The organism is Lyngbya aestuarii BL J (assembly GCF_000478195.2).
In the GTDB taxonomy this organism is placed as follows: domain Bacteria; phylum Cyanobacteriota; class Cyanobacteriia; order Cyanobacteriales; family Microcoleaceae; genus Capilliphycus; species Capilliphycus aestuarii.
Window position 1 is genome coordinate 1 of sequence record NZ_AUZM01000008.1, and the last position, 57,671, is coordinate 57,671.

The following is a 57,671-nucleotide window of genomic DNA, read 5'->3' on the forward strand; positions in this document are numbered from 1 at the left end:
CCATCCCAAACCGCCAGTCCAAGTTGGGAATTTTTAACCAGAAATTGATTTCGAGCTTGCATAACTCCCCGTTTATATTGGGGGTAAAGAACTTTAACTTCCTCAGCTTTTGTAAGGAGAATTAGATAATGAAGTTGGTTCGCTCTCGGCCAGAGTGCGGATTGGTCTTGACAAGGAATAATAGCTTTCCAAGTTAGCTGGCGAGCTACCCAAACCTCGGCTGCAAGTTGGTCGGTTCCCAATGCCATGCCAGTGAGAAAAGTAGTACAGCCTCTCTCGATAGCAAAGTTAGTTAATTGTTCAAGACCCTGGTGAACAAGAGGGGAATTTATCCTTCGATGTCCCGTAATAAATGCTGTTTTCATTTAAACTGATAAACTATAAAGCAAGACAAGGAAGCGGTAGAAAATAAAAAAACCTCCCCGGTTGGGAAGGCTTGAGAACTCAACGGTTATTCGTCGAAGTAAATTCGTTTTATATCCGTTTTCCAATCAGACCAACGCCACCAAATAGTCAGGTTAATTGGCTTGATATGAATCAAGTTCCATCCCAGAAAGCGATGCTGATTTAGGGCTATGTACCGGGTAAAAAACAAGTAGAAGTGTTTCATAATTTTGAAGAAAAAACCAATAAGATTAGCTGGTAAGTTTATGAAAATCCGAATAAAAAAAACTTCCCGGTTGGGAAGCTTCTAATGAATCAGGCTATCTAAATCAAACTCCGATAACCTTTCTGTTCGTTCAACTGCCAAAATACCAAACTAAACCGTTCTGCTGATTTAATTTGTTTAACTCCATGAAGGACTTTACAGTTAAACTGAAGGATATCGCCATCTTTCAAAAGATAATCGGTTGGGTTCGGTTCGCCATAACTAAACACAGCTTCGCCTAAGTTTACAGATATTGCTTTAGGTTTTGCATAGGTATGGTCTCGATGTAAGTTGATTCTTCCATCACTAATCTTACCGTTATCAAAGTTGCCTCCAAAAGTCAACAAACCGATATTACAATCTGGATAAACTCGTTGACTAAAGTTCCAGATTCTCTCGTCAAAATAACTTTTGGTCAGCTTGCCGTTTCTGAAGTATACCTCATGGAAAAGCCACAACCGATAACGGCCCTTCGCATAGTTACTGACATCAGCAACCAGTTTATGTTTCATGCTCCGACACCAATCTCTCAGGGCGTTACTATTTTGAACTTGATTGATTCGCTTGAAGTCAGTCGGAAATCCTAACTTATGGGTCATGGCAGATTACCTCAAAATATCATTCCTTTTCTGCGGTAGCTCCCCAAAAAATAAGCTTCCAGTTCCCCGGAAGCTTACTTTAAATTCCCACAAGTATCTTTTGTAAATATCAAGCCAACAAACCCGACCAATCTAATACCTTGTCCGACCAAAGACCTGAAGCTTCCGATAATTTCTGGCGCTCGTCAATATCAGTCCAAAGCTGACTGAGCCGGGATTCCCATTGAGAAAGTTGAATTTGCAATTGTACTAACTCAGCGGCTATTTCTACTTCGGCTTCGGCTGCCGTCCATTCAATAAAAAACTTACTTTCAATCAGCAAATTTTCTACCAAACCGTAATTAACCTCAAACAAACTCTGAGATTTAATCCGAGCCAAGTTAGAAGCCAAATTTCCCAACCGAATCGGTAAATCGTCCTGTAAATACCGCTGTTTTAAAGATTCCCAATTTCTCATTTTATTTGTTCGCTAATAAACCTTGAATAATCTTAGCAACTGAAGCTCGAATTATGGGATCTTGAATAGTCATTGAACGGTTGTTTTGGCGAGGGCGGATATTGATTAGGGACTCGTATTCAATCCTCTGACTAGCCGGATACCAGTCTGCGCCCCAAATGTTAACCTGCTGACATCCTGAACTTAATAATAGCGCTTCACAATCAGCATGAAGTTCACCACCACCAGCCAAAATGCCCTGCTCAATATCTACTGCAAGTTTAATGTATCCCAAAGTTTCTACCATTCGTTCAATTTGTTCTTTTGTTGCAGGTTGTGTGATTAAGTAAATCATGGTCTTGTTTCATCAATAAATAAATTCAGGTTGAAAAAACCCCCGATTTTACGAGGGTGATGACGAGTTGAATTTGCTTAGAATTCCAGATATTCCTCGCTTAAATTAATCAGCAGTTCCCCTTCCAACATTTCTTCTGATTCTTCGACTTCTTCGGGTGAGAGAGAATTATCAGGAATAAATCGGGGAATACCACCAACTTCAATCCATTGACCTTCATTCATATCAAATAACCAAGAAACATCAATAAAATGAAGCGGTAGAAAAAAATAAACCCAAGCTAGTGCCTGGGCTTAATTAATTGGGTTATTGAATGACTCTAACTTTGCCTTTCATCTGTTCAATATTTCGTTTTCCCGAGACTTACCATCCCAAATTGCTAAACCATAATCAGCCTGAGAGTGCATGGCGATATCCCGCTTTGTATATCCACCGGGAACGTTAACAGTCTTCCAATTTCCAATATTATTTCTGAGAATGCGAGAATACCAAACTGTAACTTTATGATAGTCTTTCTCTCTTACGAACTTTGCTCTCGACGGAAACCGCCGGGCCGCAAGTTCGCGCTTATAGAGATAGGCTTGAACCAAACTATCAATTCCATAAGCATCACCAATGAAGATTTCAGCATTTAATTCGATAACTTTGTCAATCCGAGATTTCATTCTCTTACGAACTTTGCTCTCGCCGGAAACCGCCGGGCCGCAAGTTCGCGCTTCAGCATTAAGAGATTGAATAGACCGAGAACCAGAAATTACAACTTTCATTGTCTTAATTTTAGAAACATCATCTTCTGAGAGCGGTAGTTTATGAGGATGGGTAAAAAAATAAGCCTCAAATAAAGACTTATTTATGTTTAATCAACTATTTATCAATCGGCATTTTATACTTTCTCAACACTTGATTCCGCCCAATCATATCAAATTCATAAGGCTTGAGTTCGGTAAGGAGTTTCTTCACAAAGCTAGTCGCTCTCAAGATTACCTCAGCGTGTTGTTGATAGCCTTCTTCATATACAATCACGGTTGGGACATCGAGTTGATTATCCTGTAGTGCGAAATTATATAATTCTAGGGCTAAACGTTTATGGGCGGGAAGTTTTGGAGAGATAGAATTATACCAATCCCAGGGGCGAAGTTTCACCCCTTCCCAGATAAGTTGCCGGAGTTCTTGAGCAGATTTGTTCCACTTAAAGAAATTATACTCCTTCACTTTCTCTGGGCGATTATTCCCAATCATGAGATATCGAAATCCAATAAGTTCAATGCCATTCCAATCAATGTCATCCAAGTCTGCGGTCAACTCCATATTCCAATAGTCAATCATATCTTCGGAATAAAGATGAATGGTTGTGCTGAGGAGAGTATTTTCCATTTACTTAATAATCTAAAAACATCACTTCCCTTGTGCGATAGCTTTCTCTTAACTATCTATAAAAAAAGAAACCCCTATTGCTAGGAGTTTCCGTGTTTAATTAGTACATAGGCTCGTCGGTTTCAGCAGTTTCTTGGTATTGCTGACTATTACCTGATGCACTGGAATTCTGAGGTTTATTTTGATAATATTTCTCGCGAATCTCACGAAGTTCTTTCTCAGTATACTCAAGTTCTTTAACGAACTCTTTCAACTCCGGCAGAGTCATTTCGTGGACTTCATGTTCTAACCATTCTTTCTCAAAGACTTTATAGAGTTCAAGCGCTTTGAGTTTCTCATTCTTATTTTCAGACTTATAGACAGTCCAAGAAAGAATCCGCAAAGAATCCAACAAAAGAGATTTCTGTTTGTCAGACTTAGAAGGAATAGAAATCATGAGAAAATACCAAAAACATCATTTACTTTTGGCGATAGCCCTCGATCAGCAAAGTCTGTAAAAAACAAGACTAATATAGATTTTAGACCTAATAAATCCGGTTTTTTTGCCATTCATAGCTGTTATCATATTTTGTCAATTTCCCAAATTGAATACCGAGCAAAACGAATTGTTAAACCCGGAAAATAAACTAACACCCCATCTGAGAATATTCCAAATACAATCCCCGTCATTCCCCGATAGTCAATCTTTCCCGTTAAGTCTAGTCCAATGATTTTTACCTTTTGGCGTTTCTTGAATTTCGGGAATAATGGTAACTCTAATTGAATAAAGTTGGGTTGCTTTTTCATTTATTTTAGTTTACAGAAAGAAAGCCCCCATTTGGAGGCTAAATTTATGGATACCTAGTTAGTTATTGCTAATGCTAAATTCAACTTGTATAGCAAGTTTTCTGGCTATTTCCAGGTTCTCCGCATCTACCAATAAATTAAATGCTTGAGTATTCCCATTCATAAATCTCTCTGTTTTAAATGGAATTTCTGCATCTTTCATTACTGTGGTGATATACTTAAATTGAGTTATGTAGAAACTGGATACTACTTCCATTATTTTTCCTCAAAAAAAACCAAAATCATTAAACGGTAGGTAATCTTCAAATAAAAAAGCCTCCTATTGGAGACTAAATTGTTTACCCGATTTAAAACTAAAAACAATTAACAGCGAGGGAGTTCATCGCGATATCCCATATCGGAATAGTCGAAATTCCACTGTTCAACCCCGTCCAAAAGGTCGTGATTGGCTCTCCAAAAATCCATAGTTTCGTCATTGGTGTAATGCTTTTTCAAAGTAAACATTACATCATCAATTGAAAGCCCCAAATCCCTCATAAGCTGACCAAGTTCAGCCCATTTTTGCTCTGAATTATTCATCTTCTTTTCCTATTTATTGTAATAATCTTCAACAAGAGCTTTAAGAAAATCAGTTCCGAGGGTATTCAATGCAGAAGTAGCTTCGCTAAATTGCTTAAACTTTTCAAAAGCATAAAGGCGTTGTCCAGAATCTTCTTCTCCCGGTTCAATCCCAACAACTTCACAAAACCGAAAGAAATTAAGATTCCAATGTTGGGTACTAATTGCTGTGCAAAAATATTTTACAAGCTGTTCAGAAGATTTGGTGCTAATTTGAGTTTTGTTCATTTTTCTACCTCAAGTTAATAAGAAAAGCCTTTGATTGCCAATAGGTTTGTTCTCAAAGGTAAACATTGCATCAAAACAAGATAGCGGTAGACAATAAAAAAGAGCCTTCAATGCCAACCCTAATTGGTCAACATTAAAAGCTTAAAGCAAAGCAATAGGTAATGATTCAACCCCAAAAGACGGTAGGGAAATTACTTGAAAATTAAATTTGGATAGCATCCCGATTTCATCACCTGACTTTGGGTGAGATACCCCCGCCGAAACGCCCATTCAATTCCCCTTGAAATCTTTAACCAATCCGGGGCAACCATCAAATAGGGAATCCCGCTATTCTCCGCCCTTTCTCCAAAGTCGTATTCCCAAACTCCGGGTTTAACCTTCGCGCAGCAAAACCAATATTCCAGACCGCCGACAGTCCAGATAATTTCCAGTTTCCCCGTTCGCGCATCCGCCCCGGCTTTCCCAATCTTGCAAATCTCGGAACCATCGCCCATTAACAAAATATCAATCGTAAAATAGCCAATAACATTATCTGCTATTTAACAAATAACGCTATTAGCTTGCTACCGGGATATTATTTCAGAGACTTTACCAATCTCTTAACTGATTCAGGAGTTAGTTCACGAACTTTAAACTCTAGGGGAAAGTCGAGACTACGTTTAGCTTGGCGGAGTTCTTCACAGTGACCATCGAGGGTTTGAATAATATTCTTGAGTTTGGGATATTCAGTTTTAGACTTGCAGCCGATATAGGTGATAAAGCTTTCAAATCCAGATTGGTGTTCTGGAATTTCAGACCAGTTAAACTTGTTGCTGAACGTTCCACAAATAATGACACGCTTACTGAGTTGAACAACTTGAAAATTTCCATGGGGTGAAGATTTTAAAATTTTACCTGAAATTCCTGCAAATTTGATAGAATTAGTAATCATGTGCAAAACAAACCAAAACATCACAAAAATCAAGCGGTAGTCTAAAATAGATTATCGCTTCTTTTTATATAGCTAATGACTTCACAAATCACTTCAATTAACTCCAATAATTTTAGAAAATCCCTTGAATTTACCCTAAAATGGGAGGGAGGTTTATCTAACCATTTGGCTGACCAGGGAGGATTAACTAATTTTGGAATTACTCAAACTTCTTATTCTACTTGGAAGGGCAGAAAATTTGATTGTGTTTCTAAAATATCGAAGCAGGAAGCCGAACAATTTTACTTTGAAGAATGCTGGTTGAAAGCAGAATGCGATCGCATAATTTTACCGCTAGCAATCGTACATTTTGATACGGCGGTTAACTTTGGGTTGTGGGGTTCCATTCAATTTTTAGCTGAGTCTCTTAATATTTCTACAACTCAAGACAACTTAAAAAATCTGGTGTTTGGCAAATTGAGCGATATTAAAACCGTCAGTGATTTCCAGAAAATTGCCCTCAAGTATTGTCAAGGAAGAATTCAGTATCGACATCAACGAGTTCAGGAAAAACCAGATCAGGAAGTTTTTCTAGAAGGCTGGCTAAATCGGGATAATGACTTACTTGAATTGGTTTCTAATCTTAATACAACCTTGAGTTTAAGAATCATTAAACCAACAGTCATTAAGTTGAAGCCTATTCAATCAACAGAGTTATCAGATTTTGAGAAAGTTCAAGTTTCCTCACCCAGAGTATTTTCAATCAACTGTTACGAACGAATTAGAAAGCACGTTAGAGTTTACGTTAATGATGAGGATGAACCTTTTAAAGGAAAACCAATCTGGTATATTTTTGAGGAACATTGCCAAGTTTATGAATCTCCTGATGATTTAATTTCTGGTTCAGACTTGATTATTCCAAAATCCAAGAAAAAAGTTCAATTAAATATTTCGTATAAAAGTCAAACGGATAACTTCTATAACCCAACCGGAGCCTGCAACGTTACCAGCGTCGCCATGTGCCTCGAATATTTCAAAGCCGGGCGTAATCCCCAATATTCTAGGTTTACTCAATTTGAGGATGAGTTGTATCAGTATTGTTTAGATGGGGGCTATTCTCGTCAAAATTCTTACCATTTGGCGCAAGTAATTCGGGATTATGGTTGCCAAGATAAGTTCACTGAATATGCTCTTATTGAACAGGTAAAAGATTGGATTGCAGAGGATAATCCCTGTATAATTCACGGATATTTTACAAGCTTTGGTCATATTATTGTTGCGGTTGGATATGACGAAGATGGTTTGATTGTTCACGACCCCTATGGGGAATGGTTCTCTACCGGATATCGAACTGATTTAACGGGAGCTTATTTACATTATTCCTACGGGTTAATTAAAAAAACCTGCATCCCAGACGGGAAATTTTGGGTTCACTTTGTTTCCAAATAAAAAATTAGATGTTAGAGTTTCCGTGTTCACAGAAATTTTCTAACATCTAACAACCATCTAAATTTGTGCTAAGATTTGTCCAACTTGCTCGTATTTTTCAAACAAATCTCGGTCATAATAATCTGTGCGACAGCAATAAACCATCACTCCAAATCGGCCTAAGTTCTTGTCGGGTAAGAAAATAGTACAATCATGCCGATAATATTGAAACAAATTCCCTAAATGCGGTTTAATGTTGGTACAGTCATCATTATATTTCTTAGACCGTGCTTTCAAACGTTCCGAAATACTAAGTCGGGGTTTATTATCAGGCTTAACCTTCAAACCAAATTTGGATGGAATTCGGATTGTCATTTTTTAACCTCAATTGTACAATAACTCAAACTACTAATAGCGATAGCAAATAATTATAACTTTGTTTTCATTTAAACTAATGATTTTTTTGGGTGTGGTATCCCTTGATAAAATTAAACCCCACAATAGAATACTCTACTGCAAGGTTTATTGATTCGGGCTAAAATGGAATGTCAGCAATTACTTTAGTATAAGCTTCAATTAAGCAAGCTATAAAGTTACTGTTGCGACCAACACCTTCCCAACGGCTATTTTGAACTCCAACAATATGGCTGCAAGTTTCGCTGTCCTCGCAACTCCACCCCTAAAGGTGATGGCAGATAACAACTGTGGATGTTGTTCCAATTTGGCTTTAATAACTGCGGTCATTATTTGCTTATCTGGTTCAATATACCCGGTTTTGTAGGCTTGATAAACAGCTTCAGCATCAACAAAACTTTGGTTGTTAAATACAACGGGATAGCGCGAACTTGCGGCCCGGCGGTTTCCGTCGAGAGCAAAGTTCGTAAGAGAGTGATGCTTAATTTTGCCTTTCTTAAAGCTTAACTCAGTTGGGTTAGCGCGAACTTGCGGCGGGCGCGGTTTCCGGCGAGAGCAAAGTTCGTAAGAGAGTGAGAGCGGCACCCAAACCATTCATCTCAGAAGAACCTGACCAAATATTTAGTGGAGATGCAAGTTTCATGCGCTGAAAGTATCCGGCACGTCAAAATATCATCTCCGTCTAACGGCAGTTTTCACTTAAGTTGCTTTTCTATTCAATCTATGTTTTTTAATGATAAACTAGAGAAAAGTAGATGTAAAAAACCGGGAATTTTGTTTAATTTATGTTAAAAAATTAGCTGAACATTGAGTACCACAAAAAGAAATTTGCCATCTCCTGTTCTTTTACTGGGTGTCAGGTAGTTAATAAAAATGGGAAATATTTTGAAAAAGTTATTAATTTTCGCGCCTTCAACCCTTGAGAATTTTGCAACCAATCCTAGTCCATTTTTCCGAGGAATTCACAGAACCTATCAAGTGATTACGCGCGCTAAATGAGGAGATAATACCAACACCAAAAATGGAGGTTAAGCAAAGCGAACGATGCCTTTAAGTTTAAGTTATTCAATTTTAAAAAACCGAATTCAAGATGGGTTGTGGTTGGGAAAAGATGTTCTCAAAGTTCCTCCCGAACTCTCTAGTTTAGTAGGTGGTGCAACATCACCAATAATTTCGGGATTGGCTTCAATAGAAGAATTCCGCGCCTTTGCTGAATTAGCTTTATCAATGCCCAATATTTCTGTTAAAGCAAGTCTTTTGACTCTGGAAACTTGCTATGGGATTAATCGGGCTGTCAATTCCAAAACTCGAACCAACCCGACTGGATGGGGAAATCAAATTTTAAGTCGAGATTTACCATCAGATAACGAAGTTATTGCTTATTCTAGAGCTGTTGAAACTTGGAACGAAACTCTTGATGTTCCCTTTCTTAACCAAAATTTTCAATCCCTTCAGCAACAATTTTTACAACAATTTGGGAATATTAAGGAGACGGCTCGTACTCAAATTTTACAATTTCAAGATGAGTTTGGATTGCCATTTATTGAAGAAAATATTAATACAATAAGAATTTTAGCGGACAATGCTTCAGGTAGAGAAGAAGGGAGATTACGAAATCAATTATCGAGGTTAAGGAAGCTTCTTAATTCTCTAAATCCACTGGATAACACTCCAATTGGAGAAACACCAAGCTTTGATTTTGACAATTATCTAGCTTCTGTTAGTCCCAGAAGTGCAGTTAATATTTTTGATGTGGTGGGAGTAGTTCAACAATTAGCTACTTGGTTCTTGTCTTTGTTTCAAGTTGGTTCAATAATAGAAGCACTAAGTTATACCGTTACATCAGTTGTTTGCAAAGCCCTTAATTTATCAGGAGCTAGAGGTTGTCGCTATTTGGCTGCTGGTGCTTTAAAGAATTTATCTCTACCTGCTGCTGTTAGTTCATCGGGAAGTTTATTTGCGGGAGCATGGGCAACTTTATTCCCTTATTTTGCCATTATTGCAGTAATTTCAATCCTTATTATTGCTGCTTTACATCATTCTAAATCCACCAAACTTGGCAATTTAATTTATATCTTTGGAATCAAAGCTCCCGAGCTGGCTCCCGATTTTGGATTTTCAATGGTGTTGGAAGGAAACGAAGGAGAAACCCGGGCTTATTTGGGAGAGTTAGTTGATAAATTTCTCAATGAAGCGGGACGTAGCTATCAACGAGTTTTACTTTTTGTTAAACGAGAAGGAGATTCTCCCAACTTCTGCACCGATTACACTGACTTGTACACCCCTGTTCCTATCACAGACGAAACCCAAATAGAAATGCTTTGGAATTCTCTCAAACCCTTCTTGGATGAGTTTGATGAAGATTAAATGTGATTCCTAGCAGCGCGAACTTGCGGCGGGCGCGGTTTCCGGCGAGAGCAAAGTTCGTAAGAGAGTGGGTCAAATCAATAATTTACTAAGGAGAAATCCAAATGCCAATAACATTTGAAAACTTTAGATATGACCGTGAGGGAGAGAAAGGACGGCTGGATACCGTTGCCAGTTGGATTGTGTGGAAATGTTCCGAACGACGATTCTCAAAAGGCCCCCGTGTGGTTCTCAGAAACACAATGTTAGCAGCCTTGCATCCAACAAAGGTTTTTTGCATTGGGGAAATAAATAAGAACGAGAAAAATCCTAAAAAGCTTAATTCTTTTAAACCTAGAAATTCAGACTTTGCATTCTTCCTAGACTTGGCTTCAAACAGTAGAACGCATGGAAGATTTACCTTCACCCAAAAAGCTACAATTGGTTCACCCTATTACGGAGAAGATTGGAAACGGATAATCTACGGTTCGATCCTTCACACCGGATGCAACCGAATGTTCTACCAACAGATGAATTATATTGTTGTTGACGACGAACACCGAACAACAACAGGAAACCCGCAGGATGACCCCGTAAATCAAACTCACTGGGACACGGGCGACTCCCATGCAAAAGCCAGCAGCCAACTTATGGCACTCCTCGAAGCCTATCCAACATCTCCTTATAATCCTGATGGAAAAAACGAGGAAAACAACGAGACTTTACCTCCCGAAATTCCAAATCCAATCGCAGTTCAATTTAGGGCATCGTTAAGAAACGAATGGGTTGGCAAGGGTACTATTTCCCATAATCCTAAGTTGGATGACACTGAATTTGACCTTGTTATTCCCCTATCTTCTTTGAAGGGCAACAAACCCAGTTTGGGAAACCATGAAGGGAAAATTGTGATTGGGGTTGTCTTTGAGGCTGAAGAACGGCGGGCAAAACCCGGTTGGATGATTTGGCAATGGTTTGATTTTGAAACCCTAGAACAAGATGGAATTATTACTCGACTCCATGAGAAATGTCAAAATTTAGCAGCCGCTTTTGATTCAATCCAGAACCTCGCCGAAATTATGAGGGTAGAGCTTAGGGAAGCTGAACTTGAATTGGCTGATTTAGAGGATAATCCCGATGCTGAGGCGGAATATGCCAACATCGCAGTGAATGTTATCAAAGCCGATAGAAATGGCTTGTTATTGCTTCATCCTTATATTGTCAAAAAGGTGAAGGAACGGTGTCAGCAAATGTGGAAAAACCTTGCTAAAGCTGCCGGGGTAAGATTCTACTCCGTGATGTGTATGCCTGACCAATATTTTGAACGGTATCAAATTAAGATGCCGGATGAAACTTGGAAATATAGTCCTAAAACTTTCTGTTCCAAATCCTTTCTGGGCAATCGTAAATATATTGTTTTCTGCAACCCGATGAGACACTGGGGCGATATTCAACTCTGGAATAACACCCATGAGGGGATGTTCCGAGATGACCCTGGCGTTCTGGCTGCCACCCGAGAACTTCTCCTTGAACTGGGCCGCGATACCGATGGGGATTTTGTGCAATTGATTACAGCATCAACTTATCCAAATGTGGCGGAGGCGATCGCCAACTTTAACAAACCGCCTTCCGTGAAGAAATTCCCCAAAGTCCCCCTAACTGGGAGTTTCCAACAAATCGCTATCCACTCAATGAACGACCTAACTGGCGTTGTAGCATCGATGCTGGCAAGGGCTAGGGCAAGCGGTGCCGAACATATTGTTTTATCTATCCCCGGCGAAGGGTTCAGGAGAATTATCGATTTTCTCTCCCAAGAGTTGCAGGTGGCTGTCGATAGTTTGAAATCTGCTTATCCGAACAATATTGAAGGTTTGGATGCGGTTAAGAAGTTTTTGGATGAAACCGAAACAGATGTTATGTGGTTGGCTGACCTGAAAACTGATGATTGCTATTTTACCCGCCCCTGTCTAACCAACCCCCATTTAAACGATACCGTTACCCACATTATCAACCTAGTGAACTCTTATTGGAGAAGTCCTGATTTGAAAAGCGACAGCACCCCTCAAATTTACAAAGAGGTTCTGTTTCGCGATGTGGTGGTTGACCCCTACCAGATGAAGTTAGCAACCGAACACCGAGATTTATATCGGGAAGAAATGGGGAAAGCTATTGGGTACCGCAACGAAAACGATGGCGATGACCGCTTTATCAAGCTGGTTGCCGAAAATTCCCGGTTGCGACGGGATGAATATCTCAAAATTACTGGCAAAGTTGAAGGTGGGGAGTCCAAATTGTTCACCGCAATTTCTTGGGCCGCAGCATATTGGAGGGTTTCTCATACTGCTCACACGGGCACTGCCGGATTAGTATTCTTGTTGTTTCCTGATGAAATTATTGCTCAATTGAACAACACAAATTTACCCGAAGCTTTGGTGATTAATTGTTATGCAGCGCAACACGGAAGTTGGGCTACTCCCCGACGAGCGCCCTGGCGGGGACAGGAAGTTGATGTCCGTTGCTATTTCTATCAATTTAATGGAAAGAAATATCTGGGTCTGGAGATGAAATGGGATAAAGCTACCAAACAATTGGGTTTTCATCACTTGGGGTTAATTGGGGATAAATCTGCTGCCTATGTTTTGCCAGGATGGAGTCGTCGGATGAAAATTTACAGCACAGCCTTTGAGAATGATCGATATCCAAGAAATCATTCACCCGAAGATAAAACAACTAGAGTTTATCTCTTTGATTTATCGATGAGTGACGAACAAATTAAAGACTTTCTGGATTCCAAATAATCAACAAATTTCAATAAAACTGATACAATCAAAATTAAACCTTGAAAATGATTGTAATCGCCACCAACCAGCATGGATACAACTTATATTCAAAATTCAACGGGATTTTCCGAAGCCACTGTAGAAGCCGTTCTCGATTCTTTGCGCGCGTTTGTTCAGCTAGAACTTCGCTCAGGCAATGAAGTGAAAATTTCTGACTTTGGCGTATTTTACCGCAAAGAACTACCCGAACGACAATCCCGTAATCCTCGCACAGGAGAGTCAATAATCGCTAAAGCAAAAACTAAACCCAAGTTTAGATTCTATGACAGCTTTGAGAAAATGATTCAGGATACAACCGATTCCTCGTCTGCATCTAAATCTCCTCAAACTCCACCTCCTGTTCCTCCTGTTCCTCCTGTTCCTCCTATTCCTTCTAAAACCTGGCATATTGCCAAACCTGATGGTAAAACTGAGATGGCTTTACAGTCAGAGTTAAAAGGTAAAATTACCCCTGATACTCTCATTTGGACTGAAGGACAAGAGAGTTGGAAAGCGGCATCGGATATTGCTGAGTTAAGTTATTTGCTTCAAGCTGCTTAATTGAATTCTTTGCCTTATCAGCGCTTAGTCGGAACTTAACTTTAATGGAATTCTCTGTTTAACTACAGAGATTTTTTATTTCTAATTATAAAAAAAAGACCCCTGAACGATAGTCTACAAGTTATCCAAAGAGCGCGTTGACATTTTCTTGAATTTATTAAAGAAGCGCTTGCCTTGCGGCCTGGTGGTTTCCGGCGAGACTTAGTTTGTAAGAAGGGGCATAAAGCCCCCTGATAATTAAACTGAACCGATGTTTATTTCTTGCGCGTTCGCATACTCAAATAATTCAATGAGTGATTTCCGAGTTTCAACGTACATTTTACCCAGATTGTCAATTTCAGGAGATTTAATGGAACTTAATTCAGTCTCAGAGATGTCTTTCAAGGCTTGTTTGAGTAAGTTGCAATCTTCCCAGTTGATATCAATTTCGTCAGTCCAAAGTTTATCGAGTAAAAAAATTGATTCATGCTTGGAAAGAGTAAACACAGCTTCAACGAATCCTCGGAAATAAGCATTGCTTCCCATGCAAGTAATTTGCTCTGGTTTATAAGCTGCTAAGTAAATTGTCATTTGCTTTCCTTTTCTACAATTAATAAGAACTAAATCCAAAAAGCGGTAGATTAATCCTATTTATTGAAGGATTAAAGCGTTTGTCATGTCTACCTGAAACTACTTTTCTCCAACAGTCAAAAGCATTCTTAATTGTTAAAAACCCGCAGAAAAAATTGTAGTAAAATATCGAAAATCGACAATAACATTCCCAATAAATTGATTCAACCATTCGCTTATCCATAGTTATTCAACGCACTTTCAATTTTACAATGTTTGTTAGATTGTTGACTAGGTAAATAAAATAATCCCCCAACTAATCAGCTAGGGGATTTGTCGTTTTATTTCCGCAGTTCAGCTAGTCTTTTCCAGTGAATAACTACACCTTCAAACTCTCCAAGATAATCAAAAAAGTCTTCAGAATTATCAAAGCCATCTAATTGAGAAAAATGTTCTACTTCCTCAGCAGAAAGAATTGTGTTATCAAGATAAACTCTTTGCTGGGAGTCTATTAAGATTGATTGAATTTTAGTACATTCTGCATCAAACAACTTTTGAGATTGAGTTGGACTTCTCTGTTTCCAATAAATTTGAAGTTTGCATCCTACTTTAATTGGACTTTTTCGAGGAGTTCTTACAGTCTGTGTCTTCTCGCCAGAAAGAAGTTTCTGCTTAAACACAGAAAAACTTAAAGCAACCATGATTTTCTTAGGTCTCCTAAATTATAAATAATCAATGGAGAAAAGCGGTAGAACCCTCAAGACCATTGCCTAAATTTTGTAAATTAACTTTACGTTATTTTCCTGTAAAATATAAAAAAATTATATTAACTTTATGCCACCCCAAGCCTCCAAGCATTTATTAAAGTTGCAAAGCTGGATTAAGTCTGAAGATTTAGCAAAATGTGATGTATGCAAAAAACCCTACAAAATAGCTGGTTTAGATGCTTCGTTATGCACTGATTGCGGTTGGGTTCTTCATCGGCATGAACAGTTTAGACAAATTATTAAAGATATTATAGTTTACTATTCTAATCACAGAAGAAGCAGCTCAAATAATTTTATTAAAACTGGGGAATCCTTGTCTCAATGATTAATACAAATTACCTTTCATCGGGAGAAGGCGCTAGCAAGCCTGAGACTGCACCAATCGCATTGGAGCCAATCACAATCAATAATTCGGGAATAGGTTTATTTAAAATACTCAAAATTAAACCACCAACTAAAGCTGTTAAAATCGCTCCAGACAAACTACTTACGATTAATCTATAACAAAATCGGTCAATTTTTTTGTGGGTAGAAGAATTCAGATTTTCTGGAGGATAACTTTGAACTTCTAATGGATTATTTTTGGAGGGATTTTCTAAACTCATAGCAGTAGCAAATTATGTACTCTGATATTTTAATATTGAGTTGGGCTGCGAAAAGTTAAAGTTTCAGTCCTTGTTAATTTTTCTTAACATAGAACGGTTTCGGTGCTTCTGGGTTGAGTGGTCAGATTGAAAGAGCGCTTGCCTTGCAGCCCGGCGGTTTCCGGCAGGAGCATAGAGGTTTGCAAGAAGAGCGACGATTGTAGACTGCAAATAATTTACTTAGACGGGCATTTGCTGGTTCATTTTGAATGGCAGGATTACTGATTATTGCGATGTGGTGGTATTTCAGCTAATTTTTTTCTAATAAATATCAATTTTTATTAGTAAGAAATAATCCAAATACTGTGTTTGACTTTATGGTAAAGGGGTCAGACCCTTCAATCAAGATTTTCTTAGGTTCTCGGGAGGAATGAATCTTGATAAAACTTAAATTTTTATATATGATTCTAAGGTTGCAACTTGTGGGATTCGGCTATAAACTGCTTCCCTTTTAGAGATTCTCTTAGTAGAGAATAGGTCAAATTTAAGCCAAGTGCAGTAGATGTTCACTTTAGATGTTGATTATTTATGTCAAGTAAGTATTAGTTGCTTAAACAAAAAAATACCCCACATACTGAGAAGCTTGGCATTTGCCGTGCGCAGTAGGTCGGGCTGTCATAAGTAAATTAATACTTACTTGACATAAAATCAAAAAAACCAATGAGAATCATAACACGTCAAGATTACGCCTCGAAGCAGTCAGGCTTACTAAATCATTGCCTTAATGGTTTACAGAATATTCTCAAGCCTTACCAAACCAGCTTTACAACCAATTTGATTGAGATTGCAACCGAATTAAATCTTAACAATGGAGGCAGCATTTAATGTTTCCCTCCAACAAATTCAACATCAACGACCACATCGACAAGCTCACTCCAGCCAAAAAGAAAGGGAAATATATCTGCCCAGCCTGCAATGGCCACAACCTATCCATCAACTCCACGACAGGGAAATATAACTGCTGGAATTGTGGAGACACTCAGAAAATCAAGGATATCCTCACCGCAGGTTCTCGACCGTTACCGCCGAAGAAATCACCCAGGGAGAAAAAGACCAGCTATTTTAACTATCCCGACCGTCAGGGGAACCCGTTAATCCGCGTGGTCAGAATCGACGACGGACAAGGGAAGAAGCAGATTTTTCAGCAACACTGGGATGGCCAAAACTGGGTTGCGGGATACGGCTCGGTAAAAACAACAGATATTCCCCTGTACCGCTACTCTGAGGTGATAAATGCGATCGCCGTTATTCGAGAAAATCGCCAAACTGATGATACTTTCTATGATCCGCGTTATCTGAATGAAACTGCACGAGCGATTGTGGAAGCCCAACCGGGAACCGTGTTAATCTATCCTTTGGTGTTAGAAGATAAACTCTGGATACTGTGGACAACTGCGGGAAATGTGGCGGGAAGCAAAGAGATTTCCGTCAGTCAGCAACAGTTAGGAAACATGGTGGTCAAATTTCGAGCGCTGTTAGATAATCCCAATTCAAATCTACAGGAATTACAGGCGACCGCTCAACAACTTTATCAATGGTTAATTCAACCGATAGAGTCCGAACTGAGAGAAAATCAGATTGAACGGTTAGTTTTTGCTCAAGATCGGGTGACTCGTTATATTCCGATGGCGGCATTGCACGATGGCGAACAATATCTGATTCAACGTTACACCATTCATTCGATTTTGTCAGCCCAATTAACCGATATGAACGATAAACTTTCTCCCGGTATTGAAGAAAACTCGGTGTTGGGGTTGGGACTCTCCGATGGGGTTGCCGAGTTTGACCCGTTGCCGAATGTTGAAATAGAATTGAATAAAATTGTTCGCAGCGATGAAAGGGACTTGGAAGGAATTTATCGGGGTCAAAAATACCTCAATCAAGCTTTTACTTTCGATATTCTCGCTCAAAATGTTTCCGGTCATCGTATTCTACATATTGCGACTCATGGTAAGTTTGAACCGGGAGTTCCTGAAGATTCTTTTCTGCTTTTAGGAACGGGAGAACGCCTCACCATTCCCGAAATTAATAGTATCGGTTCGGAGTTAAAAGATGTTCATTTGGTGGTGTTATCGGCCTGTGAAACGGCGTTGGGGGGCCGGATGCGGAGGGGATTGAAATTGCCGGAATTAGTTCTTATTTCCTCCAAGCCGGACGTGCGAGTGCGGTAATGGCTTCTTTGTGGCTGGTTAACGACCCGGCGACCAGTCAACTCATGCAACAATTTTACCGCCATTTATACGATGGAAAAACCAAAGCCGAAGCGTTACAATTTGCCCAATTAAGTTTTCTCAATGAGAGTCAAACCGCAACAGAAAATGATGAACGAACGGGAGATGGTGGATTTATTCAACTCGATGCCAGAACCGGATTGCCGATTAATAATGTGATAAATACTCTCAGCCATCCTTATTATTGGGCGGCGTTTATATTAATTGGAAACGGCTTGTAGAAAACCAATTTGACAAGATTTTAAGAAAACGATTGCATAAGCTTATACTTCCTCAAAATAGATTTTAAGTGATAACACAGTTAAAATTTTGTGGTTGTATCGGAGGAGCGATGTCTCAACTCAAACGCCGTCATTTCCTACAATTCGCCGGATCGACTCTGGCGACACTAGGTCTAAGTCAACTGGATTTTTTTCGAGGTGCAGAGGGTTATGGTCGAGTTCTTGCTCAAAGTACACCCCGTAAATTAGCATTGTTAGTGGGAATTAATGAATATCAAGGAGCCAATCAATTAAATGGTTGTCTTACTGATGTGGAGTTACAGAAAAATTTACTTATTCATCGCTTTGGGTTTAAATCGGACGATATTAAAATTGTATCTGATAATTCGGACATGAAACCGACCCGTGAAAATATTATCAAAGCCTTTCGAGAACACTTAATTAAACAAGCCAAACCTAATGATGTTGTGGTGTTTCATTATTCCGGTCATGGCGATCGCATTCAAGACCCATCTCCATTAAATATAGAAGCTTGTCGTCTAGCCGGAGACTGTAGCTTCAATGGCACAATTGTACCTCAAAACGCCGCGCCTGTAAACATAGAAGCATCAGAAGTAGAAGTCTCCCACATTATGGGACAAACCTTATTTTTGTTGACAAGCTTGCTTCAGACCGAGAAATTTACAATGATATTAGATAGCTGCCATTCGGGTGCAGGAACGCGAGGAAATGTTGTGGTTCGGGCTGCACGTCGGCAGGTTGGGAGCGAACAAATCTTAGTACCGAGTTCGAGTGAATTAGAGCTACAAAAAGAACTGATCGCCGAGTTGAATTGGTCTGATGATGAATTTCTCAAACGGCGACAAACGGGAATTGCTAAAGGAATTGCTTTGGGTTCTGCTCAACGAAATCAACTGGCAATTGATGCTCTATTTGAAGGCTTTCATGCCGGAGTCTTTACTTATTTATTAACCCGTTATCTCTGGCAACTGACCTCCGAGCAACCTGTGGAAGCAATCTATGTCAATCTGAAGCGGAGTACAAACAGTTTAGCGACTGCAAAAGAATCCACAATCAGACAGCAACTCCCAACATTTGAATATCAAGCCGGAAGTGATTTTAAGCAAGAGCCGTTATTTTTTCTAGACTTAAAAACTCCTGCGTCTGAAGCAGTAATTACAACCGTCAAAGGAGAAACGATAGAGTTTTGGTTGGGGGGTGTGGCATCACAAAACCTGAAAACTTCGGGGGAAGGAGCGGTCTATTCAGTATTAGATGAGTCCGGAAAAGTGGTTGCAGAAATTCAACAAAACTCTCGGGTTGAGGGGTTATTTGGAAGGGGGAAACAAACCTCCGGAGACTCATCAGCGATTAAAGTGGGTCGGCTATTACGAGAAAAAATTGTTGGAATTCCAGCAAATCCTAAGCTTGAACTGGCTTTAGATGAATCGTTAGGAGCCGATTTAGCAACGGCACAGGCCGAATTAGAATCCAATCGAAGAATTGAATTATTTCCTCAAAATCAACTCTCAGAAAGTGGATATTTCTTAGGACGATTTACCGAAGAACATCAACAGCAACAAAGTGAAATCAATCCCGACCTTGAACTTCCAGCCGTGAGTAGTGTTGGGCTGTTTCAAGCCGATTTAACTCCAGAGAGTCAGTCTTTTGGTCGTTTAGATGAACCGATTGTGAATGCGATTAATCGATTAAAGCCGAGATTTCAACGGTTATTAGTTAATCAGATTTTAGGACAATTGTTGAATGCGGGTCAAGGTTCAACGCTGAAAGTTAAAGCCGAAGTATCTGGAGGAGGTCAAGTATTGCAAGTTGCGAGTCGAGGAATTGATGAGGTTAAAACCGCAAACATTCCGGTTCAATTTCGTTCGGAAACTCAGTTAAAAGTTCAAGTCAATAATGAAAGTAATCAGGATCTTTATCTAGCGATTTTATTAATTAGCGCCCAAGGAGATATGAATACGTTCCACCCAACAAATTGGGATGCGCCTGAAGAAGAATCTTTATTCAGTGCAGGAGAGGTAAAAGAATTGCCTCCTCCTGGAGAATCTCTGGAACTAACAGGAACATCAGGTTTTCCAGAAATTCTGATTTTAGCGAGTCAAGAACCCCTACGAAACACCCTCAAAGCCTTACAACAAATTGCAGCCAGTCGCGGACAATCTCGGGGTCGGTTGGAAGGTATTCGAGGAGATGAATCTTTGGGGGTAATTGATAGTTTATTAGGAGATTTAACAGAACTAAAACGCAGTGTCGATGGTGGATTTCGACAAGGAACTGATGAGTCTGGACAAGGAACGATTCCCTATCAAACTTCCACAATGGCGGTACTTTCGGCTGTCCTTGAAGTGGTGGCTTGATTTGGATGAATTATACTATAAAGTATTCAACTGGAGGAAACAATGACTGTTGCTAAAGATTTAGAAACACTCCAACCGGAAAACCAATTAGAGGAAATCGAATATCCACCCACAAATTTAGAAAGTAAGGAGCCGCCATTGGAAAGTTATTTGCATCTACAACAGTTGTTGCTGTTAATGAAGTGTTTGGATTGGTTATGGCAAGAACGAACTGATTATTTTGCGGCGGGAAATCTAACGATTTACTACAGTTTGGAACAGGTGAAAACCAATGATTTTAGAGGGCCGGATTTCTTTGTAGTTCTCGATACCGAACGCAAACCCCGCAAAAGTTGGACGGTCTGGGAAGAAGGGGGAAAATATCCCAACGTTATTATTGAACTGTTATCAAAATCCACCGCAAATGTAGACGAAGTCACAGCAGCTCCCGGAGCTTGCATCCGGGAGAACTGTGATAGAACAACGAAGAAAAAGATTTACCAAGATACTTTCCGAACTCCCGACTATTTCTGGTTTTCACCGGACAGCTTAGAATTCAAAGGGTTTGAAATCATTCAAGGAAAATATCAAGAACTCCAACCCAACGAACAGGGAAAACTTTGGAGCAAACAATTAAATTTATTTCTGGGAGTTTATGAAGGAAAATTGAGATTTTTTACACCGGAAGGTGAGTTGGTTCCAACTCCCGAAGAAGCAGCAAAATTCGCTGAACAACGAGCAATAGAAGCGGAGAAAACGGCTGAAACCGAACGCGATCGCAATGAACGGTTAGCTGCGAAGTTGCGAGAATTGAATATTGATCCGGAAACGCTGTAAATTGTTATGAATTATTCAGTTTCGATCCAACTTTGGGGATAGCCCCCCTTTGTCCCCCCAAAATTGAGGGGAAATACAGTTCAAAGTCCCCCAGAATTGGGGGATTTAGGGGGCAAACACAAAACATCTTCTACTTTTCAAACCTCCTCTAGCTGAGAACCATCTCAACTGCATATGTGGCTCAACCCCAAAAATAGGTTAGAAGTGAAATGACATCTACCCCGGTCGGAATTTCGGTGTTGAACCTCAAAGCGTTAACCCTGGCGGTTGTTGTGGGTGTGTTGAGTCCAGTTGTATCAATAAATGTTCTGAATGTACCTCAAGTTCTCGCACAAACCCCCGATGAACGAAAAGCAGAAGCAGATCAATTATTCCAACAGGGTCTTCAACAAGCCAAAACTAGCCAATTTCGAGAAGCATTGCAGTCTTGGCAACAAGCGTTAGAAATATATAGAGAAATAGGCGATCGCAAAGGAGAAGTAGCTTCTCTGAGCAATTTGGGTTCTGCTTACAATAGTTTGGGGCAGTATCAAAAAGCTATAGAATTCCATCAGCAGCACTTAACTATTGCACGAGAAATCGGCGATCGCAATGGGGAAGCGAGTTCTCTGGGCAATTTGGGTGTAGCTTTACTCGACCTTAACAAACCAGCAGAAGCAGAAGTTGAGTTGAGAAAAGCAATTGATGTTTTTGAATCTCTCCGAATTGACTTAGAACAGGACTCAGATAAAGTCTCGATTTTTGATACCTATCTTCGCAGTTTTCGTAGCCTTCAATTAGTATTAGTAGCTCAGAATAAAACTGATGCGGCTTTGGAGATTTCTGAAAAAGGTCGCGCTCGCAGTTTGATTGAACTGATGTCCGAACGATTGAATGATGGTCAGCAGGGTTTAGTTCCCACAACCGAACCTCTTAATATTGAGCAAATTCGTCAGATTGCTCAAACTCAAAATTCTACATTTGTTCAGTATTCTATTGTTCGGTTTCCTGATATTTCGTCACTCTATATTTGGGTAATCCAACCCACAGGTGACGTTACTTTCAAAGAAGTTAATTTATCTTCTCTCAATACTCCCCTCAGTGAAATTGTTGATAATAGTCGCATAGAAGATATTGGTGCGAGGGGTCGCAACGGAGATGGTGGCTTTGCTGTTAGACTCTCTCCACAGACTCAACAAGAACGACTCGCCAAACAAACCGCCAATCTCCGCCAACTCCACGACCTTTTAATTCAACCCATCGCCGATTTATTACCAACCGACCCTTCAAAAAAAGTGGTATTTATGCCGCAGGGCGAATTGTATTTAGTTCCGTTTCCGGCGTTGATGGATGAGCAGAATCAATACTTAATTGAAAAACACACAATTCTTACTTCTCCCTCCGTTCAATTGCTGGATGTTGCCCGTCAATCCCACACTGAAAAACAGAACAATCCCGCTTCAGATATTCTCATTGTCGGCAATCCAACCATGCCCGAAGTCTGGAACCCGAATAGTGGAGAAGTAGAACAACTTTCAGCTTTACAAGGGGCCGAAGATGAAGCCTTTGCGATCGCCAAGAAGTTCCAAGTTAAACCGTTAGTTTGGGGCGAGGCTACTGAAACTATTGTAACACAAAAAATGCGGAATGCGCGATTAATTCACCTGGCAACTCACGGACTGTTAGAATATGGTATCCCCGAAGAATCTGGGGTGTTTGATGCGCCGGGAGCGATTGCTTTGGCGCCTTCAGCAGATGCGGACGGACTGTTAACTTCTGTAGAAATTTATAACATGAAACTCAACGCCGAGTTGGTGGTATTGAGCGCTTGTGATACCGGACGGGGTAAAATTTCGGGGGATGGGGTAATTGGATTATCTCGTGCATTTTTGCAGGCGGGAGTTCCCAGTTTAATTGTTTCGTTGTGGAAAGTTCCCGATGATTCCACCCAGTTTTTAATGACTAAATTTTATGAGTATTGGACAGAAGATACCGATAAAATTGTTGCGTTACGTCGGGCGATTTTAGAAACTAAAGAAAAGTATCCCGAACCGATTAATTGGGCGGCGTTTACCCTCGTTGGAGAAGCACAATAAAGATTAACCTCTCGAACTCAACCCTTGACCCCCACCAACCTCCTATTACTCCCCTCGCCTTTTAGGAGAGGGGTTGGGGGAGAGGTTCTTAAGAAGGTAAACAAAGTTCCTCAACCGTTTCGTTAATTAACACTTTCAAATCTTCAGAAGGAGACTCAACAGATAACACTTCTTTCCAAAACTCAGACCAAAGTTTCTGACTCGCAAAATAATCAGCCCGTTGTAAGATTACCACATCGACTGTAATATTTTTTTCTTCCAATTCTTGTTCTAACTTTTGTAAATATTGAGTGAGATAATTCCGTTCTTCGGGAGTCATTATCCTCAACGGAATCGAACTATAATCAATGGAAGGACTGGTTGAAACCTGAAGTTCATAAATTTGACCGGGTTTGAGTACAGTTTCAACCGTAACTTGATAAAGTTTAAATGGAGTATAAGATTCAGTTTCAGTATTTAATTCTACCCGATTTTCCGCCGAAATTTCTTTACTCCAAACCACCTTTTCATTACCTTGTTCTCGAATTTCAATTTGAGTTATACCTCCCGTCCAGGTGAAAGTCGGACGTTCATTCCAAACCCGTTCAACCTCTAAAAATTGATTCGGCGCGATGGGACAGAAATCATCCCCTTTACTCCCCCCTTCAGTTCCTTCATTCTCAGGGGGTTCACTCCGAGGAAAAAATCGACGCCAAAGACTTTCTCTTTCAAAACCTTCTTCATCCTTTGGTTGACTACGACTTAAAAACATCCAGGAAGTTTCGGATAAAACTTCAGCTTGAAAAATTGTTGAAATACTTACAGAGATTAGAGATAAAGCAATAACTTTAGCGGGAATAAGTTGATATAAATTCATCGAAATTTACCCCTTTATTGTGTTTAAATTGAAATAATTAATCTTTAAAGTTGGTTTGATTAATTAAGTTAGGTACGGTATAAACCCAAATCATGGTTGCGGGAATCAAGATTGGCAATAGAATAGAAACAGAAACATAAAGTTGTAGGCTAATCCATCCATAAATTAGTGTTCCACCCGTTACCAATAGTATCAGCTTTTCTCTAGAAAATTCATATTTACTTAGAAGAATATTCAGACCTTTGCCAATCGGAACAAACAGCCAAATCAGCCATAAATCTGGCACAGAAATCACTGGACGTTGTTGAAGGAAATGGTTAAATAAATAGGCATGAACTTTACCGCCAACAAATAAAGGACAGGACTCTTGAGATTGAGATATTTTTTGCCAATAGCAGAACGCTGGAGGTGGAGGTAAATTATCTTCTCCAAAACTATTAACTCCCGCAGTTCGATATCCTCCCGGTATGATTAAAATGACAGATTGCGAATATTTTTGTTGCAGTTCATCGGGTTGACTTGCTAAAAAATCTTGGGCGGATATAGTTTCATAAACAAATTGAGCAGGAGTCGAAAAATCGGTAATCGGATGAAGCCAATACTGCCTAAAACCATAACCTATCTGGGTTATACCCAAAGGCTGCATCCAATTTTTTAATAATTTATCGGTTAATTCTGTAGGTTTTTTTTGCAAAAATAAATCATTTTCGGATTCACTAGAAACCTTTGCCAAAGCTAACAAATAACTAAGGGGAAAAGGGCGTTCCTCTGTTGAGAGCGGTAAAAGTGTCATAAAACGACCGTTTCGCCAAAGACGAGTATCTCCTTGCCAAGTTTGATGAGTTGTAAATTGGTTTAATGTCCAGAGTCGATATCCGGGTTTTGTACCTCGACTTGTTGCAAATATGAACAGAGTATCCAAAGACTTTGCACGATTTAACGCCGTTTCTAATATTTGGTCTTCTTCTGGCTGCGGGGTATTTAAAATATAATCAATTCCGATTATTTTCCGATTGATTTGAGTCGCCTGATTAACCAATTGAGCCAGATAAACACGACTGATTAAGATAGGGTCAGAAAATCCAGCAGCAACCAAAGAAGGTTCATCAATTTCAACTAATAAAATAGACGGTTTTGTTTGAGGAATCTGTCCGGTTATATTCCGATAAACGGCTTGAACTCCCACTCGTTGTTCGAGTAATTGATACTGAACTGGAACTTGCCAACTTAAAATAGACAAACCCGCCAAAGCAATAAGTTCATACCATTTTGGACGAAGAAACTGCTTCAAAAGTTCTCGCCAACCCGAAGGTTGAAGCCGAAACCATTGAGTATTAGGATAGCGAAATAGGGAAGGAATTAAATAAGCCGAAGGATAGGTAAAAGATTTCTCCACTTTGAGAAACTTACAAGCCGCAGTTAAGGATTCCTGAACGTCTTTGTATTCAGCTAAATTTTGCAAGAATTGTAACAGAAACTCCTGTGCAACTTGATTGTGAATGGGTTCCCGCATCACCGCAACTTGACTCAATCCCAAGTTAATTAAACTCTCAGCAATTTTCAAGCCGTTGCAAGAATTAAACAGTGCAAATTGCAATCCATTATTCTTAGCAATTTCTAGCTGATGGCTAATATCTTTGATATGCAGAAACTCTCCCGGTGCAATTCCTAATTCTCCTCCCGTCATCTGAGTTTCATTGCTATGTCCGGCGAAAAACAACACATCCCAACCCTTTTCATCGGTAATAGCTTGCTTGATTTCTGTTTCCAACTCTGAGATAGATTTTCCCGGTTCCCAACCCACCGTTTCAACCGTTGCTAGGGGTTTAAGTTGGTTTTGGAGAGCGAGTAAATCTTGCTGAAAATTGAGATGACCATCCTGACCAATAATCGCTAAAATTCGCGGACGAGAACGTTTAACTGGAGGAGAAGGAGGGGCGGTAATATTGTTAGGAATTCGAGAAATATAAAGCGGGTCAGAAGTTGCAAACTTAACGCCAATTTCCCAAGACTCCCAAGGGAGTTTTTCCAGTTCAGGCGAACCGCAAATTAGAAACAGATTAACAGTTTTATGGGGAGAGTATTGACGACAAACTTCGGAAATTTTTGCTCGAATATCAAACAGTTTACGGCTGCGTAACCATTGATTAAAATCGTAGAGTAAGCGAGTTTCTGCTTCCACTAAACGACCTTTCCAATCGGTTACAGACGGTGAAATCGTTCCACTTCCACCCGATTTTCCCCGCAAGTTATCGTCTGCGTCTTCTCTATTAAATGAGGGTTGAGCTTGATAGAAATTGATGTAAGCTCTCCGCCAATCTTCATAGAGAACCATTAACGTTTGGGGAAATGGAACCTGAGCGGGAAGTCGCTGTCCGGATTCCGTTGTTAACTCAAATAGACAGGATTGTTCGACCTGTTGAACGTATAATTGCAGCATGATAAATTACCCGTAAACTAACCAATAAAAGTGAATGGCGGTAAGGTGATAGCCGTTCCATTGGGAAAGTGAATTGTCACAAAAAACTGTTCATTATAAGCACCAATCACTTGAGCATAAATGTAGTCTTGTGTGGGATTAGTTAGCACGGGTTCTTCTAAGACTTGTAACTCATCTCGAACGGTTAATTGAGTTCTCACAGGTAAACTTGAACTGGGTTGAGAAGTAAGTAAAAGTAATAGCGTCCATTCGGGAGAATTTATATTAGTATTAATTTGCCAAGTTGTCACATACAATCGCATGGCAATTTCACCCCAAACTAAATCTCTATAAGCAGTTCTAGCTTCAAAAGGAATGACCAATTGAGCTTGATTTCTTAACTCAGTTACGGCATCTGTAAACAGTTCCATCGGACTTCTTAAATCTCGAAAAGCCGAACTATAACTCAAGGGTGGGAGTAACGTCCAAGACAATTCTTCGGCGATTTGACCCAACTGATTTTTTAACCAGTCGCCCACATTTAAAGCGGGTTGAACAGCTTGAGATAATCTTTGTTGACTGCTAACCGTTTCGGGTTCAAAACACCGTAAATAGAGCAACAATTTATCCGGTTTAAATTCAAACCAATCGGTTGAAAACAACGCCAGTTCGTCATCAAGAATAATTGGATTGTGTTGATTGAGTTGTGCTTGAGTTAAGTATCCCAACAGGGAAACATTCACTTGTTCTTCCGAGTCTTCTAAAACAGGTACATCTTCTATGACTTCAATCAAAACATAAAAACTAGACTGTGTTTGAGAATTTTCGAGAATCGCTCTGGGAACACAAACTTCCGAATTATGGGAACTGTCCGTAACAATTAAATTGAGTCTGAAGTTACCCACTTGAAGCTGATTAATAGATGGGTTTGATAACTGAACTGAATCATTTTGTATCAACTCTGGCGAACGCATCCGCAACCATTCAATCGTTCCCAACTTGGCTAAAATATTCAGATAAACTTGCCATTGTTGGCGGGGACGGGTTGTTAAGGTTTGGCTTATTTCTGCTGCTAAATTAACCTGTTCTAATGTCAGAAAAATATTGTCTTCAGTCAGAAACTTTCCGAGATTCATGCTGTCATATTCCATAGTTGTGTTTTTCATAGCTTTAACGTCCAATTCTAGTGTTTAAGGTTGATAGTGTGATTCGATAAGACGACAGAGACGGCGATTAAATAAGCTCTCGCGGGAACAATTAAAACTCATGGTTTCTCGCTCTGCTTCGGCAATTATTCGGTCAATTTCTGCGGCTACAGCCTGTTCCAAACATTCCAATTGAGTTGGGTTCGTATAATAACGTGCGAGTTGGATCACTTGTTCTTTCAAAATGACAAGTAACCGTTTCTGGATATCCTGTCGCAGAGTTATTAACTGTAATAAACGAGTGACTTGATACTGTTTTTGCAACCCAACTTTCCGAGCAATTTCACTCATCGGTTGACTCAGACAATAGAGTTGCAAGGCTTGAATAAAAATTTTATCTTTCGGGGGTTTGCGTTTTTTAAAAGAACTCAAACGGTCATTCAATACGTGTAAAATAGCTTGGTCGAGTTGGGTAAGAAGTAATTGACGGTAACGCTGCAAAAACTCCCCCATTTCCCCTTCAGTTTCATCAATTGTTTCTTGGGGGGTATTATCGAGAAGCGGTTCTCGTTGGGGTTGACGCGAACGCCGAATAAACTCCGCCAAAGATTCTAATTCTTCTAACAGATCATCGGGAGTATAATTATTGAATCCTTTTTCCTCCAAATCTGCTATAATTCTATTTAACTGTTCGGGGCTTGGCGGTTGACAGCGAGAACGGGAACGGTTCTTTTGTAGGCGATCGCTTAAATAAACCGTTTGATAACTGTCTAAAATTTCCCCCGATTTTTGTGCTAAAATAGAACTATAGTTGTATACTTCTGTCAGCAACCGTTCTAACTGTTTGGGGTGATAATTATTGAGAATTGACCAGTCACTTTGTAAGTGTACTCCGCAGTCCCAAAGAAAACGATTCAGTTCGGGATGAGACTTCACCAGTCGCGCCGTCCAAGTGCTGAGTTGACCCCGTTCTGGGTTGAATGTTCGGAGAATTTTATTGGCTAAAGATTCGTAGTTAGTATCAGTTTTCGGAGTTGAACGGGGAAGCAATTCAAAATCATCGAGAACAAAAGGGAGTAAATCTATTTGATTAAAACCGCCCATTTCTCCAAATCTTCTCGCTAATTCCGAACAAGTTTGTTCAATTTGCTGAGAAATAAAACACCGCAAACAAAATTCAGCCCCAAGTTGAGTTTGGGAATCTTCAGAAGTTGTTTCCGAACGCATCAGATGAACCAATTGTCGTTGAATGACACCATCTGGAACTTCCGAGTTCATTAATTGGGGAAACTGCTGTTGAAACAAGGCTTTAGCCGTAGGAATTTCTTCCACCTGGCGCTTTCCTCCCGAGTTCAACCTCACCCAACACCAATATCGTAATGCAGAACCCATGAGATTTTGAATGACCTCCAAATAGACGCTTATTTTGCCCTGCCACTTCTACATATTTAGGGGTAACTGACCTTATGCAATTGTAGGGGTTCCGATACCCAATAATCGTTTGATAATCTGAACGACGGTATAAAGTTGGTTATCTCGACGGGATTGGGTTATTCAATTTCTAATAGACAATTAAATGTAATATCTCATTATTTAATTAAAAACTCTCCATCGGTCGCCAATCTCCAGAGAAGATAAACGAAGCCCAATAATAGGGATGTTCATAAAAAGGTGCTTGTAACAATTCTAACTGTACCTGACGCATAGCTTGCGATCGCGCTTCGCCATTTTTTAGGCGTTGATAATACATTGACATTAACTCGCTAGTTCCGTGGTCATCGACTTTCCACAAACTCATTAATTGACTTTCCGCCCCCGACTTCACAAACGCCCGACGCAACCCGTAAACGCCTTCGCCCGTACTCACCGAACCCACACCTGTATCACAAGCCGATAACACCACCAATTCCGTTCCGTAAAGCTTGAGTCGAGTCACTTCCGAAGCCGTTAATACCCCATCTTTCTCGCCACTTTGACGACGGTTGAACCCCGCCAACGCCAACCCAGAACGCAATAAAGGATTTTCCCGGTTGCTGGGAGTGGGTTTGCAGTCGGGTTGAAAATCGGGGTTGAGAATCACCTTAAAGCCACCGTCTGGAGTACCCCGGCTTCTGGTCGCGGGAGTACATTCAATATCTTCGAGGAAAAACCCGTGAGTCGCAATATGCAGAATACGGGGGGCTTGTAGCTGTTCGAGGAGGTTTTCTGTTGCTTCAGAACCCGTGAAAACTTGCAAATTGGGGACGATGGGTTGAATGGCGTCGGCTTCGAGTTGGGTGCCTTTGAGGGGAGTGAATGCGAGGTTATCGAAGTCGGTTGAACGTTGGTTGGTACTTCTCCTTGATGTTGTTGTGTTGGCTTGTATACACCCATCTTTTCTGCCCCCTAAATCCCCCAATTCTGGGGGACTTTGAACTGTATTTCCTGCTAATTCTAGGGGACTTTGAACTCCGGTTCCCCCCAAATTTGGGGGGCTAGGGGGGCTGGACTCGGCTTGTCCTAAATCCTCGCCCCCTAAATCCCCCAATTCTGGGGGACTTTGAACTGTATTTCCTGCTAATTGTGAGGGACTTTGAACTGTATTTCCTGCTAATTCTAGGGGACTTTGAACTCCGGTTCCCCCCAAATTTGGGGGGCGAGGGGGGCTAAACGTACAATCTTCGAGACGAGGGGAACTGGAGGCTATTTGAACGCCTGTAGAATTACCGGGTTCGTCGTAGTTGGGGTTGGCTAACATAACCGGGTCTTGACGACTGGGGGCGTCGAGTTGTAGTCTCAATAAATCCCGTCCGGTTGTCAGATAGGTGAACAGATAATTTTTAACTAAATATTCGTTATTTTCATCCATCAACGCCGCAAAGGGAATGAGATTCAGTTGACCATCGGGAGAGATTAAAATATGAGTTTTATCGCCCAACTTTTCTCGTATCGGTTGCATAACGATTTCATCTAATTCACGCGCCGAACGTTCAACACTTGCACGTTTTTCTCCTAAATCTTGACGAAATTCATTCACTTTTTGGTCAATCGGTTCAGCCTCTCCTAAATCTACCCAGTTGATACTATTAGCAGAAATAATATAGGCTGCATAGTGAGGTTTTCCCCATTGTTCATCTTGTTGAGCTTTTGCGTCAAAAGGGTAATACTGAATAATCTCAACTAAAGCCGTATCTTCAGGAATGAATTGTTGTAATTTTTCAATGGTTACAGGTTCAGTTTCCACTCGGAATTCGGCACTGCGTTGAGCTAATTGTGCTTCTAACTGTTCTGCTTCTGCTCTTAAATTATCGGTTAGCTGACGATATGGTTCTGGCGGTAAATCTTCTGGTGGACTATACAGTAAACTTGCCCGTTGTTGTTGAATTGTGTCTAATTCATCGAGGAGTTGTTGATTTTCAGGGGTGATATTTGCTCGAATCAGTTGTAATTCATTGGTGACAGTATCGAGAATTCGAGCTTTACGACGTAATATAGTTGTTAAGGCTAAACGAGCCGCTTCTGAATTATTTGGTGCATTTTGAAGATGGAGAGAAATAGCTTGGTCAGTCGTAAAAGATATCATATTCATTGAATCTTGTTTCTGACGTTCCGAACCTGTTGCTAAGAGAATATTCAGGTTTTGTTCTTGCACTTCTAACCCTCGACTGAGATAATTAATCGCTTGAGTTGTATCGCCTTGGTCACTGTAGAGTAATGCTAAGTTGTTGAGGCTGGTAGCAACATCGGGATGTTCTTCACCCAGCAGTTTCCGATACATCTCCAGTGCTTGTATGTAGAGGGGTTCGGCTTGACTATACCTGCCTTGATAATAGTAGAGTTGTGCTAAATTATTGAGGCTGGTAGCGACATCGGGATGTTCATCCCCCAGCAGTTTCTTCATCATCTCCAGAACACGTTCTGCTATGGCTATGGCTTCGTTATATTTGCCTTGTTGATAGAGTTGATAAACTTGTTGGTTGAGTCGTTTGGCTTCTTCCAGTTCATCCGACTGTTGAGCCAACAAAACTTGATGATTTGAAGACTCCTCAGCGATAACCGTTACAGGCGCAGCAACCAACAAACTCACCACTCCACAGCAAGCCGCAAGCCGTTTCAGCGAAAATTGAGAGGGGATGAACATTGACCGTTTCCTCAAGTCCGTTTTCCTACACGTTACATATTTTGAGGGATGTTGAACTTATGCAAAACATTAATGAATTATGAATTATGAATTATAAATTATGAATTGATTATCTAAAACTTGGGGCGCGAATATAACGAATAATTTCAGTGAGTACGGCTTCGACTAGACCATTGAGCAAAAAAACCGTTTAAAATTTCAACAGGATTGTACTCAGTCCCCCTATCGACATTCTTAACTGTCCTATGACTCCTACTGTCGTTAAACCCTCCGCTCTCCTGGGAAATATCACAATTGAACAAATAGATCGGATCAACCTGTTCAAATTCACCGATGACCTGCAAGAACGAATGCAAGAACTCCTTGACAAGAAAAAAGCCGACTCCCTCACCGTTGAAGAAAGCACCGAACTTGAAGCCATTGGAGAATTAGATCGGATTTTCACTCATATTAATGCAATGTTAGCCGCTCAAAGAGGATAGTAGAACAATAACAGAATAATCATATAAAATTTTGACACAACTATTTATGAGTTACTGGGAGAATAATCTATGTGGAAAGATGAAATTGTAGAAGAAATTAATAAAATTCGTGAAAGCTATGCCAAATCCTTTAACTATGACTTAAAGGCAATCATTGCAGATTTACAGAAGAAACAGGCAGAAAGTGGTAGAGAAGTCATCAATCTGTCATCAAAGCGCAGTTTAGTCAAATCTCCAAATCAACAAACTAATGATAGTACAATTAATTAAACGTTAGAATTGGCATGGAAAAATTAGAACAGTATCGACAAGCGATTCAAACGATTATTAAACGTCATGCTGAATACACTCCCAGTCATGGAGAAATCGAAACCTTACCTCTGTGCGATACAATTAATGACAATTATTTATTAATGGATTTCGGTTGGGATCGAACAGGTCGAGTTCATGCTGTTGTGTTTCACGTGCGAATTCATCATCAAAAAATTTGGGTAGAATGGGATGGAACAGAAGAAGGCGTTACTCAAGAACTCTTAGATTTAGGTGTACCAAAAGAGGATATTGTCTTGGGATTTTATCGCCCAGAACATCGGAATATGACCGGGTTTGCAGTTGTTTAAATGTTTTTGTAAAACTTGTATTGAGATGATGGTAGAGGAAACATTACGCGATCGCAAATCAAATATAATAGAATTGACAAGTTCGGATTTTTACCTATATTAATGCAATGTTGGCGGCTCAAAAATAACAATTGACCAAGCAACAAGAGAATTGATTCGACAACGAGCAAATTACTTGTGTAAATATTGTCATTCTCCCGAAAAATTCAGCGTGTTTTATTTGGCTGTTTCCGTGGCTTAAATGGTTCTGAGATGATTTGTCTTCCACTTTCAGCCTGTTTTTTTCGTAGATGATCGCAAATTGCCTGTAAATCATAATTAAAAGACTGAGCATATTCTTCTCGAATTCTATAAATCTCATCAAGAACACTATCCTTCCACATCATTTCCTCCCATCAACTCATAAGGTGTACAAAGTATTGGTAGTTCATATCCAGCATCAACGCTAATTTGCGATAGTTTCTTCTGAATCTGAGCATTAGCAATATGTTTACAATTCCACGTTAGCAAATAATCTAATCCATAAACTGTAGCGATCGCAATATGAAGTGCATCATTAGCGGCTTTAGGTGGAAGGTTGCTTCTAGCGAGAAACTCAACGGCTAAATCCTGAACAGCTTGATTGACTTCAAGTAATGAAAAATCACGCAAAATTTCCAGTCGTTTAGTTGCTATTTCTACATCACCTTGTGCTACCTCATCTAAAACAATTTGAGAAATATAAAGAGTAAACTGCGATCGCGGAGTTTCCCACCATTCCCGTGTGATTTCAGAGTTCGCCATCAAAATCAGATTATTACTAATTCTAACAGTTAGATAGCCAACGATGCTAGTGTCGATGTAGACAGTTTCGGTCATAAAGTTCTTCTCGATATACCCACATAATACAGCTTAACCATGCTGCACGATCACTGAAAACACTCGTCAACTGCATATCCTCGACACCCCAAAAAATATGAGTCAGTGACCGAACATTCAAGGAGATCTATATAATGAAGCGGTTACTCTCTAGCCTAACTCTGACCGGATACTTTCTCACCGCTGCAATTGTACCCAATATCCTCAATTCCCAAACCGTTACCGCCCAAGCCAACACCGAATTATTCTACACCTTTTATGGTCAACCCATTCCCCTCAATTTACGACAAGATGCGATCGCCGTTTCCTTCCGCGAAACTCCACCCTCCACCTCACGCAGTCGCAGTTTCACCCCCAATATTCCCCTCTATTTACAACTTCAGCAAGACTTAGAAAATTCCGGTAGCGGTTCTCGCACTCGGGGAAGCAGTACACCCACCGTCAAAATAGACGTACAACCCCTCGGAGAACGTTACGCCATCGTCACCGTTCCTCCCAATAGCCCCGACACTCTCACTCAACAAATTCGTCAACAGTCCTACGTTGAGAATACCTTACCCGTACTTTCTTTAACTGAAAACCCACAAGAAAAGTCTCAAACCGTCATACTTCCCAACGAAATTTTAGTCAGTTTTGACCCCGATTTTTCCACCCGAAACATTCAATCTTTACTCAACCGTTATAACTTAGAAATTATTCGACCCCTACAATTTACACCGAACAATTATCTCATCCGTTCTCAAACTCAACAAGGCACCGAAATTATCAACGTTTCCAACCAACTCGCCCGTATTTCCGGAGTCCAGTCCGCCACCCCCAATTTTGTTCAATCCCTCAATTATACTGTTGAAGATATTGCCTCCAACTCAACCGCTTCAACCAATAGAAACCGTTTGGAACAGGCGATCGCTTCCCTTCCCAAAATCGAAGCCGAATACCAAAGTCAACTCCTACCCCTCGCTTGGCACCTCAACAGCACCGCCCAGCGGGGTCGCTATCGCACCCGCACCGATATTCGGGCGACGGAAGCCTGGAAGCACAGCAACGGCGGAGAGGGCGTTGTGGTGGCGGTATTGGATAGTTTAATTCAGTGGGATCATCCCGACTTGGCTGAGAACTTGTATACCGCTTCTAAGCTTTCTAACCCTCTCCCTGGAGAAACCCACGGTTGGGACTTTACCAGCAAAACAGCGGCGTGTTCGGAACCGTCAAAACGCTGTGTTCCGGGCGACCCCGATACCCGCATTAGCCAAGCCGAACTGGAACTGGTGCGCCCTCACTTTCAAAATACCTTCCAACTCACCGATGAAGAATTGTTGGAAAACTACGGACGTTTAGCCAACTCTATCAAGCGTCATAATTCTAGCTTATCAGAATCGGAAATTGCCGAGCAAGTTCGCGATCGCATTCGTCGTCAAATTGCATCGGAATTTCACGGTACCTGGTCTGCGGGAGTCATTCTCGCCCAACCGGAAGCCGGACAGGGAGCGGTGGGTGTCGCCCCCAAAGCGAAGTTGTTACCCGTGCGGGTGTTTGGGTTGGGTGGAGAAATTGACGCCGCCCGGTTAATTGAGGCGATCGGTTACGCTGCTGAACGGGATGTGGATGTGATTAACTTAAGTTTGGGGAGTGTATTGCCCCATCAAGCCTTAGCCGATCAGGTATTTCGGATTATTGACGCCCATCCTCAGTTGGTTATTGTCGCGTCTGCGGGGAATGAAAAACTCGATGGGGTGTCTTTTCCGGCAGCTATTCCGGGGGTAATTTCTGTGGGAGCGACGAATTTGGAGGGAAAACGGTCTTTCTACAGCAGTTATGGCGGACGGTTGGATGTGATGGCACCGGGCGGAGAAACTGAACTTAATCCTGATGGTGGTATTTTAACAACGGGCGGAACCTGGGTGCAAGGATTTTGGCAGGGTATCCCAGAAGCGGAGAAGTCTTGGGCGGTGGCGCTCGATCCGTTGGGACGGTACGTTCAGGTACAGGGAACCTCTTTTTCGGCGCCCACAGTGGCGGGAGTGGTGGCGTTGATGCGGGGGGTAAATCCTCGTTTGAGTCGAGACTCCCTAATTTCAATTCTCAGAGAAACAGCAAGTTATGATTCATTGAGTTTATCTCAATCGGAAATGAATCGTTATCGTCTGCAAAAGAGTGTGGGATTAACCTTAAAACAAGACCGTTTATCGGGGATTTTTCCCCTACCCGAACCTGTTTCTGCCGAACAATATTTCTTTGGGAAAGGGTTAGTTAATGCCGAAGCTGCGGTTAGAAAAGCAAAGTAAGAATTCAGTCGAAGAAACTTCGGGGGTTGAGAAGATTTGATTGGAGTACCAAACTTCCAGTGTCAACCCGAATACCTTTCGGGAATTGCAGTGCGATTGGCTCCGCTAGTGCGCTCTCTTGGTCGGCGTTCCCTAAGATTGCAAACTTCGCTCTCTTACGTTGGCGTAGCCTGCCGCAAAGCGGCTTACTTCCTTCAATGCGGGGAACCCGCGCAATCACAATCGAACCCATTAATAAGTTTTGTTCTCGGTGCGGTGACTGGTTAATTATCGGTTTTAGCGATGAACAACTGGCAAACGCGATCGCATCACAAATTATCGGATGAAGGTTTCGTGGTTCAACTTGAGTCTTTCGATGAGAAGTGGAATGTCAGGGCAAAAAACTTATCGGGTCATCACTTCACAACCGATATTTTAAACTGTGCTGATTCCAACTTTACACAGTTTCCCAAAGGTTATGAACCCCCGCTAGTTTGACAATTTAGTGAACGCAAATCCGCCAATCAATTTGGTGAGGAGTTAATCACGGTGGGTTTGGCATCAAAATTTGATGTTACCGATGATGGCATTCTAACCATTCACGACCCCAAGATTCACAACGAATTAGACGTTTAGTTGAAACTGAAACGCTAGAGAAAGAACAAATTAGTGACGTTTGTTATCGACGGGGTGATGTGCTGGTCATTAGTTTTAAAACGCAAAAATTGAGGAATGAATGGAAATACTTTTTTGATGTTTGGTTGCATTCCGCCAATATTAAAACCCAGGATTACTCCCGAATTGATGAGTTAAAATTCTCGCTCAGTGTCATTAACTATGCGGCAATTGGCGATGACGAAAAGACTTATTGGGAAAGGATAAAGCAGATTGATTTTACCCTAAAATCGGAGGAAGTAGAACAGCAGCGCTCACTTGAAAGTTTAGATAAATTTCAACAGGCGGACAGCGAAATCCCAACCTCAAACGAACAAATCATAGATGTTACGGGAATTCAGGCAACCGTACTGTAGTCAGCAAAAATGGCATCTACTTGAACTTGTAAATGGAGAACAAATTATGAGAAACCCAGAACAAATTTTACAGCAAACGAATCAATTGGCGAGGGAATTTGCTCAAATTATTGGCTATGAAATCCTCAACCCCAATTTAAACTTTTGGGAAGGGACGCATCCCCGATTACAGATGTGTTGGAAAATGGCTCGTGCCGCTCAGATAGCATTAACTGATACTGACCCCGAAGACGCAATAGCCGAGTTGGATTGATTCGTTAACAACCAGGAGATTTAGGAAACTATCCGACCCTAAAAGTGATCCTGAATCTGCCAGGTTAAATTGAAAAAAGCTTCAAGATTAGAGTCAACAATTAACGTTTAACACGCATAGATTTTCGGAGGTATTCTGATAAATTTTCAGCGCACACCCGCCCAGAAAAAAGCTCAAGAGTTAGCCGTCTATCTGCGGAATGAAAACCCGAATTTTAACTATTTAAGGAGTCTGTTTAAATACTTGTGTCAAGAGTTGAAGCTGCAATCTCCCTCGACCTCACAACATTCACGAGAGATAACAATACCCACCTCGGAAGAAATTCAACGCTATTATCAAGCGATTGAAAATAACTCAACTGTACAGGAAAGGGTCATTCTTAAAACGTTGTTGTATACAGGAATCCGTCTCGGTGAACTGGTTAATATCCAATTAACTGACATCGATTTTGACTCTCAGCAAATCCTCATTCGTTCGGAGCGAGGTCAAGATAGAATTGTTCTATTTCCTGTGAATTTTAAAGACCTTTTGGCGATGCAGGCTGACCCCATGAGTCAACAGCAAGCTACTTACTTATTTGAATCCCCTCAACATCATAAGTGTCCTGTTTAGCAAGTCCCATTCATCCTAAAAATAGTTGTACAAAAATCCGGGTTAAATCCGTTGATAAACCCCTACAAAATCCGTATTTTTTTCATCAACTGGTTTCAAAAAAAGGGGTTGACAATGCTTTTATTCAATACTTTTTTGGGTTTTCAATTCAGCAGTCTTTGATATTTGACTCACCGCCGAGTCTTCAGGAGATTCAAGAAATTTACAATCGGGCGATGACAGACTTCCCCGTGTGAAGGTTGGTTGAGTATTTTTAGGGGCTGGATGTACCAATCATTCAGCAATAGGAAGCTTTTTCCAGAAAAGTTTGTAGTTATTTTTTTCAAACAACAACTAACTATTAACCTCTTGAACACTTTTTCCGAATTGTATAGTATAATAAGAACAATTATTCACCTAAAAATTGAATAAAACCATGAAAATTATACACACCGCAGATTTACATCTGGGTCGAACAATCGGTGATGAGAAAAAGTCGATAAATGAAGAAATCAATTACGCCCTCAATCAAATTCTAGACCGGGTAAGCTCAGGCGATATCGAAGGTTTGAGTAAGATAATAGATGATTGTGAATCTCAATCAGTCGAACTGCTTGAAGGATTAAAAAATATAGAATATTTAACAAGTTTACCTGAAGATGAACGGTTAAACAAGCTGGAAGAACTCAAAAGCGAAACCGTTAAACTTCGCCAAGCGACAAGGGATTTCCATGCAAAATATATGGAATTGAATAAAATTCTGGCGGATGCTAAGAACGAACAAACCACCGCTTTAACTCGTTTACAGACCAAACAGGAACAGATTAAAGAAATTGATGAAAAGCTTTGTAAATCAATCCAAGATTGGGAAGCATTGCTTGCAGAAAAAGGCTGGTCTGAAGGGGATTTTCATTCGGCTTATACTTTAATTCCACAGCACAAACAATTGGCTAAACAAGTCAAGGATTTTGACACGAACCAATTGATTCTCAGCGAACGTATTTCTAACTTAAAGTCGGACTTAACAGAGCAAAGTGTTGATATTAAATAGTTCGAGAATATTCGGCGTGAAGTTAATGAAATGGATAACAAAATAGAAAGTGTTCGTCAACTTATATTTGATTGGAAATCCCGGCTACAAAAAGATGCTGAGGATAGACTGAAAAAAGGGGATTTAGAAAATAGGTTGAAACAAACTCAGGTTGAATACGATGACTATGCAACCCTGAAAAAGCACTTACAACCCGCCCAGTTTTTAACCGATATTCTCAATAAGTTTGAGGCGGAGTTACTGCAAAATGCTTCGGTACATCTCTATAATTTAAGCGACGGTCAATTTCAGTTTAGACTGGGTGAAGGCGGTTATGAAATTATTGATAGCCATTGCGGGGATGATGTGCGACCCGTCTCTTCTTTATCGGGGGGCGAAACGTTTCAAGCTTCTCTAGCGTTGGCTTTGGCTTTATCAGAACGATTTAATCGGGGACGAAATCAAGAGTTTTTGTTCATAGATGAAGGATTTTCGAGCGTCGGGGTCAATGATTTAGATCGAGTTGTAGATACTTTAATTGGGTTTAAGATTGGCGGTCAAATGATTGGTGTAATCAGTCATGTTCCCGAAATTGCTGAAAGAATTGGTCGAGAAATTCAAGTGATTAAAAAAGCGACGGGTTCGGAAATTAAAATTTATTAACCCATGCACAGTTACAGATTCCTCCGCCATACTGCGATCAGGAGTCAGATCTTTTAATGTTTGTAAGTATTTCCAAACAATCATTCTTTACAAAGATGTTTGTATTCATCCTTATTGGATAAATTTCTCAAATAGGGACGTAGCTGACTGCAACCGCGTTTGAGTAAATCATCTAAATCCAGATTCCACAATGCTACTACACCCTTTTGATCGCCAGAAACTATTTTTTTGGAGTCCGGACTGAAACTAACGCTCAAAATATAACTATTACTTTGAAAGGTTGCGAGTTCATCACCTTTTAGATTCCATAACTTGATGGTAAAGTCACTGCTACCAGAAGCAATCATTTTACCATCGGGACTAAAACTTACAGCAAAAACCCAGCCTTTATGACCCCTAAAGGTTCGTATTAGTTTTCCATTGAGGTTCCAGAGTTTAATTGTGTTGTCATTGCTAGCAATCGCTATCATTTTACCATCAGGACTAAAACTTACATCCTTGACGATATCCGTATGCCCCTTAAAGGTTGCAAGTAGATTTCCATCTAAATCCCAGAGTTTAGCTGTAGTATCATGACTGGCAGTCGCTATCATTTTACCATTGGGGCTGAAACTTAAGCGATTAACAGTATCATTATGAGCTTCAAAAGTTTTCAATAACTCTCCATCCGTACTCCACAATTTAACAGTTTGATCAACGCTAGCGGTTGCCAGGATTTTACCATCGGGACTGAACTTTACAGTTGTAATCTCGTCTTCGTGACCTTGTAAACTCTGGAGTAGCTTTCCACTTCTGTTCCAAATTTTAACAGTTTTATCAGCGCTAGCAGACGCGATTTTTTGACCATCAGGGCTGTAAACTACATTCCAAATTTTATCTGTATGCCCGTTAAAAGTTTGAATTAAATTCCTATTTAAGTCCCAAATTTTTATGTTTTTATCGGCACTAGCAGAAACAACATTTTTACCATCGGGGCTAAAGTTTACGCTGCTAACCTCATTATTGTGTCGCCCTAAAGAATTTCCTTGTCTGTTCAGGTTCCAAAGTTTTACAGTAGTGTCTATAGAACTTGATGCCATAATTTCTCCATCGGGACTCACCTCTATTTCTGTAATTGTACCGATATGCGCTTTCCACTTTTGAATTAATTCACGCTCTTGAAAATTCCAAAGGTATATAAATCCATCTGTAGTCCCCGATATTAACGTCTTATTGTCATTAGAAAAAGTCACCCAGGTAATGGGTTGCTCATGTGATAAACTCTCGATCAGAGTACCATCAATATCCCAGATTTTTACCGTATCATCAGCACTCCCCGTTGCTAACAGTTTGCCATCGGGACTAAAGTTTGTTATAAAAATCCAGTTTTTATGTCCTTGTAAAACATTGATGAGTTTTCCCTCTAAAGTCCGAATTTCAACTGTATTGTTTTTACCGGGACTGGCAATTAATTTGCTATCCGGGCTAAATCTTACCGACATAGACCAATCATTTACGTTTGGAAAAACTTGCAGTTCTTTACCTTCTAAATCATAAATGAATATACCCTCTTTGCTACCCAAAGCAATTTGTTCACCATCAGGACTAAAGGTTACACCTGAAACTGCCAAGTTGGGATTGAAAAACTCTTTAATAAGTTTTCCATTCAAATCCCATAATCTAATTTTTTTGTCCTCGCTAGCCGAAACCAGAATATCAGCTTTGGGGCTAAAACTGACATCATAGACTCTACCATTATGGGGAATTGTTCTGATTTTATCTCCTTTTAAACTCCAGATGTTTACGGTTTGATCGTAACTAGCAGAAGCGAGAATTGTACCATCTTGATTAAAACTCACACCTCTAACCCAGTGTCTATGACCTTGTAGATGATTAATTTCTCTATTCCCATAAACGGTTTTTTGTAATGCTTGTAATACTTTTGCTTGAGTATTGATAGGAACAAATAACTGCCAACTTTTTAATAAATTTCCAGCCGATATGCTATCCCTCAATGCTTCTAGTTGATGTTCGCCTAAAGAGAACTGAGCCTGGGAAGATGCACTTAAAGATTCAATGGTTTTAATATTGGAATTTTTAGTTTGATTTAGAGCAAATAAAAATAACCCGCTCAACACAATAATAAAAGTTACCAAAACCCGATTGGCTTTCTTTTGTTGCTGAAGTTCTCTCTGTCTGCTTTCTTCTTCTCGCCGTTTATTTTCCTCAATGACCTGTTCGCTAGCTTTTACTAAAGCTGATATACTTGAGTCAATACCCAACTCAATAACATCAGGACTGTTGAGCCAACCTTGTGCTTCCGCCAGTTGCACTTCATCCAACAAACCCCCGTTACCTTTCCCCAAGCGTTCCCACTCTTGAGCTTTTGCTTCTAGGCGTCTGCGGATTAATTCGGCTTCTCGACGTTCGGTGAGCCATTGCTGTAAAGTCGGCCAACCGCTTATTAAGGCTTCATGGGCAATATCGACTTTACGAGTAGAATTTTCTCCACCACTGAGGGTCAGTAGGCGACAGTTGACCAAATGGGATAATGTTTTTTCAAATAAGTAAGGATCGTTTCCTGCACGCAGGGCATTTACAGGTTGCTGGCGACGGGTATCGGCTCGTCCTTCTCCAAACTGCACCAAACGCAAAAAAATGCGACGGGTGATCGCTTCTTGCTCGGGGTTCTCTTGTTTCAAGTTGATTAAAGCCGCATTAGCATGACGGGCGATCGCCACTTGTAATCCGGTCAGTTTATTGTTTCCCAATGTATCATAATCTTTGCGAGAAAGCACCAAGATTTCATAAGCTTTTAGAGGCAAAAATCGTCGCTGTAATTTCTCCCACAACAGTACCAAAGTCTCTTGAATTAAGGGTAAAACACCTGGTTCGCCCATCGCATCTTTGACCAAACGTTCGACCAAAGCTGATTCTATAAATACGCCCACATTGTCAGCCGGTTTTAAAATTGCCTTTTGTAACCCGCTTTCATTGAGAGGAACAACTTCCAACCGATGTAACTGGATATTTTCCCAGAGGGGACTTTGCATCAAGTCGCCATAAAAATCGGCTCGAACTGTTAAAATTAAATAGCAGGTGTCAAACTCCAGCAATTCTAACAATGCTTGTTGAAACTCTTGGTTTCCGGTGTGGGAAATTGTAAACAGTTCCTCATATTGGTCTATAATTAATAGCAAGCGTTGAGCATCAGGCTGAGTATTTAGGGCTTCTGTAACGGCTAAAAAGAAGTCTGTTTGTTCGCTTCCTAAAGTCAATTTTAGGGTGGTTAAAGGATGTTCACCGGGGCGCATTGTGCGTACCAACCATTCACCCGAACCGAAGCGTTTACTTTGGCGGAGTTTAGGAAGTAACCCGGCAAATATCAAAGAGGATTTTCCACTACCGCTAGAACCAATAACTGTGATCAACTGATGTCGATACAGATGGTCTAAAAGTTCTTCTACTTCCTGTTCGCGTCCAAAAAAGCGATCGCTATTTGATTCGTCAAAGGGTATCATTCCCGGATAGGGACACTCGGGTTTTGCTGGAACTGGAGAAACTGGACGTTTTAAATCTGCACAAAGACGTTCTATCGCCTTAAGCCATTTAGTTTCATCGGTTGCATCCAGAGGAGTTAACGTCTTCAAGCGTAAAGGCAGTTTAACGGGGTATAAAATCAAAGGAATAACAGGCCAAGAGGCGGTTTCTAAACCATAACTTTGACCTAATAAGTCAACGAACTCGCTGAAGTTATCAACTAAATAAGCAGGAGAGATAATTAGTAAGGTACGATAGCTATTTACAATTGCATTTTCAAATTCTTTTAGACGGGGTACGCCCAAGGTAAATGCAGCTTCCCAATGGTAGCGTATATCAGCTTGATTTAAACTATCTAGTAAGTAGCCTTCTACCCACGCTTCATCTACCTCTGCGTAGGAAATGAACAAATCGTATTTTGTTCTCTGTGTCATAGTAAGCTTACCCCCGACTAAAGTCTTGGGGCATTCGCACTAATCCAATATACTATCTAGTACGGAACAAGATAGAGGATTGCGCGTTACAGGCAGGCTTACAGACTGCCCCACAATTGAAATCATCTTCGCGCCACCCACATCTGCATCTCCTTTCCACCCACAATGACCGCACTTGAAAGTCTTGCTGCTACGGTAGGACTTTCCTTGTTCTGGATGTATGTGTAAACACTTGTGGCAGGTTTGGCTAGTATATCTAGGGGAAATAGCAACAACCTCAACGCCTTCTTTAACTCCCTTGTATTCCAAGAATTGTCGAAGCTGGTAAAATGCCCAACTGTTAGAACGCCTACGCTCTATCTTGTTTCTGGGTTGAGTATTAGTTCTATTTCTAATACCAGTTAAATCTTCGCGCGTCCTCATTAGCAACAATATCAATAGCACGAGAAATGATTTGTTTGCTTATGTTGTGGTTTACCCTGGTTTGATATCGCTTCTCTCTACCAGATAGCCGTTTCAGGAGTCGTTTTGCTCCTTTTGTGCCTTTCTTTTGAACAGAAGCCCTCACTCTGGTAAACCTATCTCTGACCTTTGTAATGTTTTCACCACTCCAACTTTCTCCCAAAGAAGTAACTGCAATATCACGGCGACCTAAGTCCACACCAATAATATTGTCAGTCTTTTTAGGGGTTGGAGTTGTGTCTTTGATTTGAATATGGATGTACAGTTGCCCGTCGCGATGTTTTGATAAGGTTGCCGATGTCGGAGTTTTCCCTCTCAGCTTCCCGATCTGATAGTTTCCTAAAATCAAGTCAACTCGCTCTCGACCCTCAACCGTAGATAGACTAATCGTTTGGTCTTTTTCTCTGTCAGAAAAAATCCTCGCGTCATAGTCTACTGATGTTGGTTGAAAACCCTTAACGGGCTTTTTCTTTTCTGCTGCTGTTTTCCGGTTAGAAGCCACTCTAGCACAAGCTCTAACAGCAAGATTAGCCGACAGTTTAAACTGTTCTCTAACAGTTTTGTAAACCTCAGCTTGAATCCTATTCTTATTTTTGATTTTAGGGTTGACGGTGCTATTGATATAGTTACAAGCATCTGCAAATGCCCCTAAAGTTAAGTCAAGCCTTTTCGCCTGTTTAGGGGTGGGTTGGATGCCCGCAAACTATAGTCAACACTTGTTCCATGTCTTGACTATATCACCTAGATGAAAGTTTGATTTAGGCGACTAAAGTCGCTCGTGTCGAGCTTCCTCCCCGCAATGAATCACGGGGCTTCCGCTCTACCCGACTATTCCCCGTGATCAGTAACAATTTTCTGCTAAAGCAAAAATAGAAGCGTAACCGCACCTAGAGGTTCAGAATTATTGTCTTGTGCAAGTAGTTCTAGGGCTACCAAAAGCACACACTGAAAGGCTATGTCGTTAGTGTGGGTAAGTTACGTTCTACCCCGAATCACAGCAGGCATGATGAAGGGGATATTTAGTAGTGTGCTTGCCAGCAAATAAGCACCCATTGCTCATCATTAATATCCTTCTCCAACATCCATGAAGCGTTTACTATCCTTCATTTGTCTACTCGGCTTGGGAGCCAGCCCCATCCTTAGTTTCTCTACTGCTGTATCCGCAACAGCCCAAACTCAATCCACAGAAATGTCATCCTTCTGCCAAGACGAGCAACTGGTCTATGCCTTTGCTCAATGGACAAGACTGCTTTACAGCCCTGTTGACCCCAGCTCTGAGTCATCGGAGCCAACCAACATCACGCAAATACTCAATCTGCTTAAAGCGGCGGGGCAGACTCCGCGTACTACCCAACTGGCTATTGATCGCTTATCACCACTATTGGTGAGTCTAATTGAACAGACTCCAGCAGAACAGCGATCACAATTTCTCCCTCTTGCTGATCAACTTCTGACTCTAGCCAAGTCTCTCCCCCCTGGCTATAACTATGCCCAAAGCCGCGCTCTGATTGCCACTGCGATCGCTTACAATCAGTTAAATCAAGCTTCTACCCCCTTGCTAGAGCAGGCTAATCAAACCCTTGTTGGAATTGCTATTCCGTCGCTGAAGGCTGAAACCCAGTGGCAATTGGCAGAAGCTTGGTTTGCAATCGGTCAAAAGTCCCGTGGGCAAGCCAGCCTCGCCGCAGCGACTGCAACCCTCAAAACCTTGTCTCCCCAATCGTCTCCCCTCAACAGTCAGCTCCCCGAGCAATTGGTAGATAGCTATCTGCGTCGGGGGCAATGGTCTCAAGCGGAAACTGCGGCGCGATCAATTCCGATTCAGACTCAACAAAGTGAACAACTTTTTCTGATTGCATCAGCCTACCTACGAGCTAAACAAGTCAAGCCTGCCCTCACCCTGTTTGATCAAACAATTACTCAATTGCTCAAAGCTCCCGACTTTGCTCAGAGTAATAAGGCTTTGATCGCCACAGAAGGTATCATTTCCTTTGCCCAGGCGGGCGGTGTAACAACAGCAACTAAGGCGATGAAACAACTGCCAAGTCAGAAACCAGCACTGCGTGCAAGGGCTTGGTTAGCTATCGCCGGAGAAGCCCGCCAACAAAAGCGCCCCAAAGAAGCAGCCCTAGCTTTAGAACAGTTAATTACTGTGGGTAAAATCGGTCAAAAACAGGGCTTTGATTCTGGTTTTGGCACTCTAGGCGATATCGAATGGAGTGGTTCTCTCTACGCCCTCAGCCGTAGTCAAGGATACGCACCCGAAATGCTCCAGTTTATTGAACGACTCAATCTCAAAACCCAGGCGACTGAGTTTTTAATCACTGAAGCAGTCCAGGCTAAACGCTATGACGAAGCCCTGCGACTGATTCCCAAGCCCATGCCTCTTGTTATTGATGTTGGAGTATTTGAAGTAGGGGATAGTTGGCGCTGGTGGGTGGCTAGTGTTGCAGCTCAGGAGGGCCAACTGCAACCGCTCATTGCTTTGAGTGAAGATGTTTTACCCAAAGTGGGAACCAGTGAGCCAAGACAGTTATCTCCTTGGAATATACCTAATACTCTGTATATCTCTCCATCCTCCAGTAATAGTCCGCCTTATTTTCTAATCGATATTCCTCCTGCTCCGTCTCTCCCAGAAGACACAGCGATACAGGCTATTAACCTCCTCCAGCAACAGGGACAAACTGAACTGGCTGGGCGACTCGGCACGGCACTCGCAGATCAAGCTGAAGAACTTCTAAATCATCAGCCGACGCTTAAGCTGAGTGCAGAACAGCATCCGCTCCTGTGGGTACATAATTTAGAACGCTACCTCCGTCTTCAGCAGCAAACTTTAACCGCAGATCGCCTCTATGTTTTGCAGGTTAATTATCTCAAGCAGATTGAGGATTTGGAGCAACGAGCAGCTCTCATCCCGTTTACTTCCAGGTTAGATGATCCACGAGAGGCGATCGCCGATTTGATCAAATTAGCCGAAGTTGTGGGCGTAGCTGACCAGACTCAGACGGCTAAACAAATTTTCAAAGCTGCTGTATTGTCAAGCCAGATGGATATTATGACTCAATGGCAGCCCCTCGCTAAGTTTTCTCCCCGCGAGCAAGTCGAGCTGATGCTCCAGGCTGCAAGGGGTGTTGCGGTTCTAGAGAAGAAGATTGTTCATTATGACCACATTCTAAAACTAATGCAGTCCGAACCCCAAAATGGTCTGTTAATGAATAACTATGAGTTGAATTCCATGATTGAAAGCTATCTTTTTAAGGGACAGACCCACAAAATTAAACAAGTCATTTCTTTGATAGATAATTCATCTGAGGCGAGAAGATACCAAGAGCGATTAAATTGCTTAACTCTGGTATTACCTTGAACCAGTTTTTGGAAGTAGTCGGACATCAATAACCCACATTAAGGCGGCGGTGGGAGTTCAGGTTGAGTTGGAGAAAGGTTCTGTAGCAGAGCCATTTTTAATGCAACAGAACCCAACATCAGGGTGGATAAATCCCTTCTCAAAATATGGCGCAACGCGGGCGGGAACAGGGAACAGCGCTTGCCTTGCGGCCCGGCGGTTTCCGGCGAGACTTAGTTTGCAATCTTAGGGATCAGGGAATAGGGGATTGAAAAACCCTTTAAATCAAGGTTTTAGGTTTCTGGGTTCTCGAAGGTTTGTTAACATACCAGCGCGAACTGCTATAATATTAAATCAAATTTGTCTACTTTTTGCTTTTCTAACAGACTCGATTTATATTTCATCAATTGCTTAGAGAAAACTCCGATCTTAAAAATGGGAGCAATTCTATTGAAACTTTCGGCTGATATTTAACACAGTAAACCAGTTTACAGGAGTTATAAATATGAACGAAATCAAATAAATTATCTATCAATTATAAATGAAACAATCGGTATTCAGCATTTAGATGTAGCGACCTGCAATTATAAATCGTTACGGCTAACGCCACGCGAAGCTCTCGACCCACAATCATCGGGTTTTTGAGACCAGATTAAATGCAACTCTAAATTCACTTCAGACCACATTATGGGTCTTGGCAACTTTTGGTGATCCTCAAAGATGACGATCGCTAACAATGTCCTTTTTCAAATATTTTCGGTAGAGAAAAAAGTTTACATCTTGATTAAAAACCTCCGACTTAACAAATCGAGGTTAGCGCGACCATACATTTGTCGTTTCAACATTTTTAATCGATTAATATGACCTTCAACCGGGCCATTGCTAACTGAGAAAGTTACACCCGCTTTTACCGAATTATAATCGGATTGTAAACGGAGTGCAAAACGTTGAATCGGATAGATACTACTTTTAACGGCACGCTTCAACCAAGTATCAAATTTTTTAAGTTTTCGTTGTCTGACAAGACCTGTAAAATAGCCTCGCTAATTGAATGGCTTCTGCTAACTCATGTGAGTGAGTTTTTAATAAAATAATTAGTTGTTGGTCGTTGACATCTAAATAATTTAACTTTTGCATCACCAACCGAGTAGCTTTACTGGGTGTTAAAGCTACTCTTAATGGCTCAGTGACTTGGGGTAACGGTTGATTAATTATACGCTTTCTCAATTCAACTCCTGTCGCTTGACGCAGACGACGAGTGTAACGAGCTACCGTATCATAACTACCGGAATAACCCTGTTTTTTTATTTCTTCAAACAGTTTTTTTTTGTCGCAAAATTTCTGATTCCACTGTTGGAGAATATAAATTTTATATGGATCTAATTTCGACCTTCCTCGGTCACTACGACCCTGGCGTTCAAGAAATTGGGGATGGCGTAGATATCGAAATACACTGGTAACTCCAATACCTAACTTTTTGGCAATGGCTTTTCCTGACAAACCCTGGCGACGTAATTCCCATACTTGTTTATGGATAAGAATCCTTCTTTCTCGACGTTGAGTCGCTTTGGATAATTCTTTTTGAGTCTGATTTGAAGCGGGAGGTACGGCAACGACTTCAACCTTACTGGGGTCATTTACTGGAGAACCTGTGTGCAGTTTTTCTACCTCTTTAAGTGTTTGAAGATGGCTCCTGAATACTTGTTCGAGGGCTTCTACTAGATTTTGTAGGATATGAAAACGGTCAGCTACTTGTATAGCATCCGGTGCGCCTTGTCGAACAGCTTTCTCGTAAGTTTTAGAGCGATCGCGTGAAACGATTTCTACCCCTGGATGCTCTTTTAACCACTCAATTAAAGTTTCGGCTTCACGGTCTTCTAATAGAGCTATTGGTTGACTTTTTTCTAAGTAAACTAATATTGTACCGTAAGTATGCCGTTTACGGAAGGCGAAGTCATCTACTCCTAAAATTAGAGGCGTTTGAATTGGAGCTAGAGGAATTATCCGCACTAAATTTAATAACGTATTGCGACTGACTTGGAAACCAAAATACTTACTTAATCTGACACCAGCATTTCCAGCTAAAGCCAAACCGATAGCTGTTAACTGTTGAGTTAACCGTTGTGTTTTTCTTGCCCAAGAGACCGCTACATCCGTAATTCTTTCGGCAAATATTCGTCGTTGACAGTCGGGATTATTACAGAAAAATTTTCTCACATCTAGTTTCAATGTTACCCGGAAATTTGCCCAAGACAAATCAGTCAATGTTCGCTCGTACTGACTGTGAACCCGATTACTCACTACCGAACAAACTGGACATCTAACCAAATTTTGTATTGAGGTAGCATAAACTGTAATGTGAGTTCGATCTTCATCTAACTCCCAATTATTTAATTGGAGAATTCTTGGATCGGGTAGTAAACTTGGAACAATTTCTTTCAATGTTATACTTGTATGCGCTTCCTGAAGGAAACCCGATTATAAGAATGTTGAAAAATCACTTTCTGTAACGTTCTTTTCAAGTTCATGTCGCGCTCGTGTCGAAACTCAGGGCGCGAGTCATAAGCTCCGCGCCACAGCCCTTCGTGCGATCGCAGAGATGTGGGGGATTGCGATCGCCGTATGAGGATCACCAAAAGTTGCCAAGACCCTTAATGTGGTTTCAAAAACCCGATGATTGTGGGTCGAGAGCTTCGCGTGGCGTTAGCCGTAGCGATTTATAATTGCAGGTCGCTACAAATAGCTCGCAACCGAATAATGTAATCCGAAAACAAACCTATTTGCAAGTCGAGGCTTCACTGTTTGTAAGCCTCACCGACTAACAGCGAACTGGGCTGACCGTAATAAGTCACAATAACCTGCTTTTTAGCCCGCGTAGACGCAACGTGTAACAGACATCTTTCTCCGTTGATCAACCGCTCTTGAGACGCCGAATCCGCACAGTCATTTAAGCCATTTTGCAGGGGCAAACTGTCGGAATTTAAACCCGGTATGAAAACATAATCAAACTGCAATCCCTTAACCCGGTGCATCGTTCCCATGCGAATCCCAGGCTCAGAGGGATTATCGGGCTGATCGCGGTGTATTTGCTTAACCGGAAAATTCAAATTCTTCAGAGCCGCTTCGTACTGCTCCAAAAATTCTTTGGTTCTAAACACCATGCACGCCCCCGAAAAATTGCGATCGCACCGAAGGCTTGACCTTGACAGATAGAGCGACTGTAGTAGGCTTAAGAGTTCAGGTTGGGGGTAAGTAGTAGAAACAGAGTGAAGTATAGATTTGACAGGATTACAGTTATATGCTCGTTGATTTACTAGGCAATCTAGGCAGTCAACTACATTCTTGCTAAATTTGAATTTGGATAGATTTTAGATAGAAGCCAATAGGCTAGTCGGAGATGAGAGTGCTGTAAGTGCCGTATTTACGCCGTTAGGCATAATCGGGATGACAGGATTTGAACCTGCGACCCCCTCGTCCCGAACGAGGTGCGCTACCAAGCTGCGCTACATCCCGTAGATAAAGTAATTATACCACATCAATCTAGAATATATTGATACAAATACAAATTTTTGAAAATTTCAGTTAGCATGGATCAAGATAGTCTTAAATTGGAAGGAAATAGAAAGAGCGTGGTTGTTAAGCCAGATTGGTTGAGAGTCAAAGCACCTCAGTGGGAACGAGTCGGTCAAGTCAAGGATATTCTCCACGATTTGGGCTTAAATACAGTTTGTGAAGAAGCATCTTGTCCGAATATCGGAGAATGTTTTCATGCTGGTACTGCTACCTTTCTGATTATGGGACCGGCTTGCACTCGCGCTTGTCCATATTGTGATATTGATTTTGAGAAAAAGCCGAAAGCGTTAGATCCCACCGAACCCGAGCGACTCGCTGAAGCAGTGCGACGCATGAGTTTAAACCATGTCGTCATTACCTCCGTGAACCGAGATGATTTACCGGATGGAGGTGCATCTCAGTTTGTCGGCTGTATTGAAGCGGTTCGTCGTCTATCTCCTCAAACGACAATAGAAGTGCTAATCCCTGATCTCTGTGGAAATTGGCAAGCACTTGAAACCATTTTACAAGTTCAACCCGAAGTTCTTAACCACAATAGCGAAACTGTTCCGCGTCTCTATCGCCGAGTTCGTCCTCAAGGAGATTATCATCGTAGTCTAGAACTGTTAAAGCGATCTCGTCAATTCTTACCGGAAGTCTATACAAAGTCAGGTATTATGGTTGGACTGGGAGAAACAGATGCTGAAGTTCGACAAGTGATGCAAGATCTCCGAACCGTAAACTGTGATCTCCTAACATTGGGACAATATTTGCAACCGACTCCCAAGCATTTGCCTGTTGCTAACTTTATTCCACCCGAACAATTTGACGCTTGGAAAACCTATGGTCAGTCTTTGGGTTTCTTACAGGTGGTGGCTTCTCCATTAACTCGGAGTTCTTACCATGCTGAACAAGTAAGAACCCTAATGGAAAAGTATCCACGCTAGTCGTTTCCCCGTTAAACAGAAAACTAGAGCCAACGATTACACGGTTCAAACAGACAGAAAAAAAGCCAATCGTGATCGGTATTGAGTAAAATCGCTGACTTTGATCACAAGATCCGTCATAATAGCGATAGGGTGTCAACAAATAAATTTAAATACCACTCTAATTCTTTAGAGGTAATTAGGGGATCACAAGAACGATTCAGATCCAGAGGTGCATCTTCTATTGAAATTAGCCTAGTTAGCCGACAATAATCTTTGATCTTTGATTAACGTTCGTCATAAAAGTTCCCTGATTTTTAAGTTGTGATCTGAAACCAGAGTTAAGAGTGATCGGGAACGCTCATTTATGGTGATGAAGATTAGTCTACCGTCTGATAACTATCACTTATTTGTGAGGGGTGTCTCCCTATACTAGCTAATGACCATGAAAGAGTGACTCGTCTACTCAGTCTGCCCTCTAACACTCATTGATTTTGTCCCCTTTTGAGGATCTCTCGAGTCCGGGAAACCCCAGCATTCAGGGGATGCGCTAACTAACACTAATGATCGATCATTCAGTCGGAGTGGGCATTCTTAGAGTAGACCGAGCCATACTGCCAACCACCCAGAGCAATAGAGTAATGACTATGCCAGCCACCAACTTAGATACAGAATTAGACCACGACCTAGAGGATCTCTCTAAACAACCTTCAGAACTCGATCTCGAATCGATGGAAGGCTCGGAGTCAGTTGGAAAAACAAAAAACACTAATCGTCGAACTACTGATCTGGTTCGCGTTTATCTGCAAGAAATCGGTCGTGTTCGCCTACTTGGACGTGATGAAGAAGTAGCCGAAGCCCAAAAAGTTCAACGTTACCAACGCTTAATCCAACTTCGCGATCAAGCAGCGACAAAAGAAAAAGGTATTTTAGAAACCTTTGCGATGCTGCTGCAAACCCGAGGTCGTCTAACAGCTCAGTTAGGTCATAGTCCTTCCCTCGAACGCTGGGCGGCGGTCTCTGGTGTAGAGGTTTCTGACCTAAAACCTATTATAGCCAAAGGAAAACGTCGTTGGGCTCAATTGGCTAAACTGACGGTTGAAGAACTCGATCAAGTCCAAACCGAAGGTATACAAGCCAAAGATCACATGATCAAAGCGAACCTACGTTTAGTCGTATCCGTCGCTAAAAAATATCAAAATCGCGGTTTAGAATTACTGGATTTAATTCAAGAAGGTACATTAGGACTCGAACGCGCTGTCGAAAAATTTGACCCCACACGCGGATATCGCTTCAGTACCTACTCCTACTGGTGGATTCGTCAAGGGATTACCCGAGCGATCGCGACTCAAAGCCGTACCATTCGCCTCCCGGTTCATATTACCGAAAAATTAAACAAAATTAAAAAAGCACAACGTAAAATTTCTCAAGAAAAAGGCCGAATCGCTACAATTGACGATATCGCTGCTGAGTTAGAAATGACTCCCGCACAAGTTCGCGAAGTCTTGCTGAAAGTTCCCCGTTCTGTTTCCCTCGAAACTAAAGTCGGTAGCGACAAAGATACAGAACTCGGTGAACTCCTGGAAACTGAAGAAGCCTCACCCGAAGACCAACTGATGCGAGAATCCCTCCATCGCGATTTACAACAACTCTTAGCCGATCTCGGCGATCGCGAACGGGAAGTGATTCAAATGCGCTATGGTCTCGGAAATGGTCATACTTACTCCTTAGCCGAAATTGGTCGGGAGTTGGAACTGTCTCATGAACGGGTTCGTCAAATTGAAGCCAAAGCCTTACAAAAACTGCGTCAACCCAAGCGTCGCAACCGTGTTCGCGATTACCTCGAATCTCTCACCTAGACTTATAACGCTCAATTGTAACGCTTAAATTCAAAGCAATAGCGATCAGTCAAAACTCCAAATCGGCTGATCGCTATTCACATTTTTTGACACTCAAAACCTTTCAACCCAACAGAGATGAACCTGAATCGGTTTAACATAGAATCAGAACACGAAATTTTTTCGGGCTTCCGTTGACTGGCTAATCTCTAAATATTATCATCAAGTTGCCGATGAGCTACTGTCTCAATCCGCATTGTACCCATCCTCAAAACTCAGACGACAGTAAATTTTGCTTAACCTGTGGTGCAAAACTGCTGCTGCGAGAACGATATCGCGCCATCAAACCTATCGGTTTTGGGGGGTTTGGTAAAACCTTTTTGGCGGTAGATGAAGATAAACCCTCTCGACCCGCTTGTGTGATTAAACAGTTTTTTCCCCAAAATCAGGGAACTCAAAATGCCGAAAAAGCCGCAGAGCTCTTTCATCAAGAGGCGGTTCGACTCGATCAACTCGGGAAACATCCTCAAATTCCGGACTTACTGGCGCATTTTGAACAAGATAACAATCAATATCTTGTACAAGAATATATCGAAGGACAGAACCTCGAAGAAGAACTGGTTCGTCATGACACTTTTGATGAAGCTAAAATTCGTCAACTGCTGGATGATTTACTACCTGTTTTGCAGTTTATTCACCAACATCAAGTCATTCATCGGGATATCAAACCTGCTAACGTCATTCGACGCAGTGCTTCACCCACCCAGACGAGCAGCATCGGTAGTTTTCCCGGACAATTAGTATTAGTAGACTTTGGTGCTGCGAAAGTCGTGACAACCACCCAACCCCCAGTCATGGGAACGATTATCGGCAGTCCAGAATATATTGCCCCAGAACAAACTCGGGGTCAAGCGGTTTATGCGAGTGATTTGTATAGTTTAGGCGTGACTTGTATTCATCTCTTAACTCAAGTTTCACCTTTTGATTTATTTGATATCAACGAAGATCGCTGGATCTGGCGAGATTATCTCAAAGGACAACCTTTTAGCGCTCAGTTAGGTCGAGTTCTCGATAAAATGTTGATGACGATACCCAACCAACGTTATCAAACTCCGCTACAGGTTCTTAAAGATCTTTATCCGGATGGTATTCCCGCAAAAGTTATTGGTAATATTCAGCTTGATTCGACTGCTACTGTCTCTCAAAGCGTTACTCCCTCACCAACGCCTACTCCCTCGCCTGCTGTGGCGTCTCCGCCTCGATCTTCATCCAAAACCTCCTCTCCGTTATCCCGTCAGACTCCGGCGAAACCGACTCGTGTTTCTCCATTGCGATCGCCGAGTTGGTCTTGTCTGTACACGTTAGAAGGACATCGGAATGCAGTGACTTCAATTACGTTTAGTCCGACTGAGGAGATTATCGCGAGTGGAAGTCAGGATCAAACGATTGAAATTTGGGATCTCAAAAAAGGAAAACGTTGGTATACTCTCACGGGTCATAGTAACTGGGTGACTTCTATTGCGATTAGTCCTGATGGTCAAACCTTAGCCAGTGGAAGTCGTGATCATACGATTGAAATTTGGGATCTCAAAAAAGGGAAACGTTGGTATACTCTCTCGGGTCATCACGATGGTGTGGAGGTGGTAGCATTTAGTCCCCAGGGTGATGTCTTAGCCAGTGGAAGTCGCGATCACACGATTGAAATTTGGGATCTCAAAAAAGGGAAACGCGGGTACACTTTATCGGGTCATCAGGATCGAGTTTATGGTTTAGCCTTTAGTCGAGATGGTCAAATACTCGCCAGTGGGAGTCGGGATCAAACGGTGCGGTTGTGGGATATGCAGCAAGGGAAAGAGTCAGAAAGCCTTCAAGATCATTCGGACTGGGTGAGAACTGTTGCGTTTCGCCCTGATGGTCAACAGTTGGCAAGTGGTAGCCGAGATGGGATGATTAAGTTATGGCAGCCTCAAGGGACTCGGTGGGTTGTGGAACGGACGTTGAGAGCGGATCAAAGTGATGTGTTTTCGATAGCCTATAGTCGAGATGGTCAACTACTGGCCAGTGGAAATCAATATGGCATCGATTTGTGGGATGTCAACAGTGGAACTTTACTGGAAACTTTAACAGACCATTCGGCAGATGTATTGTCTGTAATGTTTCGTCAAGATAATCTCATGTTAGCTAGTGGGAGTTATGACCAGACGGTTAAGATTTGGCAACCCCAAAGCCAGGGTTAAAGTTCTTCGGGCTGCGATCGCCTCGGATTTTACCGTTAAGACCCCCGTTCAGAAAAATGATAAATTCAGTTGAGTTTCATCAAGAAGTATAATACAATTATTAAATGATTATAAAGATTGTGAGTTTGACTGTTAATAAATGTATAAAGATTATTACGGCTTGGTGATTTATGCGGTTAGTATCCGAAATCGTTGGAAATGGCAAATTGCTTTACCCTACGGTGTAGAGTTGACCTCAAATGAAAATTATATGACCGCAGAAAAATCCCTCAATGGGGGAGTACGTTGGATTGAGACAGAAGCAACCTTCAATGCACTCAATAGCTGTTTGTCTCAGTTTTATGGTACTGGATTATTAAGTCAAACCGAATATACAAACTTAATAGAATCACTCCGAGGAATAACTCAGCGCTGTTAATTCACTTCACACCCATTCAATCATCATTCATTTTGTGATCACTTTTAACATGAGGAAAAGAGTGATCATATTCCTCACAAATGGTTGATTGTTTACCTTTATTCCCAATCCTTCTAAAGATATTTTTAGGATGGATTAATTGTACATTGTTTTCCTGAAGTTTCAGAAAAGGTGTTAATTAAATTAGAAATAGTTTCGGCGAGTTGAAAGTCAAGAGAAGTCAAGCCACCTTGATCATGAGTGGTTAAGCTAATTTTGACTTTGTTATAGGAGACTGAAATATCAGGGTGATGACCTAACTTTTCTGCGGGTTCGACTAAACAGTTGATAAAATTAACGGATTCAATAAAGTTATTAAAAGTATGTGTATAAATCAGAGTTTGGTTTTCCAGTTTCCAACCAGATAACTGTTGTAAACGTTGGGTGATTTCTGCTTCGCTTAAACGTCTATTCGGGTTTGTTTCGCTGTATTGAACCGATGGAACGGGAATCTCTGAAACCAATAAAGGTTGACCAACGGTCACAGCAGGCTCCGTCGTTGTACGGCGGAGTAATCTGTGACTCTGAATTAGACTCGTGACTATAATTGATAAAATTTCGATCATCTTAAAATCCGGCAATTGAGAACAGGGAATTACAGTCAAATCCCCTATTCTTTATCGTTTGATTTATTCTTCTGAATCTCCAGTTTCGGCTTCGACTTCGGCTTCGGTTTCGGCTTCGGCTTCGGCTTCGATTTCTTCTTCGACTTCTTCTTCGACTTCTTCCTCCGAAGGCGGTACAATGGCTACAGCAGCGATCGCATCTTCATCGTCGAGGCGTTGAACTCTGACTCCAGTCGCACTGCGAGATTGAGTCGGAATCGCATTAACAGCTTGACGAATAATGATACCTCGACTGGTAATGAGCATCAACTCATTGTCTTCATTCACCACTTGCAACCCGACGACTTCATCTGTCGTTAGATGTTGTTTAAATTTAGTCGCAATGATTCCTTTTCCCGCACGATTTTGGAGTCGGAATTGAGACACAGGAACTCGTTTACCATATCCACCCGCCGTAATTACCATAATCGCCAGTTCTTGATTATTTTCAACGGTGGTTTCTTCGGTTTCCGTCTCTAACAGTTCCTCGTCTTCGATGTCGGTTTCTTCGCTTTCAAGTTGGGCAATACTCGAAACAATTGCACTGGGTAAAATATCCATGCTAATGAGTTCATCTTTTTTACCCAATTTCATTGATTTTACGCCTCGGGTTGCCCGTCCTAAAGGTCGCAATTGTTTGTGATCGGTTCTAAAATGAATTGCCATTCCCAAACGCGAACCAATAATAATACTGTCGTCTGCTTTTGCCAGTCTCACCCAACGAAGTTCGTCACCTTCTCCTAAAGAAATGGCAATTAATCCATT

General features: G+C 41.2%; 56 protein-coding genes, 1 tRNA gene and 1 pseudogene (1 of these 58 running past the window's edge). 23 read left to right on the plus strand and 35 right to left on the minus strand.

Features of this window, described 5'->3' with window-relative positions:
• From M595_RS05205 to M595_RS05265, 15 genes are all read right to left on the minus strand, one after another.
• A partial coding sequence (locus tag M595_RS05205) for an SLOG family protein (RefSeq protein ID WP_023065138.1) occupies window positions 1-365 on the minus strand: 365 nt, incomplete at its 3' end.
• Between the two features lie 86 nt (window positions 366-451).
• Window positions 452-610: a hypothetical protein gene (locus tag M595_RS31010; protein WP_161809803.1), complete on the minus strand. Its 159-nt coding sequence runs from the start codon at window positions 608-610 to the stop codon at window positions 452-454.
• A 98-nt stretch (window positions 611-708) separates the two neighbouring features.
• Window positions 709-1,248 carry a hypothetical protein gene (locus tag M595_RS05210; RefSeq protein ID WP_023065096.1) on the minus strand — a complete coding sequence of 180 codons (540 nt, stop codon included), beginning with the start codon at window positions 1,246-1,248 and terminating at the stop codon, window positions 709-711.
• Between the two features lie 109 nt (window positions 1,249-1,357).
• Complete coding sequence (locus M595_RS05215) at window positions 1,358-1,705, minus strand: hypothetical protein (RefSeq protein WP_023065031.1); 348 nt, start codon at window positions 1,703-1,705, stop codon at window positions 1,358-1,360.
• 1 nt (window position 1,706) lies between these two features.
• The gene (locus tag M595_RS05220; protein WP_023065129.1) at window positions 1,707-2,039 is read right to left on the minus strand and encodes a DUF5674 family protein; all 333 of its coding nucleotides are present in this window, start codon (window positions 2,037-2,039) and stop codon (window positions 1,707-1,709) included.
• Window positions 2,040-2,116: 77 nt separating this feature from the next.
• Window positions 2,117-2,263, minus strand: a complete 147-nt coding sequence (locus M595_RS31015) for a hypothetical protein (protein ID WP_023065027.1) — start codon at window positions 2,261-2,263, stop codon at window positions 2,117-2,119.
• Window positions 2,264-2,371: 108 nt separating this feature from the next.
• A complete protein-coding gene (locus tag M595_RS05225; protein WP_023065104.1) occupies window positions 2,372-2,806 on the minus strand; it encodes a hypothetical protein in 435 nt (144 codons plus the stop codon).
• Window positions 2,807-2,903: 97 nt separating this feature from the next.
• Window positions 2,904-3,413 carry a hypothetical protein gene (locus M595_RS05230; RefSeq protein WP_023065117.1) on the minus strand — a complete coding sequence of 170 codons (510 nt, stop codon included), beginning with the start codon at window positions 3,411-3,413 and terminating at the stop codon, window positions 2,904-2,906.
• A 100-nt stretch (window positions 3,414-3,513) separates the two neighbouring features.
• The gene (locus M595_RS05235; protein WP_023065143.1) at window positions 3,514-3,849 is read right to left on the minus strand and encodes a hypothetical protein; all 336 of its coding nucleotides are present in this window, start codon (window positions 3,847-3,849) and stop codon (window positions 3,514-3,516) included.
• A 125-nt stretch (window positions 3,850-3,974) separates the two neighbouring features.
• Window positions 3,975-4,199 (minus strand): hypothetical protein, encoded by a 225-nt coding sequence (locus M595_RS05240; RefSeq protein ID WP_023065072.1) that lies wholly within the window; start codon window positions 4,197-4,199, stop codon window positions 3,975-3,977.
• A gap of 58 nt (window positions 4,200-4,257) precedes the next feature.
• A complete protein-coding gene (locus M595_RS05245) occupies window positions 4,258-4,455 on the minus strand; it encodes a hypothetical protein (RefSeq protein ID WP_040483623.1) in 198 nt (65 codons plus the stop codon).
• Window positions 4,456-4,562: 107 nt separating this feature from the next.
• Window positions 4,563-4,778: a hypothetical protein gene (locus M595_RS05250; RefSeq protein ID WP_023065045.1), complete on the minus strand. Its 216-nt coding sequence runs from the start codon at window positions 4,776-4,778 to the stop codon at window positions 4,563-4,565.
• A gap of 9 nt (window positions 4,779-4,787) precedes the next feature.
• On the minus strand, window positions 4,788-5,045 hold the full coding sequence (locus tag M595_RS05255) for a hypothetical protein (RefSeq protein ID WP_023065021.1): 258 nt from the start codon (window positions 5,043-5,045) through the stop codon (window positions 4,788-4,790).
• Between the two features lie 191 nt (window positions 5,046-5,236).
• Window positions 5,237-5,539 (minus strand): hypothetical protein, encoded by a 303-nt coding sequence (locus M595_RS05260; protein WP_023065033.1) that lies wholly within the window; start codon window positions 5,537-5,539, stop codon window positions 5,237-5,239.
• 80 nt (window positions 5,540-5,619) lie between these two features.
• A complete protein-coding gene (locus M595_RS05265; protein WP_083492779.1) occupies window positions 5,620-5,976 on the minus strand; it encodes a hypothetical protein in 357 nt (118 codons plus the stop codon).
• A gap of 75 nt (window positions 5,977-6,051) precedes the next feature.
• Here M595_RS05265 and M595_RS30025 point away from each other — a divergent pair, with 75 nt between their 5' ends.
• A complete protein-coding gene (locus tag M595_RS30025; protein WP_023065075.1) occupies window positions 6,052-7,404 on the plus strand; it encodes a glycosyl hydrolase 108 family protein in 1,353 nt (450 codons plus the stop codon).
• Between the two features lie 57 nt (window positions 7,405-7,461).
• Here the strand turns inward: M595_RS30025 and M595_RS05275 are convergent, their stop codons facing one another.
• Together M595_RS05275 and M595_RS05280 are read right to left on the minus strand one after the other, a co-directional pair.
• Window positions 7,462-7,758 carry a hypothetical protein gene (locus M595_RS05275; RefSeq protein WP_023065055.1) on the minus strand — a complete coding sequence of 99 codons (297 nt, stop codon included), beginning with the start codon at window positions 7,756-7,758 and terminating at the stop codon, window positions 7,462-7,464.
• Window positions 7,759-7,968: 210 nt separating this feature from the next.
• Window positions 7,969-8,391 carry a hypothetical protein gene (locus M595_RS05280; protein WP_023065037.1) on the minus strand — a complete coding sequence of 141 codons (423 nt, stop codon included), beginning with the start codon at window positions 8,389-8,391 and terminating at the stop codon, window positions 7,969-7,971.
• 450 nt (window positions 8,392-8,841) lie between these two features.
• On the opposite strand from M595_RS05280, the gene M595_RS05285 reads away from it, so the two are divergent.
• The 3 genes from M595_RS05285 (at window position 8,842) to M595_RS05295 (ending at window position 13,520) form a co-directional block, all read left to right on the plus strand.
• Window positions 8,842-10,164, plus strand: a complete 1,323-nt coding sequence (locus tag M595_RS05285; RefSeq protein ID WP_023065109.1) for a hypothetical protein — start codon at window positions 8,842-8,844, stop codon at window positions 10,162-10,164.
• 104 nt (window positions 10,165-10,268) lie between these two features.
• The gene (locus tag M595_RS32110) at window positions 10,269-12,938 is read left to right on the plus strand and encodes a hypothetical protein (protein ID WP_040483625.1); all 2,670 of its coding nucleotides are present in this window, start codon (window positions 10,269-10,271) and stop codon (window positions 12,936-12,938) included.
• Between the two features lie 72 nt (window positions 12,939-13,010).
• Window positions 13,011-13,520 carry an HU family DNA-binding protein gene (locus M595_RS05295; protein WP_023065074.1) on the plus strand — a complete coding sequence of 170 codons (510 nt, stop codon included), beginning with the start codon at window positions 13,011-13,013 and terminating at the stop codon, window positions 13,518-13,520.
• Window positions 13,521-13,757: 237 nt separating this feature from the next.
• Here M595_RS05295 and M595_RS05300 read toward each other — a convergent pair whose 3' ends face one another.
• From M595_RS05300 to M595_RS05310, 3 genes are all read right to left on the minus strand, one after another.
• Window positions 13,758-14,090, minus strand: a complete 333-nt coding sequence (locus M595_RS05300) for a hypothetical protein (RefSeq protein ID WP_040483626.1) — start codon at window positions 14,088-14,090, stop codon at window positions 13,758-13,760.
• A gap of 320 nt (window positions 14,091-14,410) precedes the next feature.
• Window positions 14,411-14,770, minus strand: a complete 360-nt coding sequence (locus tag M595_RS05305) for an ASCH domain-containing protein (RefSeq protein WP_023065130.1) — start codon at window positions 14,768-14,770, stop codon at window positions 14,411-14,413.
• Between the two features lie 401 nt (window positions 14,771-15,171).
• The gene (locus M595_RS05310; protein ID WP_023065064.1) at window positions 15,172-15,441 is read right to left on the minus strand and encodes a hypothetical protein; all 270 of its coding nucleotides are present in this window, start codon (window positions 15,439-15,441) and stop codon (window positions 15,172-15,174) included.
• Between the two features lie 1,490 nt (window positions 15,442-16,931).
• Here M595_RS05310 and M595_RS32115 point away from each other — a divergent pair.
• From M595_RS32115 to M595_RS05335, 4 genes and pseudogenes are all read left to right on the plus strand, one after another.
• A pseudogene (locus tag M595_RS32115) lies at window positions 16,932-17,932 on the plus strand (CHAT domain-containing protein).
• 110 nt (window positions 17,933-18,042) lie between these two features.
• Window positions 18,043-20,310, plus strand: coding sequence for a caspase family protein (locus tag M595_RS05325; RefSeq protein WP_023065070.1), 2,268 nt, complete (start codon window positions 18,043-18,045; stop codon window positions 20,308-20,310).
• Window positions 20,311-20,352: 42 nt separating this feature from the next.
• Entirely contained in the window at window positions 20,353-21,126 is a 774-nt protein-coding gene (locus M595_RS05330; RefSeq protein WP_023065084.1) for a Uma2 family endonuclease, read from the plus strand.
• 209 nt (window positions 21,127-21,335) lie between these two features.
• Window positions 21,336-23,201: a CHAT domain-containing protein gene (locus M595_RS05335; RefSeq protein WP_023065050.1), complete on the plus strand. Its 1,866-nt coding sequence runs from the start codon at window positions 21,336-21,338 to the stop codon at window positions 23,199-23,201.
• A gap of 88 nt (window positions 23,202-23,289) precedes the next feature.
• Here M595_RS05335 and M595_RS05340 read toward each other — a convergent pair whose 3' ends face one another.
• The 5 genes from M595_RS05340 to M595_RS05360 all read right to left on the minus strand — a co-directional run bounded on the left by M595_RS05340 (window position 23,290) and on the right by M595_RS05360 (window position 31,741).
• A complete protein-coding gene (locus tag M595_RS05340) occupies window positions 23,290-24,057 on the minus strand; it encodes a hypothetical protein (RefSeq protein WP_023065067.1) in 768 nt (255 codons plus the stop codon).
• 37 nt (window positions 24,058-24,094) lie between these two features.
• Entirely contained in the window at window positions 24,095-26,497 is a 2,403-nt protein-coding gene (locus M595_RS05345) for a CHASE2 domain-containing protein (protein WP_023065128.1), read from the minus strand.
• Window positions 26,498-26,514: 17 nt separating this feature from the next.
• Window positions 26,515-27,642: a DUF1822 family protein gene (locus M595_RS05350; protein ID WP_083492777.1), complete on the minus strand. Its 1,128-nt coding sequence runs from the start codon at window positions 27,640-27,642 to the stop codon at window positions 26,515-26,517.
• A gap of 24 nt (window positions 27,643-27,666) precedes the next feature.
• Complete coding sequence (locus tag M595_RS05355; protein WP_040483628.1) at window positions 27,667-29,013, minus strand: hypothetical protein; 1,347 nt, start codon at window positions 29,011-29,013, stop codon at window positions 27,667-27,669.
• A 205-nt stretch (window positions 29,014-29,218) separates the two neighbouring features.
• Window positions 29,219-31,741: a CHAT domain-containing protein gene (locus M595_RS05360; protein ID WP_023065059.1), complete on the minus strand. Its 2,523-nt coding sequence runs from the start codon at window positions 31,739-31,741 to the stop codon at window positions 29,219-29,221.
• 245 nt (window positions 31,742-31,986) lie between these two features.
• Between M595_RS05360 and M595_RS05365 the strand changes: the two genes are divergently transcribed.
• The 3 genes from M595_RS05365 (at window position 31,987) to M595_RS05375 (ending at window position 32,843) form a co-directional block, all read left to right on the plus strand.
• Complete coding sequence (locus M595_RS05365) at window positions 31,987-32,223, plus strand: hypothetical protein (RefSeq protein ID WP_023065146.1); 237 nt, start codon at window positions 31,987-31,989, stop codon at window positions 32,221-32,223.
• 69 nt (window positions 32,224-32,292) lie between these two features.
• Window positions 32,293-32,493, plus strand: coding sequence for a hypothetical protein (locus M595_RS05370; RefSeq protein ID WP_023065058.1), 201 nt, complete (start codon window positions 32,293-32,295; stop codon window positions 32,491-32,493).
• Between the two features lie 14 nt (window positions 32,494-32,507).
• Window positions 32,508-32,843: a XisI protein gene (locus tag M595_RS05375; RefSeq protein WP_023065071.1), complete on the plus strand. Its 336-nt coding sequence runs from the start codon at window positions 32,508-32,510 to the stop codon at window positions 32,841-32,843.
• A 369-nt stretch (window positions 32,844-33,212) separates the two neighbouring features.
• Here M595_RS05375 and M595_RS05380 read toward each other — a convergent pair whose 3' ends face one another.
• The gene (locus M595_RS05380; protein ID WP_023065119.1) at window positions 33,213-33,701 is read right to left on the minus strand and encodes a type II toxin-antitoxin system VapC family toxin; all 489 of its coding nucleotides are present in this window, start codon (window positions 33,699-33,701) and stop codon (window positions 33,213-33,215) included.
• Between the two features lie 134 nt (window positions 33,702-33,835).
• On the opposite strand from M595_RS05380, the gene M595_RS05385 reads away from it, so the two are divergent.
• The 7 genes from M595_RS05385 (at window position 33,836) to M595_RS05415 (ending at window position 39,533) form a co-directional block, all read left to right on the plus strand.
• Complete coding sequence (locus M595_RS05385) at window positions 33,836-35,986, plus strand: S8 family peptidase (protein WP_023065113.1); 2,151 nt, start codon at window positions 33,836-33,838, stop codon at window positions 35,984-35,986.
• A 282-nt stretch (window positions 35,987-36,268) separates the two neighbouring features.
• Complete coding sequence (locus M595_RS30505; protein ID WP_152983535.1) at window positions 36,269-36,463, plus strand: hypothetical protein; 195 nt, start codon at window positions 36,269-36,271, stop codon at window positions 36,461-36,463.
• A gap of 197 nt (window positions 36,464-36,660) precedes the next feature.
• Window positions 36,661-36,996, plus strand: a complete 336-nt coding sequence (locus M595_RS05390; RefSeq protein WP_023065134.1) for a hypothetical protein — start codon at window positions 36,661-36,663, stop codon at window positions 36,994-36,996.
• Window positions 36,997-37,042: 46 nt separating this feature from the next.
• Window positions 37,043-37,249 (plus strand): hypothetical protein, encoded by a 207-nt coding sequence (locus M595_RS05395; RefSeq protein WP_023065099.1) that lies wholly within the window; start codon window positions 37,043-37,045, stop codon window positions 37,247-37,249.
• 255 nt (window positions 37,250-37,504) lie between these two features.
• Entirely contained in the window at window positions 37,505-37,861 is a 357-nt protein-coding gene (locus tag M595_RS30030; RefSeq protein WP_161809804.1) for a phage lytic cycle repressor MrpR family protein, read from the plus strand.
• Window positions 37,862-38,276: 415 nt separating this feature from the next.
• The gene (locus tag M595_RS05410; protein ID WP_023065047.1) at window positions 38,277-38,891 is read left to right on the plus strand and encodes a hypothetical protein; all 615 of its coding nucleotides are present in this window, start codon (window positions 38,277-38,279) and stop codon (window positions 38,889-38,891) included.
• A gap of 30 nt (window positions 38,892-38,921) precedes the next feature.
• Window positions 38,922-39,533 carry an SbcC/MukB-like Walker B domain-containing protein gene (locus tag M595_RS05415; protein ID WP_023065032.1) on the plus strand — a complete coding sequence of 204 codons (612 nt, stop codon included), beginning with the start codon at window positions 38,922-38,924 and terminating at the stop codon, window positions 39,531-39,533.
• A gap of 80 nt (window positions 39,534-39,613) precedes the next feature.
• Here the strand turns inward: M595_RS05415 and M595_RS05420 are convergent, their stop codons facing one another.
• From M595_RS05420 to M595_RS32125, 3 genes are read right to left on the minus strand one after another with little or no spacing between them, the layout of a single operon-like run.
• The gene (locus M595_RS05420) at window positions 39,614-43,486 is read right to left on the minus strand and encodes an nSTAND1 domain-containing NTPase (RefSeq protein ID WP_023065042.1); all 3,873 of its coding nucleotides are present in this window, start codon (window positions 43,484-43,486) and stop codon (window positions 39,614-39,616) included.
• Window positions 43,487-43,525: 39 nt separating this feature from the next.
• Window positions 43,526-43,909, minus strand: a complete 384-nt coding sequence (locus M595_RS32120; protein WP_238987026.1) for a zinc ribbon domain-containing protein — start codon at window positions 43,907-43,909, stop codon at window positions 43,526-43,528.
• On the minus strand, window positions 43,878-44,450 hold the full coding sequence (locus tag M595_RS32125) for a transposase (protein WP_023065073.1): 573 nt from the start codon (window positions 44,448-44,450) through the stop codon (window positions 43,878-43,880). Before M595_RS32125 ends, M595_RS32120 begins: the two co-directional genes overlap by 32 nt.
• A gap of 582 nt (window positions 44,451-45,032) precedes the next feature.
• Between M595_RS32125 and M595_RS05430 the strand changes: the two genes are divergently transcribed.
• Window positions 45,033-47,312 carry a hypothetical protein gene (locus M595_RS05430; protein ID WP_152983536.1) on the plus strand — a complete coding sequence of 760 codons (2,280 nt, stop codon included), beginning with the start codon at window positions 45,033-45,035 and terminating at the stop codon, window positions 47,310-47,312.
• Window positions 47,313-48,064: 752 nt separating this feature from the next.
• Here the strand turns inward: M595_RS05430 and M595_RS32130 are convergent.
• The 4 genes from M595_RS32130 to M595_RS05445 form a co-directional block, all read right to left on the minus strand.
• Window positions 48,065-48,277, minus strand: a complete 213-nt coding sequence (locus M595_RS32130) for a transposase (protein WP_023065049.1) — start codon at window positions 48,275-48,277, stop codon at window positions 48,065-48,067.
• Window positions 48,278-48,293: 16 nt separating this feature from the next.
• Window positions 48,294-49,733 carry an ISL3 family transposase gene (locus M595_RS29065; protein ID WP_238987027.1) on the minus strand — a complete coding sequence of 480 codons (1,440 nt, stop codon included), beginning with the start codon at window positions 49,731-49,733 and terminating at the stop codon, window positions 48,294-48,296.
• Window positions 49,734-50,086: 353 nt separating this feature from the next.
• Window positions 50,087-50,452, minus strand: coding sequence for a 3'-5' exonuclease (locus M595_RS05440; RefSeq protein WP_023065066.1), 366 nt, complete (start codon window positions 50,450-50,452; stop codon window positions 50,087-50,089).
• A 278-nt stretch (window positions 50,453-50,730) separates the two neighbouring features.
• Window positions 50,731-50,804, minus strand: a tRNA-Pro gene (locus M595_RS05445).
• A 74-nt stretch (window positions 50,805-50,878) separates the two neighbouring features.
• Between M595_RS05445 and lipA the strand changes: the two genes are divergently transcribed.
• The 4 genes from lipA to M595_RS05465 all read left to right on the plus strand — a co-directional run bounded on the left by lipA (window position 50,879) and on the right by M595_RS05465 (window position 56,262).
• Complete coding sequence (gene lipA, locus M595_RS05450; protein WP_071809875.1) at window positions 50,879-51,790, plus strand: lipoyl synthase; 912 nt, start codon at window positions 50,879-50,881, stop codon at window positions 51,788-51,790.
• A gap of 626 nt (window positions 51,791-52,416) precedes the next feature.
• Window positions 52,417-53,628, plus strand: coding sequence for an RNA polymerase sigma factor SigC (gene sigC, locus M595_RS05455; protein ID WP_023065025.1), 1,212 nt, complete (start codon window positions 52,417-52,419; stop codon window positions 53,626-53,628).
• Window positions 53,629-53,840: 212 nt separating this feature from the next.
• Window positions 53,841-55,844, plus strand: a complete 2,004-nt coding sequence (locus tag M595_RS05460; protein WP_023065140.1) for a WD40 repeat domain-containing serine/threonine-protein kinase — start codon at window positions 53,841-53,843, stop codon at window positions 55,842-55,844.
• A gap of 139 nt (window positions 55,845-55,983) precedes the next feature.
• Window positions 55,984-56,262 carry a hypothetical protein gene (locus M595_RS05465; RefSeq protein WP_023065126.1) on the plus strand — a complete coding sequence of 93 codons (279 nt, stop codon included), beginning with the start codon at window positions 55,984-55,986 and terminating at the stop codon, window positions 56,260-56,262.
• A gap of 125 nt (window positions 56,263-56,387) precedes the next feature.
• On the opposite strand, the gene M595_RS32135 is transcribed toward M595_RS05465, so the two are convergent.
• Both M595_RS32135 and gyrA read right to left on the minus strand, forming a co-directional pair.
• Window positions 56,388-56,786 (minus strand): 4a-hydroxytetrahydrobiopterin dehydratase, encoded by a 399-nt coding sequence (locus M595_RS32135; RefSeq protein WP_023065054.1) that lies wholly within the window; start codon window positions 56,784-56,786, stop codon window positions 56,388-56,390.
• A gap of 144 nt (window positions 56,787-56,930) precedes the next feature.
• Window positions 56,931-57,671: the final stretch of a DNA topoisomerase (ATP-hydrolyzing) subunit A gene (gyrA, locus tag M595_RS05475; protein ID WP_023065132.1), read on the minus strand. The gene runs 1,914 nt beyond the window's last position; the window shows 741 of its 2,655 coding nt (coding positions 1,915-2,655); its start codon lies beyond the right edge, outside the window; it ends in the stop codon at window positions 56,931-56,933.

Coding starts and splice junctions, on each gene's coding strand:
- M595_RS31010 (WP_161809803.1), bottom strand. CDS start 610: ATGAAACACTTCTACTTGTTTTTTACCCGGTACATAGCCCTAAATCAG.
- M595_RS05210 (WP_023065096.1), bottom strand. CDS start 1,248: ATGACCCATAAGTTAGGATTTCCGACTGACTTCAAGCGAATCAATCAA.
- M595_RS05215 (WP_023065031.1), bottom strand. CDS start 1,705: ATGAGAAATTGGGAATCTTTAAAACAGCGGTATTTACAGGACGATTTA.
- M595_RS05220 (WP_023065129.1), bottom strand. CDS start 2,039: ATGATTTACTTAATCACACAACCTGCAACAAAAGAACAAATTGAACGA.
- M595_RS31015 (WP_023065027.1), bottom strand. CDS start 2,263: ATGAATGAAGGTCAATGGATTGAAGTTGGTGGTATTCCCCGATTTATT.
- M595_RS05225 (WP_023065104.1), bottom strand. CDS start 2,806: ATGAAAGTTGTAATTTCTGGTTCTCGGTCTATTCAATCTCTTAATGCT.
- M595_RS05230 (WP_023065117.1), bottom strand. CDS start 3,413: ATGGAAAATACTCTCCTCAGCACAACCATTCATCTTTATTCCGAAGAT.
- M595_RS05235 (WP_023065143.1), bottom strand. CDS start 3,849: ATGATTTCTATTCCTTCTAAGTCTGACAAACAGAAATCTCTTTTGTTG.
- M595_RS05240 (WP_023065072.1), bottom strand. CDS start 4,199: ATGAAAAAGCAACCCAACTTTATTCAATTAGAGTTACCATTATTCCCG.
- M595_RS05245 (WP_040483623.1), bottom strand. CDS start 4,455: ATGGAAGTAGTATCCAGTTTCTACATAACTCAATTTAAGTATATCACC.
- M595_RS05250 (WP_023065045.1), bottom strand. CDS start 4,778: ATGAATAATTCAGAGCAAAAATGGGCTGAACTTGGTCAGCTTATGAGG.
- M595_RS05255 (WP_023065021.1), bottom strand. CDS start 5,045: ATGAACAAAACTCAAATTAGCACCAAATCTTCTGAACAGCTTGTAAAA.
- M595_RS05260 (WP_023065033.1), bottom strand. CDS start 5,539: ATGGGCGATGGTTCCGAGATTTGCAAGATTGGGAAAGCCGGGGCGGAT.
- M595_RS05265 (WP_083492779.1), bottom strand. CDS start 5,976: ATGATTACTAATTCTATCAAATTTGCAGGAATTTCAGGTAAAATTTTA.
- M595_RS30025 (WP_023065075.1), top strand. CDS start 6,052: ATGACTTCACAAATCACTTCAATTAACTCCAATAATTTTAGAAAATCC.
- M595_RS05275 (WP_023065055.1), bottom strand. CDS start 7,758: ATGACAATCCGAATTCCATCCAAATTTGGTTTGAAGGTTAAGCCTGAT.
- M595_RS05280 (WP_023065037.1), bottom strand. CDS start 8,391: ATGGTTTGGGTGCCGCTCTCACTCTCTTACGAACTTTGCTCTCGCCGG.
- M595_RS05285 (WP_023065109.1), top strand. CDS start 8,842: ATGCCTTTAAGTTTAAGTTATTCAATTTTAAAAAACCGAATTCAAGAT.
- M595_RS32110 (WP_040483625.1), top strand. CDS start 10,269: ATGCCAATAACATTTGAAAACTTTAGATATGACCGTGAGGGAGAGAAA.
- M595_RS05295 (WP_023065074.1), top strand. CDS start 13,011: ATGGATACAACTTATATTCAAAATTCAACGGGATTTTCCGAAGCCACT.
- M595_RS05300 (WP_040483626.1), bottom strand. CDS start 14,090: ATGACAATTTACTTAGCAGCTTATAAACCAGAGCAAATTACTTGCATG.
- M595_RS05305 (WP_023065130.1), bottom strand. CDS start 14,770: ATGGTTGCTTTAAGTTTTTCTGTGTTTAAGCAGAAACTTCTTTCTGGC.
- M595_RS05310 (WP_023065064.1), bottom strand. CDS start 15,441: ATGAGTTTAGAAAATCCCTCCAAAAATAATCCATTAGAAGTTCAAAGT.
- M595_RS05325 (WP_023065070.1), top strand. CDS start 18,043: ATGTCTCAACTCAAACGCCGTCATTTCCTACAATTCGCCGGATCGACT.
- M595_RS05330 (WP_023065084.1), top strand. CDS start 20,353: ATGACTGTTGCTAAAGATTTAGAAACACTCCAACCGGAAAACCAATTA.
- M595_RS05335 (WP_023065050.1), top strand. CDS start 21,336: ATGACATCTACCCCGGTCGGAATTTCGGTGTTGAACCTCAAAGCGTTA.
- M595_RS05340 (WP_023065067.1), bottom strand. CDS start 24,057: ATGAATTTATATCAACTTATTCCCGCTAAAGTTATTGCTTTATCTCTA.
- M595_RS05345 (WP_023065128.1), bottom strand. CDS start 26,497: ATGCTGCAATTATACGTTCAACAGGTCGAACAATCCTGTCTATTTGAG.
- M595_RS05350 (WP_083492777.1), bottom strand. CDS start 27,642: ATGAAAAACACAACTATGGAATATGACAGCATGAATCTCGGAAAGTTT.
- M595_RS05355 (WP_040483628.1), bottom strand. CDS start 29,013: ATGGGTTCTGCATTACGATATTGGTGTTGGGTGAGGTTGAACTCGGGA.
- M595_RS05360 (WP_023065059.1), bottom strand. CDS start 31,741: ATGTTCATCCCCTCTCAATTTTCGCTGAAACGGCTTGCGGCTTGCTGT.
- M595_RS05365 (WP_023065146.1), top strand. CDS start 31,987: ATGACTCCTACTGTCGTTAAACCCTCCGCTCTCCTGGGAAATATCACA.
- M595_RS05370 (WP_023065058.1), top strand. CDS start 32,293: ATGTGGAAAGATGAAATTGTAGAAGAAATTAATAAAATTCGTGAAAGC.
- M595_RS05375 (WP_023065071.1), top strand. CDS start 32,508: ATGGAAAAATTAGAACAGTATCGACAAGCGATTCAAACGATTATTAAA.
- M595_RS05380 (WP_023065119.1), bottom strand. CDS start 33,701: ATGACCGAAACTGTCTACATCGACACTAGCATCGTTGGCTATCTAACT.
- M595_RS05385 (WP_023065113.1), top strand. CDS start 33,836: ATGAAGCGGTTACTCTCTAGCCTAACTCTGACCGGATACTTTCTCACC.
- M595_RS30505 (WP_152983535.1), top strand. CDS start 36,269: ATGAACAACTGGCAAACGCGATCGCATCACAAATTATCGGATGAAGGT.
- M595_RS05395 (WP_023065099.1), top strand. CDS start 37,043: ATGAGAAACCCAGAACAAATTTTACAGCAAACGAATCAATTGGCGAGG.
- M595_RS05410 (WP_023065047.1), top strand. CDS start 38,277: ATGAAAATTATACACACCGCAGATTTACATCTGGGTCGAACAATCGGT.
- M595_RS05415 (WP_023065032.1), top strand. CDS start 38,922: ATGGATAACAAAATAGAAAGTGTTCGTCAACTTATATTTGATTGGAAA.
- M595_RS05420 (WP_023065042.1), bottom strand. CDS start 43,486: ATGACACAGAGAACAAAATACGATTTGTTCATTTCCTACGCAGAGGTA.
- M595_RS32120 (WP_238987026.1), bottom strand. CDS start 43,909: ATGAGGACGCGCGAAGATTTAACTGGTATTAGAAATAGAACTAATACT.
- M595_RS05430 (WP_152983536.1), top strand. CDS start 45,033: ATGAAGCGTTTACTATCCTTCATTTGTCTACTCGGCTTGGGAGCCAGC.
- M595_RS05440 (WP_023065066.1), bottom strand. CDS start 50,452: ATGGTGTTTAGAACCAAAGAATTTTTGGAGCAGTACGAAGCGGCTCTG.
- lipA (WP_071809875.1), top strand. CDS start 50,879: ATGGATCAAGATAGTCTTAAATTGGAAGGAAATAGAAAGAGCGTGGTT.
- sigC (WP_023065025.1), top strand. CDS start 52,417: ATGCCAGCCACCAACTTAGATACAGAATTAGACCACGACCTAGAGGAT.
- M595_RS05460 (WP_023065140.1), top strand. CDS start 53,841: ATGAGCTACTGTCTCAATCCGCATTGTACCCATCCTCAAAACTCAGAC.
- M595_RS05465 (WP_023065126.1), top strand. CDS start 55,984: ATGTATAAAGATTATTACGGCTTGGTGATTTATGCGGTTAGTATCCGA.